This is a genomic window from Kitasatospora sp. NPDC002227, from assembly GCF_040296285.1.
In the GTDB taxonomy this organism is placed as follows: Bacteria; Actinomycetota; Actinomycetes; order Streptomycetales; family Streptomycetaceae; genus Kitasatospora.
In genome coordinates this window covers 1-56143 of record NZ_JBEOWY010000006.1, presented here as the reverse complement: position 1 = coordinate 56143, position 56143 = coordinate 1, and the positions used below count along the sequence as shown (strand labels likewise).

General features: G+C 73.4%; 53 protein-coding genes and 1 riboswitch (1 of these 54 cut by a window edge). Of the genes, 30 read left to right on the top strand and 23 right to left on the bottom strand.

Annotated features, from left to right (window positions below; translation table 11 throughout):
* The 7 genes in view from ABT095_RS07405 to ABT095_RS07375 are tightly spaced (at most 2 nt apart) and all read right to left on the bottom strand, a layout consistent with a single transcriptional unit that may run on beyond the window.
* Positions 1–471, bottom strand: the start of a protein-coding gene (locus ABT095_RS07405; RefSeq protein WP_350528336.1) for an NAD(P)-dependent alcohol dehydrogenase. 672 nt of this gene lie to the left of the window's left edge; the window shows 471 of its 1143 coding nt (coding positions 1–471); its start codon is at positions 469–471; the stop codon falls past the left edge of the window.
* 2 nt (positions 472–473) lie between these two features.
* On the bottom strand, positions 474–1010 hold the full coding sequence (locus ABT095_RS07400) for a VOC family protein (RefSeq protein ID WP_350528335.1): 537 nt from the start codon (positions 1008–1010) through the stop codon (positions 474–476).
* Entirely contained in the window at positions 1007–1882 is an 876-nt protein-coding gene (locus ABT095_RS07395; protein WP_350528334.1) for an SDR family oxidoreductase, read from the bottom strand. Before ABT095_RS07395 ends, ABT095_RS07400 begins: the two co-directional genes overlap by 4 nt.
* Positions 1882–2583 (bottom strand): cupin domain-containing protein, encoded by a 702-nt coding sequence (locus tag ABT095_RS07390; protein ID WP_350528333.1) that lies wholly within the window; start codon positions 2581–2583, stop codon positions 1882–1884. The genes ABT095_RS07395 and ABT095_RS07390 overlap by 1 nt, the downstream gene beginning before the upstream one ends.
* Positions 2580–3623, bottom strand: coding sequence for a zinc-dependent alcohol dehydrogenase (locus tag ABT095_RS07385; protein WP_350528332.1), 1044 nt, complete (start codon positions 3621–3623; stop codon positions 2580–2582). The genes ABT095_RS07390 and ABT095_RS07385 overlap by 4 nt, the downstream gene beginning before the upstream one ends.
* Positions 3620–4018 (bottom strand): hypothetical protein, encoded by a 399-nt coding sequence (locus ABT095_RS07380; protein ID WP_350528331.1) that lies wholly within the window; start codon positions 4016–4018, stop codon positions 3620–3622. Before ABT095_RS07380 ends, ABT095_RS07385 begins: the two co-directional genes overlap by 4 nt.
* On the bottom strand, positions 4015–4383 hold the full coding sequence (locus ABT095_RS07375; protein ID WP_350528330.1) for a hypothetical protein: 369 nt from the start codon (positions 4381–4383) through the stop codon (positions 4015–4017). Before ABT095_RS07375 ends, ABT095_RS07380 begins: the two co-directional genes overlap by 4 nt.
* 263 nt (positions 4384–4646) lie before the next feature.
* Between ABT095_RS07375 and ABT095_RS07370 the strand changes: the two genes are divergently transcribed.
* The gene (locus ABT095_RS07370; protein ID WP_350528329.1) at positions 4647–5900 is read left to right on the top strand and encodes an MFS transporter; all 1254 of its coding nucleotides are present in this window, start codon (positions 4647–4649) and stop codon (positions 5898–5900) included.
* Positions 5901–5986: 86 nt separating this feature from the next.
* Positions 5987–6691 carry a hypothetical protein gene (locus ABT095_RS07365; protein ID WP_350528328.1) on the top strand — a complete coding sequence of 235 codons (705 nt, stop codon included), beginning with the start codon at positions 5987–5989 and terminating at the stop codon, positions 6689–6691.
* 223 nt (positions 6692–6914) lie between these two features.
* On the opposite strand, the gene ABT095_RS07360 is transcribed toward ABT095_RS07365, so the two are convergent.
* The 4 genes from ABT095_RS07360 to ABT095_RS07345 form a co-directional block, all read right to left on the bottom strand.
* Positions 6915–8030: a 3-dehydroquinate synthase family protein gene (locus ABT095_RS07360; protein ID WP_350528327.1), complete on the bottom strand. Its 1116-nt coding sequence runs from the start codon at positions 8028–8030 to the stop codon at positions 6915–6917.
* Between the two features lie 335 nt (positions 8031–8365).
* Positions 8366–8758: a pirin family protein gene (locus ABT095_RS07355; protein ID WP_350528326.1), complete on the bottom strand. Its 393-nt coding sequence runs from the start codon at positions 8756–8758 to the stop codon at positions 8366–8368.
* Positions 8755–9453, bottom strand: a complete 699-nt coding sequence (locus ABT095_RS07350; RefSeq protein WP_350528325.1) for a cupin domain-containing protein — start codon at positions 9451–9453, stop codon at positions 8755–8757. The genes ABT095_RS07355 and ABT095_RS07350 overlap by 4 nt, the downstream gene beginning before the upstream one ends.
* On the bottom strand, positions 9438–10607 hold the full coding sequence (locus ABT095_RS07345; RefSeq protein WP_350528324.1) for a sedoheptulose 7-phosphate cyclase: 1170 nt from the start codon (positions 10605–10607) through the stop codon (positions 9438–9440). Before ABT095_RS07345 ends, ABT095_RS07350 begins: the two co-directional genes overlap by 16 nt.
* 173 nt (positions 10608–10780) lie before the next feature.
* Between ABT095_RS07345 and ABT095_RS07340 the strand changes: the two genes are divergently transcribed.
* The 5 genes from ABT095_RS07340 to fahA all read left to right on the top strand — a co-directional run bounded on the left by ABT095_RS07340 (position 10781) and on the right by fahA (position 16718).
* Positions 10781–12067, top strand: coding sequence for a phosphoribosyltransferase family protein (locus ABT095_RS07340; protein ID WP_350528323.1), 1287 nt, complete (start codon positions 10781–10783; stop codon positions 12065–12067).
* Positions 12068–12260: 193 nt separating this feature from the next.
* Entirely contained in the window at positions 12261–13469 is a 1209-nt protein-coding gene (gene hppD / locus ABT095_RS07335) for a 4-hydroxyphenylpyruvate dioxygenase (protein ID WP_350528322.1), read from the top strand.
* Between the two features lie 44 nt (positions 13470–13513).
* Entirely contained in the window at positions 13514–14719 is a 1206-nt protein-coding gene (locus ABT095_RS07330) for a homogentisate 1,2-dioxygenase (RefSeq protein WP_350528321.1), read from the top strand.
* Positions 14716–15507, top strand: coding sequence for a hypothetical protein (locus ABT095_RS07325; protein ID WP_350528320.1), 792 nt, complete (start codon positions 14716–14718; stop codon positions 15505–15507). Before ABT095_RS07330 ends, ABT095_RS07325 begins: the two co-directional genes overlap by 4 nt.
* Complete coding sequence (fahA, locus tag ABT095_RS07320; protein ID WP_350528319.1) at positions 15504–16718, top strand: fumarylacetoacetase; 1215 nt, start codon at positions 15504–15506, stop codon at positions 16716–16718. The genes ABT095_RS07325 and fahA overlap by 4 nt, the downstream gene beginning before the upstream one ends.
* A gap of 69 nt (positions 16719–16787) precedes the next feature.
* On the opposite strand, the gene ABT095_RS07315 is transcribed toward fahA, so the two are convergent.
* Positions 16788–17387, bottom strand: coding sequence for a hypothetical protein (locus tag ABT095_RS07315; protein ID WP_350528318.1), 600 nt, complete (start codon positions 17385–17387; stop codon positions 16788–16790).
* A gap of 310 nt (positions 17388–17697) precedes the next feature.
* On the opposite strand from ABT095_RS07315, the gene ABT095_RS07310 reads away from it, so the two are divergent.
* From ABT095_RS07310 to ABT095_RS07300, 3 genes are all read left to right on the top strand, one after another.
* Entirely contained in the window at positions 17698–18987 is a 1290-nt protein-coding gene (locus tag ABT095_RS07310) for an extracellular solute-binding protein (RefSeq protein ID WP_350528317.1), read from the top strand.
* 79 nt (positions 18988–19066) lie between these two features.
* Positions 19067–19963 (top strand): carbohydrate ABC transporter permease, encoded by an 897-nt coding sequence (locus ABT095_RS07305; RefSeq protein WP_350528316.1) that lies wholly within the window; start codon positions 19067–19069, stop codon positions 19961–19963.
* Positions 19963–20808, top strand: coding sequence for a carbohydrate ABC transporter permease (locus tag ABT095_RS07300; RefSeq protein WP_350528315.1), 846 nt, complete (start codon positions 19963–19965; stop codon positions 20806–20808). The genes ABT095_RS07305 and ABT095_RS07300 overlap by 1 nt, the downstream gene beginning before the upstream one ends.
* On the opposite strand, the gene ABT095_RS07295 is transcribed toward ABT095_RS07300, so the two are convergent.
* Together ABT095_RS07295 and ABT095_RS07290 are read right to left on the bottom strand one after the other, a co-directional pair.
* The gene (locus ABT095_RS07295; RefSeq protein ID WP_350528314.1) at positions 20801–21316 is read right to left on the bottom strand and encodes a hypothetical protein; all 516 of its coding nucleotides are present in this window, start codon (positions 21314–21316) and stop codon (positions 20801–20803) included. The two genes, ABT095_RS07300 and ABT095_RS07295, sit on opposite strands and share 8 nt — an antisense overlap.
* 70 nt (positions 21317–21386) lie before the next feature.
* Positions 21387–22406, bottom strand: a complete 1020-nt coding sequence (locus tag ABT095_RS07290; protein WP_350528313.1) for an enoyl-CoA hydratase/isomerase family protein — start codon at positions 22404–22406, stop codon at positions 21387–21389.
* A 106-nt stretch (positions 22407–22512) separates the two neighbouring features.
* On the opposite strand from ABT095_RS07290, the gene ABT095_RS07285 reads away from it, so the two are divergent.
* Positions 22513–23067 (top strand): hypothetical protein, encoded by a 555-nt coding sequence (locus ABT095_RS07285; protein ID WP_350528312.1) that lies wholly within the window; start codon positions 22513–22515, stop codon positions 23065–23067.
* A 43-nt stretch (positions 23068–23110) separates the two neighbouring features.
* Here the strand turns inward: ABT095_RS07285 and ABT095_RS07280 are convergent, their stop codons facing one another.
* Positions 23111–23653 carry a hypothetical protein gene (locus tag ABT095_RS07280; RefSeq protein ID WP_350528311.1) on the bottom strand — a complete coding sequence of 181 codons (543 nt, stop codon included), beginning with the start codon at positions 23651–23653 and terminating at the stop codon, positions 23111–23113.
* Positions 23654–23771: 118 nt separating this feature from the next.
* Between ABT095_RS07280 and ABT095_RS07275 the strand changes: the two genes are divergently transcribed.
* From ABT095_RS07275 to ABT095_RS07265, 3 genes are all read left to right on the top strand, one after another.
* Positions 23772–24401 (top strand): SMI1/KNR4 family protein, encoded by a 630-nt coding sequence (locus ABT095_RS07275; RefSeq protein ID WP_350528310.1) that lies wholly within the window; start codon positions 23772–23774, stop codon positions 24399–24401.
* A gap of 107 nt (positions 24402–24508) precedes the next feature.
* Positions 24509–25888 carry an aminotransferase class V-fold PLP-dependent enzyme gene (locus ABT095_RS07270; protein ID WP_350528309.1) on the top strand — a complete coding sequence of 460 codons (1380 nt, stop codon included), beginning with the start codon at positions 24509–24511 and terminating at the stop codon, positions 25886–25888.
* Between the two features lie 109 nt (positions 25889–25997).
* Complete coding sequence (locus tag ABT095_RS07265) at positions 25998–26774, top strand: enoyl-CoA hydratase (RefSeq protein WP_350528308.1); 777 nt, start codon at positions 25998–26000, stop codon at positions 26772–26774.
* 166 nt (positions 26775–26940) lie between these two features.
* Here ABT095_RS07265 and ABT095_RS07260 read toward each other — a convergent pair whose 3' ends face one another.
* Positions 26941–28740 (bottom strand): NAD-binding protein, encoded by a 1800-nt coding sequence (locus ABT095_RS07260; protein ID WP_350528307.1) that lies wholly within the window; start codon positions 28738–28740, stop codon positions 26941–26943.
* 151 nt (positions 28741–28891) lie between these two features.
* Here ABT095_RS07260 and ABT095_RS07255 point away from each other — a divergent pair, with 151 nt between their 5' ends.
* From ABT095_RS07255 to ABT095_RS07215, 9 genes are all read left to right on the top strand, one after another.
* On the top strand, positions 28892–29737 hold the full coding sequence (locus ABT095_RS07255; protein ID WP_350528504.1) for a glycoside hydrolase family 16 protein: 846 nt from the start codon (positions 28892–28894) through the stop codon (positions 29735–29737).
* Positions 29738–29848: 111 nt separating this feature from the next.
* The gene (locus tag ABT095_RS07250; RefSeq protein ID WP_350528306.1) at positions 29849–31207 is read left to right on the top strand and encodes an MFS transporter; all 1359 of its coding nucleotides are present in this window, start codon (positions 29849–29851) and stop codon (positions 31205–31207) included.
* On the top strand, positions 31200–33308 hold the full coding sequence (locus tag ABT095_RS07245) for a molybdopterin oxidoreductase family protein (protein ID WP_350528305.1): 2109 nt from the start codon (positions 31200–31202) through the stop codon (positions 33306–33308). Before ABT095_RS07250 ends, ABT095_RS07245 begins: the two co-directional genes overlap by 8 nt.
* The gene (locus ABT095_RS07240) at positions 33305–34753 is read left to right on the top strand and encodes an FAD-dependent oxidoreductase (protein ID WP_350528304.1); all 1449 of its coding nucleotides are present in this window, start codon (positions 33305–33307) and stop codon (positions 34751–34753) included. Before ABT095_RS07245 ends, ABT095_RS07240 begins: the two co-directional genes overlap by 4 nt.
* A 193-nt stretch (positions 34754–34946) precedes the next feature.
* The gene (locus tag ABT095_RS07235; protein WP_350528303.1) at positions 34947–35540 is read left to right on the top strand and encodes a flavodoxin family protein; all 594 of its coding nucleotides are present in this window, start codon (positions 34947–34949) and stop codon (positions 35538–35540) included.
* A gap of 247 nt (positions 35541–35787) precedes the next feature.
* The gene (locus ABT095_RS07230; protein ID WP_350528302.1) at positions 35788–37770 is read left to right on the top strand and encodes an FAD/NAD(P)-binding protein; all 1983 of its coding nucleotides are present in this window, start codon (positions 35788–35790) and stop codon (positions 37768–37770) included.
* Positions 37767–39155 (top strand): nitrosuccinate lyase, encoded by a 1389-nt coding sequence (locus tag ABT095_RS07225; protein WP_350528301.1) that lies wholly within the window; start codon positions 37767–37769, stop codon positions 39153–39155. Before ABT095_RS07230 ends, ABT095_RS07225 begins: the two co-directional genes overlap by 4 nt.
* 216 nt (positions 39156–39371) lie before the next feature.
* On the top strand, positions 39372–40403 hold the full coding sequence (locus ABT095_RS07220) for a substrate-binding domain-containing protein (protein WP_350528300.1): 1032 nt from the start codon (positions 39372–39374) through the stop codon (positions 40401–40403).
* Positions 40404–40525: 122 nt separating this feature from the next.
* The gene (locus ABT095_RS07215) at positions 40526–40786 is read left to right on the top strand and encodes a metallothionein (protein WP_350528299.1); all 261 of its coding nucleotides are present in this window, start codon (positions 40526–40528) and stop codon (positions 40784–40786) included.
* Positions 40787–40791: 5 nt separating this feature from the next.
* On the opposite strand, the gene ABT095_RS07210 is transcribed toward ABT095_RS07215, so the two are convergent.
* Both ABT095_RS07210 and ABT095_RS07205 read right to left on the bottom strand, forming a co-directional pair.
* Positions 40792–42036 carry a cytochrome P450 gene (locus ABT095_RS07210; protein ID WP_350528298.1) on the bottom strand — a complete coding sequence of 415 codons (1245 nt, stop codon included), beginning with the start codon at positions 42034–42036 and terminating at the stop codon, positions 40792–40794.
* 58 nt (positions 42037–42094) lie between these two features.
* Entirely contained in the window at positions 42095–42889 is a 795-nt protein-coding gene (locus ABT095_RS07205) for an EI24 domain-containing protein (RefSeq protein ID WP_350528297.1), read from the bottom strand.
* Between the two features lie 69 nt (positions 42890–42958).
* Here ABT095_RS07205 and ABT095_RS07200 point away from each other — a divergent pair, with 69 nt between their 5' ends.
* The 4 genes from ABT095_RS07200 to ABT095_RS07185 all read left to right on the top strand — a co-directional run bounded on the left by ABT095_RS07200 (position 42959) and on the right by ABT095_RS07185 (position 46010).
* The gene (locus ABT095_RS07200) at positions 42959–43684 is read left to right on the top strand and encodes a maleylpyruvate isomerase family mycothiol-dependent enzyme (RefSeq protein ID WP_350528296.1); all 726 of its coding nucleotides are present in this window, start codon (positions 42959–42961) and stop codon (positions 43682–43684) included.
* A 300-nt stretch (positions 43685–43984) separates the two neighbouring features.
* A riboswitch (cyclic di-AMP (ydaO/yuaA leader) is annotated at positions 43985–44138 on the top strand.
* 2 nt (positions 44139–44140) lie between these two features.
* On the top strand, positions 44141–45016 hold the full coding sequence (locus ABT095_RS07195) for a M23 family metallopeptidase (RefSeq protein WP_350528295.1): 876 nt from the start codon (positions 44141–44143) through the stop codon (positions 45014–45016).
* A 153-nt stretch (positions 45017–45169) separates the two neighbouring features.
* Positions 45170–45352, top strand: a complete 183-nt coding sequence (locus ABT095_RS07190; protein ID WP_350528294.1) for a hypothetical protein — start codon at positions 45170–45172, stop codon at positions 45350–45352.
* A gap of 28 nt (positions 45353–45380) precedes the next feature.
* A complete protein-coding gene (locus ABT095_RS07185; RefSeq protein ID WP_350528293.1) occupies positions 45381–46010 on the top strand; it encodes a class I SAM-dependent methyltransferase in 630 nt (209 codons plus the stop codon).
* A gap of 28 nt (positions 46011–46038) precedes the next feature.
* Here ABT095_RS07185 and ABT095_RS07180 read toward each other — a convergent pair whose 3' ends face one another.
* Positions 46039–50334: an AAA family ATPase gene (locus ABT095_RS07180; protein ID WP_350528292.1), complete on the bottom strand. Its 4296-nt coding sequence runs from the start codon at positions 50332–50334 to the stop codon at positions 46039–46041.
* Between the two features lie 16 nt (positions 50335–50350).
* Positions 50351–51229, bottom strand: coding sequence for a hypothetical protein (locus ABT095_RS07175; RefSeq protein ID WP_350528291.1), 879 nt, complete (start codon positions 51227–51229; stop codon positions 50351–50353).
* A 155-nt stretch (positions 51230–51384) separates the two neighbouring features.
* On the opposite strand from ABT095_RS07175, the gene ABT095_RS07170 reads away from it, so the two are divergent.
* On the top strand, positions 51385–51780 hold the full coding sequence (locus ABT095_RS07170; protein WP_350528290.1) for a ribosomal maturation YjgA family protein: 396 nt from the start codon (positions 51385–51387) through the stop codon (positions 51778–51780).
* A 226-nt stretch (positions 51781–52006) separates the two neighbouring features.
* Here the strand turns inward: ABT095_RS07170 and ABT095_RS07165 are convergent, their stop codons facing one another.
* Positions 52007–52318 (bottom strand): histidine phosphatase family protein, encoded by a 312-nt coding sequence (locus ABT095_RS07165; RefSeq protein ID WP_350528289.1) that lies wholly within the window; start codon positions 52316–52318, stop codon positions 52007–52009.
* 269 nt (positions 52319–52587) lie between these two features.
* On the opposite strand from ABT095_RS07165, the gene ABT095_RS07160 reads away from it, so the two are divergent.
* A complete protein-coding gene (locus ABT095_RS07160; protein ID WP_350528288.1) occupies positions 52588–53229 on the top strand; it encodes a DUF6461 domain-containing protein in 642 nt (213 codons plus the stop codon).
* A gap of 34 nt (positions 53230–53263) precedes the next feature.
* Here the strand turns inward: ABT095_RS07160 and ABT095_RS07155 are convergent, their stop codons facing one another.
* Together ABT095_RS07155 and ABT095_RS07150 are read right to left on the bottom strand one after the other, a co-directional pair.
* A complete protein-coding gene (locus ABT095_RS07155; protein ID WP_350528287.1) occupies positions 53264–54007 on the bottom strand; it encodes a class I SAM-dependent methyltransferase in 744 nt (247 codons plus the stop codon).
* Positions 54008–54146: 139 nt separating this feature from the next.
* Positions 54147–54761 carry a TetR/AcrR family transcriptional regulator gene (locus ABT095_RS07150; protein ID WP_350528286.1) on the bottom strand — a complete coding sequence of 205 codons (615 nt, stop codon included), beginning with the start codon at positions 54759–54761 and terminating at the stop codon, positions 54147–54149.
* A 60-nt stretch (positions 54762–54821) separates the two neighbouring features.
* On the opposite strand from ABT095_RS07150, the gene ABT095_RS07145 reads away from it, so the two are divergent.
* A complete protein-coding gene (locus ABT095_RS07145) occupies positions 54822–56054 on the top strand; it encodes an MFS transporter (protein WP_350528285.1) in 1233 nt (410 codons plus the stop codon).
* The last annotated feature ends 89 nt before the right edge of the window (positions 56055–56143 follow it).

Genomic DNA, 56143 nt, shown 5'->3' with positions numbered 1-56143 from the left:
GGCGTGGCTGGCGAAGGAGGACTGGCCGAAGAAGTGGCCGTGCAGCGGCCCGTCGTCGGCCGCCCGCATGGTCGCGGTGCCGTCCAGCCGGGTGCCGAACGGGCGGCCGCCGCAGACCCCGCCGCCGAAGAGGTTGAGCGCGGGCCAGTGGTCGCACCGCACCGGGCGGCCCTCGCGGCAGGGCGGGCAGGCGCCGCAGGAGTCGAAGGTGAGCACCACCCGCTGCCCGGCCGACACCCGGGTGACCCCGGCACCGACCTGTGCCACCACTCCGGTGCCCTCGTGGCCGAGCACCACCGGCAGCGGGCCCGGGGTGTGCCCGGCCCGGACGCTCAGGTCGGTGTGGCAGATGCCCACCGCCTCGATCCGCACCAGCACCTCGCCGGCGCGCGGTGCGTCCAGCCGGACGGGCTCCAGGGCGAACGGCCCGCCCCGCTCGCGCAGCACGGCAGCCACGGCGTTCTGACGCATCGTCAACTCCAGCTCTGGATCGGCGAGTAGAGGCGGTCCTTGGTCTCCCGCTCGTACGGCATGCCGGGCGGCATCCTCAAGACCTCCAGTTGCAGGCCCCAGGGGGTGCGGAAGTAGACCCAGCGGTCGCCGTCGATCGGGCCGCCGTCCCGGATCGTCTGCGGCTCGCCCAGCACCTCCACGCCGGGCTGGGCGCGCAGGTAGGCCACGGCGGCGTCCACGTCCTCGACCGCGACGGCCAGGTGGTGGCCGCCCCAGTCGCTGTTGCGGGGCAGCTCCCGGCGCTGGTCGGGGGCGGTGTACTCGAAGAGCTCGAGGTTGGTCACCGGCCCGAGCCGCAGCATCGCGATCTCGGCGGCGGCCGCCCGGTCGACCCCGAGCTGGCGGGTCATCCAGTCGCCCTCGGGGTCGGCCACCGGGCCGAGCCGGTAGAGCAGCTTGGCGCCGAGCACCTCGGTGAAGAAGGCCACCGCCTGGTCCAGGTCCGGGACGGTGTAGGCGACGTGGTGGACGGCGAGGGCGCCGGGGATGCCGGTCATCGGGGGGTTCCGTTCTCGTTGATCGCGGCGTACCGCTGGTTGGCGAGGGCGGCGGTCAGGCTGAGCCCGCCGTCCACGGTGAGAGTGACGCCGGTGGTGTACGCCGCCTCGGGGGCGGCCAGGTGCACCACGGCGGCGGCCACCTCCTCCGCCCGGCCGGGGCGGCCGAGCGGGATGGCCGGGCGTTCGATCGCGGCCACGTCCGTACCGTCGGCCATCCCGTTCATCGGCGTGGCGGTCTCGCCGGGGCTCACCGCGTTGACGGTGATCCCGTACGGGGCCAGCTCCAGCGCCATCACCTTGGTGAGCTCGCCGAGCCCGCCCTTGGCCGCGCAGTAGGCGCCGCCGCCGAGGATGGGCACGTACTCGTGCACGGAGGTGACGTTGACGATCCGGCCGCCCTCCCCGAGGGCGACCATCCGGCGGGCGGCCTCCTGCGCGCAGGCGAACGGGCCGGTCAGGTCGACGGTGAGGATCCGCTCCCAGTCCGCCAGGGCCTCCTGGAGGACGGGCGAACGATGGTTGATCCCGGCGCAGTTGACCAGCACGTCGATCCGCCCGAGCCGCTCGACCACCCGGCCCATCGCCGAGGCGGCGGCGGCCGGATCGGCCAGGTCGACGGCGAACACCGGGCCGTTCCCGGCGAGTTCGGCCGTCAGCTCGGCCCCGGCCCGGTCACTGCGGTAGCCGACCGCGACCCGGTACCCGGCCGCCGCCAGGGCCACCGCCGTGGCCCGGCCGATCCCCGAACTGCCGCCCGTCACCACGGCCGTGCGGACGCCCCAGCGGGGCGCCGGGCCCGTGCTCGCCCGCCCCGCGGGGTCAGTTCCGTGCTCCCGGTCGCCGCCGGGCCGGGCGTTCGCCCCGCTCATCACGCGGCCTCCTGGATCTGGTAGCCGGCCTGGCGCAGGCTGCCCGCGCCGAGGTAGCCGTACAGCGCGACGGTGGTGACGCCGGGGCGGGTGCGGAAGCCGTGCCACTCCCCGGCCGGGACGTAGGCCAGATCGCCCTGGGCGAGCCGGACCCGGCCGCGTTCGGTGAGGTGGTCGCCGCCGCCCGCCAGGACCAGGAAGAACTCGTCGGCCGCCGGGTGGCGGTGCAGGTCGTGGCTGCCGCCGGGGGTGAAGGTCGAGGTGGCGAGGGTGATCCCCCGGGAGCCGACGGTGCCGGTGGTGGCCATCCAGTGCACCGCCATCCGCTCGAAGCCCCCGGCCTCACGCAGCGTGCCGCGCTCCCGCCGCCGGGCCAGCGGCACCGTCGTGCCCTCGCCCGGCGGGCCGGGCCGGGCGTGCACGGTGAGCAGCACGGCGGGCGAGGTGCCGACGCTCAGTCCGTACCGGCTGCCTGCCGGGTGGTAGAGCCCGTGGCCGGGGCCGAGCTGCCGCTCGCCCCAGCGGGCCCGGCCCGCCAGCACGACGGTGACGGCCTCGGCCCCGGTGGACTGCTCGGCCCACGAGCCGGCGTGCACCGCCTCGACCGTCACCCCGCCCCTGGCCTGCGGGAAGAGCTGCGGGTCGATGAGCCGCCGGAAGCACGGGGCGCGTTCGGGGATGGCTGCGGGTACCAGGATCATCGGGTGCCTCCGAAGTCGAGCAGGATCTTGGGCGGGCCGCTGCGGCCGCCGCCGAGGAGTTCGAAGGCCCGGGGGCCCTCGGTCAGGGGCAGCACCTCGGCCACCAGCGGGTCGGCGTCCAGCACGCCCTCCCGGAACAGGCGCAGGGTGCGGTCGTAGTGGTCGAGCCCGTGCCGGACACCGATCACCTCGAGACCGCGCAGCGCCAACTCCCCCGGCACGAAGGCTTCGACGGCCGCTCCGGCCACGCCGATCACGGCGAGCCGGCCGCCGGGCTCCAGCAGGTCGAGCCCGAGCCGGAAGGCGCTGGCCGCCCCGCTGGCCTCCACCACCAGGGAGTAGCGGCCGAGTTCGGAGCGCGCGGCCTGCCCGGGGGTGAGCCCCCGGCGGGCGCCGCACCGCACGGCCAGCTCCAGACCGGCCGGGTCGATACCCACCGCGTCCACCAACCCGGCGGTGCGGGCGGCCAGTTGGACGGCGAGCAGGCCCATCGTGCCGGTGCCGATCACGGCGACCCGGTCGGCCAGCCGGCAGCGGGCCTGCTCCAGCCCGCCGGCCACCGTGACGGCGGGCTCGGTGAGCGCCGCCGCCCGGTCGCCGACCCCCTGAGGCACCCGGCTGAGCGAGCCCTCGGGCATCGCCACGTACTCGGCGGCGGCGCCCGGGTGGCCGTACAGGCCCACCTCGCGCAGCCGTTCGCAGAAGGTGCGCCGGCCCCGCAGGCACATCCGGCAGTAGCCGCAGTGCAGCATGGTGTGGCCCACCACCCGCTCCCCGACGGCGAATTCGGCGCCGGGGGTGACGACGCTGCCGGTCCACTCGTGGCCCGGCAGCACGGGGTAGGCGGCCCGGCCGTCCTGCAGGTACGCGGCGGTGCCGTGCAGGAGTTCCAGGTCGGTGCCGCAGAGGCCCACCAGGGCGGTGCGCACCAGCACACTGCCCGGGCGGGGCACCGGGCGGGGCACCCGGACCACGGCCACTTCGTGCGGCCGCTCGATCCGCAGCGCCGTCATGACGTCGGCGGTTCCGGACAGGCTCATGGCCGGGTGCTCCTTCGGCGGCTGGGCCGGCCCGTGGCCGGCCGGGCGGGCCCGGCCCCCAGGGTCAGGCAGAGCAGTTCGGCGCCGAGCGGGCCGGCCTGCAGGTCGAGGTCCTGTCCCCGGCCGACCAGCAGCAGGTCACCGGTGTCGGTGAGGTGCTGCACCGGGTCCGGGCCCTGGACGGCGAGCACCGGGCCGCGCAGCACGTACCAGGCGGTCTCGGTGCCGCGCCGGGCGGCCCGGTGGAGCTGCGCGTTCGGGCTGAGCCGGACGTGCTCGAAGGCTTCGCAGTCGCTGCGCAGCAGGTCGCGGCGGGCCAGGGTGAGGATCCGGGTGCGTTCGCTGCCCGGGCCGACCACGACCATGGCCGAGGCGGAAGCGGTGGTGACGATCATCGGGTGCCTCCTCGCGGCACGGCCAGGACGGCGTGGAAGTACTCCATGCCCGCGTCCCCGGCGACGATGGTGACCTCGCCGCCGAGCGGCAGGGTCAGTGCGGTGCCCTCGGCGAGCGGCACCTCGACCACTTCTTCGTCGGCCTCGACGGCGTCCCCGGTGGTGTCCTCGGAGGTGTCCTCGGTGGTGGCGAGGCCGCCGCCGGCGGTGACGAACACGGTGTGCTCGACCTCGTCGGCCTCGAGCAGGATGCTCTCCCCCGGCTCCAGCCAGGAGAGCCCGACCCCGCACAGCGGGCCGGAGAGCACCTGGCCCGGGTCGACGGCGCGGCCCCGGTGCAGGGCGGTGATGGCGGTGCTGGACATCTCGTGGCTCCTTGCTGGTCCGTTCTGTCCTCGACCTTCGCCCGCCCGACGTCCCGACCGCACGGGAGCCGCGTCCCGTCCTGTTCCCACCCCGCCGCCCGGCCCCGGCCCGGCCCTGCCCGGACCCCGCCCAGGCCACCGGCCCCGAGCACCGTCGATCGGATCCGGTCACCCTCCGGTCGGCGGCGGCCAACTTCCGCCAACTGCCGGATTCCGCCCCGGTGATACTGGAATCCGGGCCGCCGGACGCGAAAACTCGTCCCGTGACGCACTCCGGGCTGCAGCAGCCCCCGCTCTTCGACCCCGCCGCCGTACCTGCCGGGCCGGCGATCTGGTCGCGCAACTTCCGCTACTACTTCACCGCGCGCAGCGCGGGGCTGCTCGGGCACACGATGCTGCCGGTGGCGGTCTCCGCCGGGCTGATCGCCTCGGGGCGCGGGCTCGGCAGCGTCGGCCTGGCGCTGGCCTGCCTGTCGGCCTCGTTCGCGGGCCTGGTGCTCCTCGGGGGTGTCCTGGCCGACCGGTTCACCGCCCGCCGGATGATGATCGGCGCGGACCTCACCAACCTGACCGCCCGCGCCCTGATGGCCGTCGTGTTCTTCCGGGGGGTCGGGCACCTGTGGCAGTTGTGCGCGCTGATGGCCGTGGCCGGCGGCGCGGCCGCGATGTTCCAGCCCGGCGCCGCCAGCACCGTCCCGCTGGTCGCCCGCGACGTGCAGGGGGCCAACGGCGTGCTGCGGACCTCCGAGGCGCTCACCGCTCTGCTCGGCCCGGCCCTGGCGGGTCTGCTGGTCGGCGCCGCCGCCACCGGCTGGGTGATGGTGATCGCCGCCGTCACCTACGGCATCAGCGCCTGCGGACTCGCCGCCCTGCGGCTCGGCCCCGTGCCCGCCCCGCCGCCCGGCGAGAGCCTCTGGCGGAGCCTGGTGGGCGGTTGGCACGAGTTCCGCTCCCGGCAGTGGCTCTGGGGCACCATCGTGGTCTGGATGTTCTACACCGTGCTCTCGACCGGGCCGCTGCTGCCGGTGGCCGCCGGGGTGCTCGTCCCGTTGTACGGATCCACCCTGTTCGGCCTGCTCAGCGGCGCCTTCGCGGTCGGCACGGTGTGCGGCGGACTGCTGGCGATCCGGGTCAAGCCGCTGCGGCCGCTGGCCGCCGGGGCACTCGCACTGCTGGCCTTCCCGCTGTACCCGCTCGGCATCGTGCTTGGCTGGCCCGTCCCGGCGCTGGCCGCCGCCCAGGTGCTGGTCGGCACCGGCGTGACGTTCTGGGGCGTGATGTGGGCGACCAGCGTGCAGACCCAGGTCCCCGGCGAGGTGCTCAACCGGATCCACTCGTACGACGTGGCCGGCTCGGTCTGCATGCTGCCGGTCGGCAGCGCGCTGGCCGGCCCTGCGGCGGCGGCCTTCGGCCCGGACGTCGTGCTCGCCGCCGGGGCGCTCGGCGCACTGCTGGTCTCCGGCGCGCTGCTGATGAGCACCCCGATCCGCGAGCTCCGCCGGGTGGAAGGCACCTGATTACGCCAACTGAACTTCCTGAAGCGTCAGTTGATGCTCTGTCAGGGCCCTGGTCCGGCTCCTAGGATTGACCGTACCGACCGGTCATGACTGGGGGCGGGATGGAGAGCAAGCAGCGAGTCGTCCGACGGAACGCCCTGCTGTCCCGGCTGCTGAACGCGGCGGCAGCGGCGATGCTTGCCCTGCTGGTCTACAGCGTCGTCCAGGACAACCTGTCGGACCAGCTCCAGCACAGCTGGCCGTGGCGGCTGAGGCTGCTGGACGTGCAGAGCGCGACCACCGCCGCGCTCGCCGTCCTGGGCGCCTGCCTGGCCCGCGCCCAGTACGCCCGGACCGTCCGGCCCGCACTCGGGCACTCCGGCCGGGCCGTGGACGGTGTCGCGCCGTTCGGCCAGCGCGCCTGGGCCTGTGTCCTGACCAACGCCGCGCAGGACGTCGCGGTGATCTCGGACATCGCCTTCCTGGTCACCTTCGTCCCGGCGGCTCCGGGAGAGCAGCCACCGGAGCCGAGCCCCTGGGGCACCGCCCTCCAGGCGATCGGGCGGATCACCGCCGAAGGCCTGGAGCTGCGCAAGGACTTCATGCTCACGGTCATGACGGCCGGGGTCCCGGTCCCGTCCCAGGGGATGCTGTTCCTGGGCTGGTTCACCGAGCGGGCCATGCGCGTGGTGGACGAGGTCTACATCCGCGTCCAGGTCGTCGACCGCGTCGGCGACACCCACGAGCGCATCATCGCCTGCCTCAAGGCCGCCGACCGCACCCCTGCCCACTCGGACCCGGAGCTCTCCTGAGCCCCAGGGTCTGTCCGGCCGATCACGTCGGATAGCGGGCGTCGCCCGGTGACGCGCGGGCGGCGCCGACGCGGGGGCACCTCCCGGCCGAAGGCTGGGGGCAAGTCCATGCGGAGCATCGGCGACCGAGGAGAAGCCGTCGAAGGGCCCCTCCTGCCCGATGCCGGGCAAGGAGGGCGCGTGCCCCGGCGGCGACCGCCCGGCGTGATCGGCCGGACAGACCCTAGCGCTCCGCCGGGGTGAGGGCGGTGGCGGTCCGGGAGGCCGGGACGGCGGTGGGGATCAGGGCCGCCAGGCCGACTCGCAGGGTGTCCGGGCCGATCCTGGTCAGCAGGGAGCCGTCGGCGGTGTGCGGGCGGCCGAGGCCGGCCAGCAGGAGCAGGCCGTCGTCCCCGCGGGCCGCCGCCGCGCGGCGGACGGCGGTGGCCACGGCGGCCGGGTCGGTACCCGGGGGCAGGCCGAGCGGGAGGCCGACGCGGCGCAGCAGGTCGCGGTGGGCGTGTTCGTCCTCGGCGGTCAGCAGGCCCAGGTGGGCGGAGATCCGGGCGGCGGCCAGCAGCCCGAGGCCCTCGGCCTCGCCGGAGGGCAGCCCGGTGACCTCCCGGATGCCCTGGCCGAGCACCTGCCCGTAGGCCAGCGCCCGGGCCGGGCCCAGCTCGAGCGGGTCGTACCCGGCCACCGCGGCCCGCGCGTCGGCGCAGAGCGCGACGAACGCGCCGAGCTCGGCCGGGCGGTACCCCGCCTCGGGCCGCAGCACCGCCGACACCCCCGACAGCCGCGCCGGGCAGACCGCCAGTACGTGGCGCACCACGGTGACCAGCCCGGCCCGCAGCTGGGCCACCGGCTCGGCGGCCAGGAGGTCGAGCTGGCCCCGCACCAGCGTCGGGGCGTGGTGCAGGCCCAGACCGCCGCCGGGCAGGTGCTGGACCGGCGAGAGCGCCGGGCCGCAGAGCGCCGCCAGCGTGGTCGGCACCCGGACCAGCCGCAGCCCGCCGAGCAGCAGCCCGGCGAGCACCCCCGCCGTACCGGCCAGGCCCTCGCCGCCGACGGCGAGCAGCACCGTCCGCCGGGTGAGCCCTTCGGCGGCGATCCGGTCCGCCAGCCGCTCCACCGTCTGCAGGGTCGCCGCCCCGGGCACCCGCAACCGCTGCCCGAGCGGCAGCCGCGCGGTGAGCCCCTCCGGCGGCACGCCGTCGGTCAGCACGACGCACCGGTCGGCCGCCAAGTCGGCCAGCTCCGTGGCCAGTTCGTCCCAGCCCCGCTCCCCCTCCCGTACCCGCAGCGGCACCTGGGCCGCGCCCGCCCACAACACCCGGTCGAGTCCGTACTCCTCAGCCATCTCCCGACCCTCCTCCACCGGAAATCACCCCCACACCGTCGGCCGCCCGGCGCCCCGGCCGCACGGGCGCACGGTCTCGACCTGGTCCCACCCCCGGCCCCGGCCCCAGGCCCCGGGCCGCTGCCGGCGGAGCAGGACCACCCCCGGGCACGCCGTCCCCCGACGGCAGGCGGGTTCGGCTGCGGTCACACAGCAGGGGCGACGGAGACGCCGGAGCGGGGGCGTGCCGTCGCACGGGGAGCAGTCCGCCTCCCGCGGTACTGCTCAGGACCCACCACTTCCAGTCTCCGCCGCCTGACGGGTCACCGCCAGCCGCAGCTCGGTGCGGCAGCAGCTCAGTGCGGCAGCAGATCCGGCCGCCGCGCGGGCAGTTGGCCGCTGAGCCGGGCGGGCAGGACGGCCAGGAAGAGCAGCTCCGCCCCCATCGGCCCGCCGTGCAGGTGCACCCCCGCGCCGTCCGGAGCGAGCAGCAAGTCCCCGCGGTCGAGGGTGCGTTGGGGGTGGTCGCCGCAGTCGATCAGGGCGACCGGGCCGCGCAGCACGTACCAGGCGGCCTCGGTGCCGCTGCGGCCGGAGAGGTCGTAGCAGGCGCCGGGGCTGAGGCGGACGTGCTCCACGGCCTCGCACTCGCTGTGCAGCATGCCGCGCCGGGCCAGGCACTTGGTCCGCACCCGCTGGGTGCCCGGGCCCAGGTGGACGGTGGCGTGGGCGATATCGGTGACGATCACTGGGACCACCTCGGTACGGCGAGCTCGGCGTGGACGTACTCCAGGCCGTCCAGACCGGCGGTGAACGCGGCGCCGGTGCCGAGCGGCAGGGTCAGGCCCCGGCCGGGCAGCAGCGGCACCCGGACGTCCCCGGTCGCGGCCCGGCCCGAGCCGGCGGTGACGAACAGGGTGTGCTCGACGCCGTCCGTGCGGAACACCGCGCGTTCGCGCGGGGCCAGCCGGACGTGCTCGATCCGGCGCAGCGGCCCGGTGAAGACCGCCGAGGGGTCGACCGGGCCGCCCCGCCGCAGGTCGGTCACCACGGCGTGCCGGACCACCGGGCCGTCGCCGGGCACGGGTTCGGCGGGCATCTCGATCACCAGCCAGTCCAGGTTCCCGGCCCCGGTGTTGCGCAGGCCGTGGGTGGTGCCGAGGCCGGTGAGCACGGCGTCCCCGGCCTCGACGGGGTGCGGGCGGCCGTCGAGGGTGATCTCGCCCTGCCCCCCGAGCAGCACGTACACCTCCTCGGTCCGGGTGTGCAGATGCTCCCCGCTGACCCCGCCGGGCGGCACGCTGGCCCACTCGACGGCCTCCCAGCCGCCGCCGAGCCCGGCCCGGCGGGCCAGGCAGGCCCACCGGGTCAGACCGCGGGTGCCGTGCACCCCGTGCACCTCGGCGGGCTGCCGGGTGTCCCCGACGATCACCGCGTGACGCATGACAGCTCCTTCAGCTCCTCGGCGGAGTCGGCCAGTTCACCGGCCGTGAGGTCGTCGGCGAAGCAGCCGTCGCCGATCCCGACCGGCAGCGGCAACCGCTGGCGGCCGTCCCGGTGGCGGACGGTGTCGGTGAGCGCGTCGCCGAGCGTGGCCGGCTCCATCAGCGGGTGCCAGACCGGCAGTTGCAGCCTCCGCATGAGGGCGAGCACCTCGTCCCGCTGCCCGGTTTCGACCAGTCCCCTCCGCTGGGCGAGCACCGTGGTCAGCGCCATGTCGAGGCAGACCGCCTCACCGTGCAGCAGTTCGGGCAGGGCCCGCATCTCCACGGTCGGGCTGAACGAGTGGCCGTAGTCCATCGACCGCTCCAACCGGTGCTCCCACAGGTTGGGTTGGAGCTCCTGAAGCATCCCGTGCACGGCCCGCACCAGCACCTCACCGGCAGGGGTCGGCCCCTGGAAGCGCTGGGCGATCAGCGCCTCGCCGTGCGTCGTCAGCAGCTCGAACAGGCGGCGGTCCTTGATCAGGGCGATCTTGAGGATCTCCGCCAGCCCGTTGCTCAGGTGGCGCGGGTCGAGGGTGGCCAGGAAGGCCGGGTCGAGCAGGGTCACGGCGGCCGGGTGGTAGGTGCCGAGCCGGTTCTTGTGCGGCCCGAAGTTGACCCCGGTCTTGGCCCCCACCCCGGCGTCCACCAACCCGATCAGCGTGGTCGGCACCCGGACGAACGGCGTCGAGCGGCGGTACAGGCTGCAGGCCAGACCGACCACGTCCATCAGCACGCCGCCGCCCATCGCGACCACCGGCTCACCCCGCCGGGCCAGCCCGAAAGCGTCCATGGCCTCAGCGACCCGGAACACCGAGTCCATCGTCTTCACCTGCTCGTGCGCGGGCAGCACACAGAGCTCGTACGGCAGCCCCCGGGCCTCGAAGTACCCCCGGATCCGGGCGCCGTACAGCTCGTGCACCCGCGCCTCGGCCACCACCAGCCGGCGGCCGGGGCCGGCCCCGGCCGTGGCCAGCGCCGGGTTGGCCGGGGAGAGCACCCCGGGAGTGAAGCTCACCTGGTACGACACCGGCAGCGCCGTCGCCACCGTCCAGGCGGTCACGGGCTCCCCGAGGGTGAACAGCCCGTGCGGTTCGTCTCGCTTGGCAGGCACGGAGGCCTCCTTCGCAGTGGCAGGACTTCTTGCCCACCACGCTCGCCATCCCGACGTCCCGGCCGCACGGGGGCACGGTCTCGACCTTGTCCCGCCTTGTCCCGCCTTGTCCCACGATGGTCCCGGAGCCGTACGGTGGAGTGGACGGGGGATCTCCCGGAGGGCTGTGCGCCATGGAGTACGCCGACCGCACCGAGGCGGGCCGCCGGCTCGCGGCCGCGCTGGTGCACCTGCGCGGAGCCGATCCGGTGGTGGTCGGGCTGCCCCGGGGCGGGGTGCCGGTGGCCGCCGAGGTGGCGCGGGCGCTGGGGGCGCCGCTGGACCTGTGCGTGATCCGCAAGCTCGGCTGCCCCGGGCAGCCGGAGCTGGCGATGGGGGCGATCGGCGAGGGCGGGGCGCGGGTGCTCAACGAGCACGTGCTGAGCGGCGCCGCCGTCACCGAGCGGCAGCTGGCCGAGGTCGAGCGCGCGGAGCGGGCCGAGCTGGCCCGCCGGGTCGAGCGCTACCGCCGCGGCCGCCCACCCGTCCCGCTGACCGGCCGCACCGTCGTGGTGGTGGACGACGGCCTGGCCACCGGCGCCACCGCCCGGGCCGCCTGCGAGCTCGTCCGCGCCCGCGGCGCCGCCCGGGTCGTGCTGGCCGTCCCGGTGGCCCCCGGCGACTGGCAGCGCACCATGGCCGCCGCCGCGGACGAGCTGGTCTGCCCGCTCACCCCGCACCGTTTCTGGGCCATCGGCCAGTTCTACCGCGACTTCGGGCAGACCACCGACGCCGAAGTCCTCGCCTGCCTGGACGCGGCCGCCGACGGCGCGGAAGGCGAGCCCGACCCGCCGCGCGCCCTTACCTTCGCCGAGGGCCTGGCCGCCGACCTGACCGTGCCGCACCACCCCCTCGGGCTGGTGGTCTTCGCGCACGGCAGCGGCAGCAGCCGCCTCAGCCCCCGTAACCGGGAGGTGGCCGCCACGCTGCGGCGGGCCGGGCTGGCCACCCTGCTGGCGGATCTGCTCAGCCCGGCCGAGGCGGCCGACCGGCGGAACCTCTTCGACGTCTCGCTGCTCGCGAGCCGCCTCGCGGCCGCCACCGAGCGTGGCCGGGAGCAGGTGGCGCCGCACCTGCCGGTCGGCTTCTTCGGCGCGAGCACCGGCGCCGCCGCCGCGCTGCGGGCCGCCGCCGAGCCCGACGCCGAGGTGGCGGCGATCGTCTCGCGGGGCGGCCGGCCGGACCTCGCCGGGCCCTGGCTGGACCGGGTCCGGGCGCCGACGCTGCTGGTCGTCGGCGGCGCCGACCACGCCGTCCTGGGCCTCAACCGGGAGGCCGCGGCCCGGCTGACCTGCCCGCACAGCCTCGCCGTCGTCCCGGGCGCGACCCACCTCTTCGAGGAGCCGGGAGCGCTGGAGGCGGTCACCGTGCTCGCCGCCGACTGGTTCGAGCGGTATCTGGACGATCTTCCGGAGCCATGAAGCAGTTCGCACACGCCAGGGAGAATCACTGCGCAATCTGACCAGTGCTAGCAGGCACCTTCTGCTCAGCTTGTACACATTGAGTAGTCCAGAGGCCAGCTGTTGCCCAACCCGCCCGACTGGAGCAAGCTCAGCGCACTGACGCGGCAGCCCACCCCACCCGCCGCGCAGCCTCACCGTGGAGGAACCACCGATGACCACCAACGCCGTCGAACTGACCCCCGAGGAGCTCGAAGCCGGCCTCGACGCGGAGCAGCTGCGCCGCCTGGTGGGCCTGGTCGAGCACGACCCCGCCGGTGACCCGTTCCCCGTGATCGCCCAGGACGCGATCGTCTTCGTGGTCGGCAACGCGACCCAGACCTCGCACTTCTACCAGTCCGTCTTCGGCATGGAGCTGGTCGCCTACTCCGGCCCCGAGACCGGCCGCCGTGACCGCAAGGCGTTCGTGCTGCGCTCCGGCTCCTGCCGCTTCGTCATCAAGGGCGGCGTCACCAACGACAGCCCGATCCTCGACCACCACCGCCGCCACGGCGACGGCGTCGTCGACCTGGCCCTCGAGGTGCCGGACGTGGACAAGTGCATCGAGCACGCCCGCGCCCAGGGTGCCCGCATCCTCGAGGAGCCGAACGACGTCTCGGACGAGAACGGCACCGTGCGCCGCGCCGCGATCGGCACCTACGGCGAGACCCGCCACACCCTGATCGACCGCTCGCGCTACCACGGCCCGTACCTGCCGGGTTACGTCGTCGCCGAGACCAAGGTGCAGCGCCCCGAGGGTGCGCCCAAGCGCCTGTTCCAGGCCCTGGACCACGCGGTCGGCAACGTCGAGCTCGGCAAGATGGACGAGTGGGTCTCGTTCTACAACCGCGTCATGGGCTTCGTGAACATGGCCGAGTTCGTCGGCGACGACATCGCCACCGACTACTCCGCGCTGATGAGCAAGGTGGTCGCCAGCGGCAACCACCGGGTGAAGTTCCCGCTCAACGAGCCGGCCATCGCCAAGAAGAAGTCGCAGATCGACGAGTACCTGGAGTTCTACGGCGGCCCCGGCTGCCAGCACATGGCGCTCGCCACCAACGACATCCTCACCACGGTCGACATCCTGCGCGCCCGCGGCGTGGAGTTCCTCAACACCCCGGACTCGTACTACGACGACCCGGAGCTGCGCAAGCGCATCGGCGAGGTGCGGGTACCGGTCGAGGAGCTGAAGAAGCGCGCGATCCTGGTCGACCGCGACGAGGACGGCTACCTGCTGCAGATCTTCACCAAGCCCCAGGGCGACCGGCCGACGGTGTTCTTCGAGTTCATCGAGCGGCATGGTTCACTCGGTTTCGGCAAGGGCAACTTCAAGGCGCTGTTCGAGTCGCTGGAGCGCGAGCAGGACAAGCGCGGCAACCTCTGACGACCCCTTAGTACGATGCCCGCCACACCGAGGAGAGGGTGACCATGGCGTACTACCGGCAGCTTGGCAGCATCCCGCCCAAGCGCCACACCCAGCACCGCACCCCCGAAGGCGGGCTGTACTACGAGGAGTTGATGGGCGAGGAGGGGTTCTCCTCGGACTCCTCCCTGCTCTACCACCGCGGCATCCCGTCCTCCGTGGTCGACGCGCAGGTCTGGGAGCTGCCGGAGCAGGCGACCACGCCGAACCTGCCGCTGCTGCCCCGGCACCTCAAGCTGCACGAGCTCTTCCCCGCGCAGGAGTGGAAGGCCGTCGACGCCGTCACCGGCCGGCGCCTGATCCTGGGCAACGGGGACGTGCGGATCAGCTACGTGGCCGCCGGGGCCCCGAGCGAGCTCTACCGCAACGGGCTCGGCGACGAGTGCGTGTACGTCGAGTCCGGTGACGCCGTGCTCGAGACGGTCTTCGGCACGCTGACCGTCGGCCAGGGTGACTACGTGATCATCCCGCGGGCCACCACGCACCGCTGGGTGCCCACGGGCGACGCCCCGCTGCGGGCCTACTGCATCGAGGCCAACAGCCACATCACCCCGGCCCGCCGCTACCTCTCCAAGTACGGCCAGCTCCTCGAGCACGCGCCGTTCTGCGAGCGCGACCTGCGCGGCCCCGAGGGCCCGCTGCTGGTCGAGGGCGAGGACGTGGACGTGCTGGTCAAGCACCGCGGCTCCGGCCCCGGCGGCGTGGTCGGCACCCGCTACACCGTGCCGCACCACCCGTTCGACGTGGTCGGCTGGGACGGCTGCCTGTACCCGTACGCCTTCAACATCAGCGACTACGAGCCGATCACCGGCCGGATCCACCAGCCGCCGCCGGCCCACCAGGTCTTCGAGGGCAACAACTTCGTGATCTGCAACTTCGTGCCGCGCAAGGTGGACTACCACCCGCTCTCCATCCCCGTGCCGTACTACCACGCGAACGTGGACAGCGACGAGGTGATGTTCTACTGCGGCGGCAACTACGAGGCGCGCAAGGGCTCCGGCATCGCCCAGGGCTCGATCTCGCTGCACCCGGGCGGCCACACCCACGGCCCGCAGCCAGGGGCGTACGAGCGCTCGATCGGCGCGGAGTTCTTCGACGAGCTGGCCGTCATGGTCGACACCTTCCGGCCGCTGGAGCTCGGTGAGGGCGCCACGGCGTCCGAGGACTCCAACTACGCCTGGACGTGGTCGGGTCGGGGGCCCAAGAAGTGATCCCTCTCTTCGACGCACTCTTCGACGACGCGGCGGTCTTCCCCCCGGGGGACCTGCCGCTGCCGCAGGCCGTGCCTGCCCACCAGGCCCACCGCTCCGCCTGGTACGCCGAGTTGGTCGGCCCGTTCCTGTGCGGGGCGAACAAGCTCGGTGAGCTGGCCGAGCTCGCGCAGCCCGGTATGCCGGTCACCCTGGTGCTGCCGGGCGGACCCGACCAGCTCGCCCCGGCGCTCGCCGCCACCGCCGGGCTCACCGTAGTGGGCGTGGAGCTCGCCGCCGGGGCCAAGGCGGGCGTCGCGGCGCTCGACCAGCTGCCCGCGGGGGTCACCGGCGCGGTCGAACTCGCCCGTGGCGAGAGCCTGTTCGCCGAGCTGGACGTACTGGCCGGGACGCCGTACCGGGCCAAGTTCCGCACCGGGGGCCTGGCCGCCGAGGCCTTCCCGAGCGAGGCCGAGCTGGCCGCCTTCGTGCGCGGCTGCGCCGAGCGCGGCATCGCCTACAAGTGCACGGCCGGGCTGCACAACGCCGTCCGGCACACCGACTCGCGCACCGGATTCGAGCACCACGGCTTCCTCAACGTGCTGCTGGCCGCCGCCGACCCGGCGCGGGCCGAGGAGGCGCTCGCAGAGCGCTCGGGCCAGGCTCTGGCCGCCGCCGCACTGGAGCTGACGGCTGGTCAGATCGCCGTCGCCCGTGCTTCGTTCACCGCCTTCGGCACCTGTAGCATCGCCGAACCGCTCGACGACCTGGCCGCCCTCGGCCTGCTTCCGCACCAGGAGAACCCGTGACCGCCAGCTGGATCGCCTCCGCGCAGGACTCGCCCTACGGCCTGCACAACCTGCCGTACGGCGTCTTCACCGCGCCCGACCAGCCCGGCCGGCGCCGGATCGGCATCGCCGTCGGTGACTTCGTGCTCGACGCCGGGGCGGCCGCCCGGGCGATCGACGAGCCCTCGGAGCTGCTGGAGGCGGACACCCTCAACCCGTTCCTGGCCGCCGGCCGCCGCACCTGGGAGATCACCCGCGCCGCGGTGACCACCTGGCTGAGCGACGAGTCGTACCGGGAGGCGATGAGCCCCTGCCTGGTGCCCCGCGCCGAGGTCGAGCTGCACCTGCCGTTCGAGGTCGCCGACTACGTCGACTTCTACGCCTCCGAGCACCACGCAAGCAACCTGGGCCGGATCTTCCGCCCCGGCACCGACCCGCTCACCCCCAACTGGAAGCACCTGCCGATCGGCTACCACGGCCGGGCCGGCACGGTCGTCGTCTCCGGCACCCCGGTGGTGCGCCCGCACGGCCAGCGCAAGGCGCCCACCGACGCCGTGCCCTCCTTCGGGCCCACCCGCCGCCTGGACATCGAGGCCGAGGTCGGCTTCGTGGTCGGCGCGGGCACCGAGCTCGGCACCTCCGTGCCACTGGAGTCCTTCCGGGAGCACGTCTTCGGCGTGCTGCTGCTCAACGACTGGTCGGCCCGGGACATCCAGGCCTGGGAGTACGTGCCGCTCGGCCCCTTCCTCGGCAAGTCCTTCGCCACCTCGGTCTCCCCGTGGGTCGTCCCGCTGGAGGCACTGGAGTCGGCCCGGGTCACCCCGCCGACCCGCGACGTCGAGCCGCTGCCCTACCTGGACGACCGCGAGGGTGAGCCCTGGGGCCTGGACATCGCGCTCGAGGTCAGCCTCAACGGCCACGTCATCTCCCGGCCCCCGTTCGCGGGCATGTACTGGACCGCCGCCCAGCAGCTGGCCCACATGACCGTCAACGGCGCCTCGCTGCGCCCCGGCGACCTGTTCGCCTCCGGCACGATCAGCGGCGAGGCCGTCGACACCCGCGGCGCCCTGATCGAGCTCACCTGGAACGGCGAGAACCCGGTCAAGCTCCCCGACGGCACCACCCGCACCTTCCTCGAGAACGGCGACGAGATCACCATCACCGCCACCGCCCCGGGCCCGAACGGCACGGTCATCGGCTTCGGCGAGGTCACCGGCCGCATCGTCCCGTAACCCGCTCGCCGCTGAGGGGCCGTACTCCTGGCAGGAGTACGGCCCCTCAGCTGTCCTGCGGCGCCCGCGTCACCCGGCCGCACCGGCCGGGCAGACCGGCGCCGGGCCCGCGTTCTCGCGGGTGCGGTAGAGCGGGGCGTAGGAGATCAGCAGCAGCACGGCACCGAGCGGGATCAAGTCCTTGTCCACGAACGGGATCAGGTTGTCGACCACGATCAGCACGGGCGCCCACGGCCGCACCACGCGGCGCCTGGCGAGCTGGACGACCAGGATCGTCTGGCCGACGAAGAACAGCATCGGGACGGCGGAGTAGAAGACGGGCATCACCCCGGGCATCCCCTGGATGCTGCTGTACATCGTGTCCATCGCATCCCGGTCCGCGCACAGGAAGCCGACCACCAGGTCGATGACGAACTGCCCGACCACGGCACCCGCGCCGACCGTGGCGGTCCAGAACGCCACGGTGGACAGCCGGCCCGACCCCGCCTCCGTGCGCATCGCGGCGAAGGCCCGCACGAAGCAGACCAGCGCGCCGATGAAGCACAGGTGGCCGGCCGACCAGGTGAAGCCCGGCTGACGGACGCCGTCGAGGCCGTTGATGATGCGGAACACGCCGTAGGCGGCGGTCAGGACGGGAGCGGCGACGAAGGCCGTGCGGGAGTTGATCACGACGATCAAGGTAGTGACGCCCACCCCCGAGCGCATCAGGTTTCTCCCCCGAGCAGCCCCCGAACAGCCCCTGAGCGGCCCCCGAGCCGACCCCGAGAGCACCGAAATTGGTACGTACCAAAGGTCGCTATGGGCGGCATGCCCGATTTGGGATTGCACGGGATGCAACGAACCACGTCAACTGGATAACTGGTGTAGACCTGTCATCCGCGCAGGTGCAGTCTGGGTGCCGTCCCCGGGAGAGCGGCGCTCGCCCCGGCCCAACTGCCGAAACATCGCGCACCTTTGACGCCAAGGGCGGTATCCCAGCATGAACAAGAAGCTCCTCAACCTCTCGGCGCTCTGTGCCGTCGGTGTCCTCGCCCTGACCGCCTGCAGCAGCAGCGGCAGCGGCAGTGGCGACAGCAAGGACTCCGGCAAGGCGAGCGGCCCGGTGACCCTCAAGTTCGTCGCCGCCGACTACGGCGACTCCGCCGCCAACTCCTCGACGGCGTACTGGGGTGACGTGGTCAAGGGCTTCAACGCCACCAACCCGGACATCAAGATCGATCTGCAGGTCGTCAACTGGAACGACATCGACAAGCAGGTCAAGACGATGATCCAGAGCGGCAACATGCCGGACATCCTGCAGACCGGCGGCTACGCCGACAAGGTGACCGACAAGCTGCTCTATCCGGCCGCCGACGTGCTCTCCCCCGCCACCCAGGCGAACTTCATCGACACCTTCGCCAAGGCCGGCCAGGTCGGCGGCACCCAGTACGGCATCCCGTTCGTCTCCTCGGCCCGCGCCTTCTTCTACAACAAGGCGATCTTCGCCCAGGCCGGCATCACTTCGGCCCCGAAGACCTGGGACGACCTGAAGGCCGACGCCGCCGCCATCAAGGCCAAGGTGCCGGGCGTGACCCCGTACGCGCTGCCGCTCGGCCCGGAGGAGGCCCAGGGCGAGTCCCTGATGTGGGAGCTCGGCAACGGCGGCGGCTACCAGGACGCCTCGGGCAAGTACACCCTCAACTCCCAGGCGGACATCGACACCTTCAGCTGGCTGAAGGCCAACCTGGTGGACCCGGGCCTGACCTACGCCAACCCGGCCACCACCGACCGCAAGACCGCCTTCGCGGACTTCGGCGCCGGCAAGACCGCGATGCTCAACGGCCACCCCTCGCTGATCCAGAAGGCCAAGGACGGCAAGGTCGACTACGCCGCCACCGCCATCCCCGGCAAGACCGGGCCGCTCAAGTCCACCCTGGGCGTGGCCGACTGGATGATGGCCTTCAACAAGAACGGCCACAAGGACCAGATCAAGAAGTTCCTCGACTACGCGTACAACACCCAGAACACGCTCAAGTTCGACGAGCTCTACAACCTCATGCCGGTCACCAAGGACACCCTGGCCACCATGAGCGGCGACGCCAAGCACGCCGACCTGAAGCCCTTCTTCGACCTGCTGCCGACCGCCACCTTCTACCCGCTCGGCGACACCAGCTGGGACAACGTCTCGGCCGAGATCAAGAAGAGCGGTGGCACCGCCGTCTCGGGCGACCCGGCCAAGGTCCTCGGCGACCTGCAGAAGAGGGCCGAAGCCGCGGCCGCCGACAAGTAGCCGCCCCCGTGCGGGAGGTGATCTCCCCCACCTCCCGCACCTTCTTCGTACTCCCTGCACTCCCTAGGAAGGCACGACCTTGTCGCTGAAAACCGGAGGGCGAGGGCGCTCCGGCCTCGCCCGGCTCGGCCCGCTCCCCTGGATCGCCCCCGCGGTGGTCCTGATCCTCTTCGTGGTGCTCTGGCCCGTCTACGAGATGGTGCACACCTCGTTCCTGCGGATCAGCACCAGCGGGTTCGTCCGTGGCTCGGCCGGGTTCGACAAGTACACCAAACTCTTCGACGAGCCCGACTTCTACCAGGTGCTCGGCTGGACGGTGGTCTGGACGACCGCCGTCGTGGCGCTCACCATGGTGCTCTCGCTCGCCCTGGCGCAGCTGTTCAACCAGAACTTCCCCGGCCGCCGGCTGACCCGCTGGGCGCTGATCGCCCCCTGGGCCGCCTCGGTGCTGATGACCTCCATCGGCTTCAAGTGGATGCTCGACCGCACGGCGGGCGTGCTCAACACCGTGATGGTCGACCTCGGCCTGATCGACGCCCCCAAGGACTGGCTGGGCGACCCGTCCACGGCCAAGCCCTGGATGGTCCTGATCGCTGTCTTCGTCTCCCTGCCCTTCACCACCTACACCCTGCTGGCCGGCCTGCAGACCGTGCCCGCCGAGGTGTACGAGGCGGCGAAGGTGGACGGCACCTCCACCTGGCAGACCTACCGGCTGATCACCCTCCCACTGCTGCGGCCCGCCCTGTTGGTCGGCCTGGTGATCAACCTGATCAACGTCTTCAACTCCTTCCCCGTCATCTGGGGCACCACCCAGGGCGGGCCGGACAGCGCCACCGCCACCACCACCGTCTTCGCCTTCCAGCTGATGAACACCGACATCGGCGAGTCCGCCGCGATGTCGGTGGTCAACTTCGGGCTGATCGTGGTCATGGTGCTGGCCTTCCTCAAGGTCAGCCGCTGGAACGAGGAGAGCTGATGGCCACCACCACGTACGTCCTGAAGCCGCGGCTGCGCCCGCGCACGGTGGTCGTCATGGCCGTCGCCTGGCTGCTCGCCGCACTCTTCCTGCTGCCCTACGTCGAGATGATCGTCACCGCACTGCGCCCGGCCGACGAGCTGCGCGACGCGACCTACCTGCCCCGGCACTTCGCCTGGTCGAACCTGGTCAACGTCTGGTCCGACTCGACCCTCGGCACCAACCTGCGGGTCACCCTGCTGGTCGCGGGCGGCTCCACGCTGCTGGTGCTGCTGGTGGCGCTGCCCGCCGCGTACTACACGGCGCGGATGAAGTTCCGGGGGCGGCAGGCCTTCCTGCTGCTGGTGCTGGTCACCCAGATGTTCCAGCCGACCTCGCTGCTGGTCGGGCTCTACCGCGAGTTCTACCAGTTCCACATGCTCAACTCGGTGTGGACGCTGATCATCTGCAACGCGGCCTTCAACCTGGCCTTCGCGATCTGGATCCTGACCGCCTACATCTCCTCCATCCCGAACGAGCTGGAGGAGGCCGCACAGATCGACGGGCTCGGCCGCCTCGGCGCGCTGCGGCGGGTGACCATCCCGCTCGCCATGCCGGGCATCGTCACCGCCGTGATCTTCACCTTCATCTCGGCCTGGAACGAGTTCGTGATGGGTCTGCGGCTGACCACCGTGCCCAGCAGCCAGCCGCTGACGGTGGGGATCAACAACTTCATCGGCAACTACACCGTGCAGTGGAACTACCTGTTCGCCGGCTCGGTGGTGGCCATTCTCCCGGTGGTCGTGCTCTTCGCCTTCATCGAGCGCCAGGTGGTCTCCGGCCTGACGGCCGGCTCGGTCAAGTAGCCCGCCCACGCGGCTCGGTGACCATCACCAGGTCTCGGGCCAGGGGTTCGACCACCGCCCGGCCGCTGACGAACACCTCCTCCTCGGCGAGCACCAGCCTGACCGCGAAGTACCCCTCGAAGCCGATCCGCCACCCCGCGACCTCGCTCCCGTCCACCCGGAGCGAGGTCGTGGTCGTCTCCAACTCCCTGACGAAGTCCCAGCTGTCGAGCCACTCGGGGATCGACAGGTGCTCCGGCGGGGGCTCGGCGTTCATCGCGAGGTTCTGCAGCTCACTGGCGAGGTCGACGCCCTCGTAGCCCCGGAAGGTGGTCACCACCAGGTGCGCGGGTGCCGCGTGCAGCGCGTAGCTGACGCCGCAGACCTCGGCTCCGCCGTCGGAACCGCCGGAGAAGCCCCACTCCTCCGGAAGCTCGGCGAGCATCGCGAACCGGTGGCCGAAGACTGCGAGTTGCTCGGTCTCCGGCGGGACGTGCGGGTGCGGCTCACCCGGTCGTAGGTAGAACAACGGCTCCCCCTGGGCTCGTTGGCTGACCTGACCATGGTGCCGCACCCAACGGCCCGCCGTCAGCCGGGTGTTACAGCCTCAGGTCGCCACCCGCCGGCTCGGCGAAGAAGGCGGCCACGTCCGCCGCCGTCACCTCGGCGAGCGTGGCGGGGCGCCACTGCGGGTTGCGGTCCTTGTCGATCACCTGGGCGCGGATGCCCTCAGGGAGATCGGGGTGGGTGAGGGCGTGGGCGGAGATGCGGTACTCCTGGGCCAGGGTCTCGGCCAGGTCGGCGTGGCCCCGGGCCAGCCGCAGGGCGGCCAATGTGACCTTGAGCGCGGTCGGCGAGTGGGCCACGATCAGCTCGGCGGCCTCCTTGGCCTCCGGCAGGCCGGCGCCGTGCAGCCGGTCGAGGATCTCCTCGACCGAGTCGGCGGCGTAGCAGGCGTCGATCCACTCCGCCTGGGCGGCGAGCGGGGAGCCGGGCGCCTCGGCGGTGCACTCCGGCAGCGCGGCCACCGGATCCGCCTGCGCGAGCAGCTCGGGCAGGGCTTCGGAGGGCACGAAGTGGTCGGCGAACCCGCAGTGCAGCGCGTCGCCCGCCGTCATCGCGGCGGCCGTCAGCGCCAGGTGGGTGCCGAGCTCGCCGGGCGCGCGGGAGAGCAGCCGGCTGCCGCCGACGTCCGGTGTCAGTCCGATCCGGGTCTCGGGCATCGCGACGGCCGACCGCTCCGTGACCACCCTGAGGTTCGCGTGCGCGGAGAGGCCGACCCCGCCGCCCATGGTGATCCCGTCCATCACGGCCAGGTACGGCTTCGGGTACCGCGAGATCAGGTGGTTCAGCCGGTACTCGTCCCGGAAGAACCCCCGCGCCTGCTCACCCCCGGCCCTCGCACTGTCGTGCAACGCCCGGATGTCCGCCCCCGCGCAGAGCCCCCGCTCCCCCGCCCCGCTCAGCACCACCGAGCGCACGGAATCGTCCGCTGCCCAGGCGGTGAGCGTCTCGTGGATCTCCAGGATCATCCCGTACGTCAGCGAGTTGAGCGCCTTCGGCCGGTCGAGCCGGATCCGTCCGACGCCCTGCTCCACGGTCAGCTGTACGTCGGTCATCCGCTTGCTCCGCTTCCCCTTGCCGGTCTGTCTGATCTCCGGACACCGTACTCGGCCGAATGCGAGGATCCTCGACGGGCCCACGAACCGAACCAGGGGGACAACCGTGTTCCGCACACCACCAGGCACACCACTCCCGCACTTCCCGACCGCCGCCGAACAGATCGCCCGCTTCGGCCGGCCGATCGCGATGCTGCCCGAGCCGCCGAGCGGCTGGAAGCTGCTGTTCGGCACCCAGGGGGAGGGCACCCACACCTACCGCCTGGACATCACGTACGCGGCGGACCGGACCCACCACCTCCAGGTGTCCTCCGTCCGGCCCCAGCCCAGGATCCTCACCCGGTTCGGGTCACTGCTGGAGAACTTCGTCGTGAATGCCGAGCACCGGCCGCGCGAGACCGACCACCGCGCCTGGCACGACAGCTGGCGTTTCATCCGCGACCTGGAGCCCACCGAGACCTCCCTCCTCGTCGACGGGGTCGAACTCCTCGCCCGCCGGATCTCCTTCGAGGGCTACTTCGGCCTGAAGGTGATGCTCGACGGCCTCCAAGTGTTCGTCTGCGGCCGCTCCGCCGCCGAGCCGCTGGGCACCGCCCTGGTCACGGGCACCGAACCGCGCGGGCACGTCTTCCGCCCCCGCGTCCTCGGCGGCACGGACTGACCGCTTCGGCCGGCCCGGCCACTTGCGGGAGCAGCGCACCACGTCAGCCTCGGCGCCACCGACCGGAGCCCGTCGCTAAGGCGCGGCCGCGCCGCGGGCGCGGATCGCGGTCCGGCGGCCGGCGGCCGTCCCCCCAGCCCTCGGGCAACGGCTCCTCCCACCAGGGGGCCTTCTCCCAGAGCTCCATGGCGAGCGGTTCGGCATCCGGGAAGCACCGCCGGATCTCACCGAGCACCCATGGGTCGGCGGTCAGCAGCTCCCAGGACGTACTGTCGAACTCCCGCAGCACCAGCACCCGTTCGGCTCCCCGGTAGCCCACGAAGTCCCCGTCGACCGCCTGCAGAGCGGCCGGCAGCAGGGCCAGCAGCTCCAATGTCCCGACCCCGGTCTCGGCCCGCTTCTCGATCTCGGCGAGCCGCTCCCAACCATCGTCGCAACTCACCCGCCAGGTGAGCCCGAGCCCGAAGCTCCCCAGCCGGACCAGCAGTTCGTTCACCGTGACGTACCGCCGCCCGGGCATCCCGCCGGGCGGCGCCTCATCCTCCCGCCAGGCGTCGAACCTCAGCGACTCCACATCCGTGTCCATCCAGGGACCGTACTCAGCCCGCCCCCGCGACCGCCTCCGGTTTTTCCCGACCGACCACAATGGTGGGACCAGCCCGGGGCAGCCCCCGGGCGCCCGGTCTCGAAGAGGAGAAGAAGGCATGACGCAGAGCGCCCTCGACCAGTTGCTCGGCCGCGCCCGCGGCCCGATGGGCCCGGCCGTCGAGCTGGACTTCGGGGTCGCGAGCGGGCCGCTGGCGGAGCTCGGTCAGGTCATCACCCGGCTGAACGGCTTCTTCGTGTTCAACGCCGGCGTCCAGGTGTTCCGGGTCGGCGAGGAGGGCCTGGGGCCGGACCTGCTCTCCTGGAACACCGACGAGGTCTGGAAGTCCACCTACGACGGCCTGGCCGACGACGTGTTCTGCTTCGGGCAGGACCTGTTCGGCACCCAGTTCGGCATCGTGGGCGGCGAGGAGGTCGTCAGCTTCAACCCGGAGACGGCGGACCTGGTCCCGCTCGGCACGAGCCTCGAGGAGTGGGCGGCCTGGCTGCTGGCGGACCCGGACGTCAACGGCGTCAACTCCTTCGCCTACGCCTACCAGCGGGAGAACGGCCCCCTGGAGCCGCACGAGCGGCTCGTCCCGCTCCAGTTCTTCGTCATGGGCGGCGCCTACGAGTTCGACAACCTGGTGGTCAAGGACTCCGCGGTCGGCATGTGCATCCGCGGCCCGATCGCCCAGCAGGTGGCCCACCTCCCGGACGGCGCGGAGATCCGCCTCCGCACCGAGTGACCCGGACGGCCGAGCGCGCGTGACCGGTGGGGCGGGTGGGACGATGGGAGCCATCCGCAGGTACGGCCCCGGACGGCCGCCCTTCGGGGCGGGGCAGGGAGCAGGCCATGACTGCCGCAGCAACCGGACAGCTCGCAGGCCTGCGTGCCGAGGAGTTCCCGTACCTGGATGCCGCCGGGCAGGCGTACCTCGACTACACCGGGGCGGCGCTGCCGCCGCTCTCGCTCGTCCGGGGCAGCGCCGAGCGGCTGGCCAGGGGTGTGTACGGCAACCCGCACTCGGCGAGCCCCGCCTCGCTGGCCTCCACCGAGCTGGTCGCCGAGGCCCGCCGGGCCGTCCTCGCCTTCTGCCGCGCCCCGGCGGAGCAGTACGCGGTGGTCTTCACCCCCAATGCCACCGGCGCGATCCGGCTGGTCGCCGAGGCCTTCCCGTTCGCCCCCGGCCGGGGGCTGGCGCTGCTCCGCGACAACCACAACTCCGTCCTCGGGCTGCGGTGCTACGCGACCGCCGCCGGAGCCCCGGTGCGGGTGCTGCCGCTCGGGGCCGAGCACCGCGCGGACGCGGCCGCCGTGGCGGCGGCGCTCGCGGCCGGTCCGCCGGGGCTGTTCGCCTACCCCGGGCAGTCCAACGCGACCGGGGTGCGGCACCCGCTGAGCTGGGTCGCCGAGGCTCGGCGCCAGGGCTGGCGGGTGCTGCTCGACGCCGCCGCGATGCTGCCCACCGCCGGCCTCGACCTGGGCGCCGTCCCGGCCGACTTCGTGGCGCTCTCCTGGTACAAGATCACCGGCTTCCCGAGCGGGGTCGGCTGCCTGCTGGCCCGGCACGAGGCACTGGCCGAGCTGCACCGCCCCTGGTTCTCCGGCGGCACCGTGCAGGCCACCGCCGCCGACCCCGCCTGGTACCTGCTCTCCCCGCCGCCGGACGGCTTCGAGGACGGCTCCCTCGCCTTCCTCGCCCTGCCGGACGTGATCGCGGCCGCCGGCTGGCACGGGCGGATCGGCTACCCCGCCCTGGCCGCCCACACCGGTGCCCTGACCCGGCGCCTGATCGACGGCCTGACCGCCCTGCGCCACCCCGGCGGCGAGCCGGCCGCCCGGGTGCTCGGCCCCACCGGCCCGGCCGACCGCGGCCCGACCGTCGCCTTCCACCTGCTGCGCCCCGACGGCACCCCGCTGGACGAACGGCTCGCCCAGGCCGCCACCGCGGCCGCCGGGATCAGCGTCCGGACGGGCTGCTTCTGCAACCCCGGCGTGACCGAACAGGACAACGGGCTCACCCCCGACCGGGTGGCGCACGCCCTGCGCGCGGGCGACCCCGCCTCCACCGACGCGTACCTGCGGCAGCTGGGCGGCCGGGTCCAGGGCTCGGTCCGGGCCTCGACGGGGGCGGCGACCGTCGAGGCCGACGTCGACCGGCTGCTCACCGTCTGCGCGGAGCTCGCCGCCCGGGCGCCCGCGGACCCGGCGGAGCCCCGGCACGGGTGCTGACGGGGTGTGGAGGTGACCTCCGTCTCGCGGGGTGAGACTGGCGCTGGGGGTGGTCGGTCGTAGATCGTAGGCGGTGTCAGTCTGTGAACCCGCAGGGATGGAGCTGTTGATGGCTGAGTACGGGACGATCCTGGTCGAGCGCAAGGGGCGGGTCGGGGTGATCACGCTCAACCGGCCGGAGGCGCTGAACGCACTCAACAACCAGCTGATGAACGAGGTGGTCGACGCCGCGACCACCTTCGACCGTGACCCCGAGATCGGCGCCATGATCATCACCGGCTCGGCGAAGGCCTTCGCCGCCGGGGCGGACATCAAGGAGATGCAGACCAACACCTTCCCCGAGGTCTACCTCGACGACTGGCTGGGCCCCTGGGACACCCTGGGCCGGCTCCGCAAGCCGGTCGTGGCGGCGGTGGCGGGTTACGCGCTGGGCGGCGGCTGCGAGCTGGCCATGCTCTGTGACGTGCTGCTCGCGGCCGACACCGCGAAGTTCGGGCAGCCCGAGATCAAGCTCGGCGTCATCCCCGGCATCGGCGGCTCGCAGCGGCTCACCCGGGCCGTGGGCAAGGCCAAGGCGATGGAGCTGTGCCTCACCGGCCGCATGATGGGTGCCGAGGAGGCCGAGCGGGCCGGCCTGGTCTCCCGGATCGTCCCCGCCGACGAGCTGATGGCCGAGGCCCTCAAGGTGGCCGAGACCATCGCCGCGATGTCCACCCCGGCCGCCGTCGCCATGAAGGAGAGCGTCAACCGCGCCTTCGAGACCACCCTCGCCGAGGGCGTCCGCTTCGAGCGCCGCCTCTTCCACGCCGCCTTCGCCACGGCGGACCAGAAGGAGGGCATGGCCGCCTTCGCCGAGAAGCGCCCCCCGAAGTTCGAGAACCGCTGAGAGCAACCCCTCAGGGGCGCGGGGAACGGCGCGGCCAGCCATGCACCTCGCCGTACCGGCACACAGTGAGCCAGTTGCACTGTCCAGGGGCGCGAGGAACTGCGCGAAGCGGTAGGCCGCAGGCCGTGCACGGCCGCTCGCGCCGTTCCCTGCCCCACTGGGGGGGTTACCCCGCTTCGGCCATCGGCTCCGCCGGGCTGCTCAGGCGGGCCAGGCCACCGCGGGTGGCGGCCACCACGACGTGGTCGCCCGGGGCGAGGCGGCGGGAGCGGTCGGCCGGGTTCCACTGGTAGTCGTCGGGGCGGCGGGCCAGGCGGACGGCTATCACCCGCACGCCGCCGCCCTGCTCGATCTCGTGCAGGTTGAGCCCGAGCAGCCCCGACCCCTCGTCGGCCGCCAGCTCGGCGATCAGCAGGACGTGCCGGTACACCGACAGGGTGCCCAGGACCTCCCGCCCCATCAGCGCCGCCGCGAAGGCGGGCGCCGAGAGGTAGGAGACCGACCGCGAGGCGACGTTCCCGAGCGTCGCGTACACGTGCTGGGCGAAGTCGTCGTCGAACAGCCGGACCACGATGCGTACTTCGCCCCGCAGCGCCCGCGCCTCCAGCGCCGCCTCCAGATTGGTCGCGTCGTCGGCCGTGACGGCCACCAACGCGCGGCAGTGCTGCACCCGGGCCCGCCGCAGCTGGCTCTCCAGCGGGGCGTCGCCGACCAGCACCGGCACCCCGAGCGCCCGGACGGCGGCGATGCCGCGCGCCTGCGGGTCCTTCTCGACGCAGACCACCGGCACCCCGGCCTCCCGGACCAGGGTGGCGACCCGGGTGCCGACATTGCCGAGGCCGACCACCACCACGTGGTCGCGGGTGCCCGCACCCGGCGCCTTGGGCAGGCCGCGCCGGCCGGTGGCGAGGGTGTCCACCACGATGGCGGTGAAGACCGGCATGAAGGTGATCCCGCAGAAGGTGATCACCACCTGGGCGACCCGCTGCAGCACGGCCGAGGCCGAGGAGTCCCCGGGCGTGTCGGGCTGAGCGGCACCGGCCATGTCGAGCAGGGTGAGGTAGACCGCCCAGCCGAACCGGCCGTCGAAGTACCACATCACCCCGGCCGAGACCAGCACCGCGACCAGCGCGGTGATCAGCAGCAGCCGCAGCCGGGCGCTGGTGAAGAACCGCAGCGTGTCGAGCAGGCCCCAACTCAGCCTGCGCCACCAGGCGATGGCCACCGGCGGCTCGCTGCCGAAGGTCTGCAGCGCCGCGATGCCACCGGGCCCGGGCAGCTCGGCGAGCTCGGCCGGGTGGCCGAGCTCGACCGGCCCGTCCGAGGCCGTCCGGCGCGCCAGCGCGATGAACTCGGCGGCCCGGCCCGCCGTTTCGGGCAGCAGGCGGAGCTTCCCTATGTCCTGCCGGTCGATCTGGTCGGCCACCACGCAGATCTGGCTGGACTGGATGTCGTCGTCATAGGCGACGTAGAGGTAACGGTCGCCCACCCGCACCGTGTTGGGGCGGCTGAGGGCGCCGTTGGCGAAGGCGGGCGCGGCGGTGGCCGAGCCGGAGAGGGCGGCACAGTTCGGCAGCAGATTGCCGATGTGCTCGCCGAGCCGCTGGTTGTACATCCGCAGCACGATCCGGATGCCGGGGTTGTGCCCCTGCGCGGTGAGCGCGGCGTGGATGTTGCTCTGGTCGGCGCCGTCCACCAGGGCGATGCCGCGCGCGGTCTCCACCCCGCAGGCGCGCAGCGCCTCGGCGCTGAGGCCGGCGAACTCCAGGACGGCCGTCACGCCCTCGATGGCCGCTATCTGCGGCGCGTGATCACGCGTCAGTTCCGGGACCAGGACGACCACGGGAACTTCGTACTGCTCGACCAGTTCGCGGACGAGCCGATGGGCCAGTGCGTTGCCGCCACAGACGATGTAATGGTTGCTGTACGGCTCGACCGGCAGGGCCCCCCACCCTTCATGCGTCATACCTTCGGAGTCTAACTGAGCCGATCGGTCGTACGGGTGACGACCGGATGACTGAATCATCGTCAATCGTCCACAGCCGAGGCCCTACCCGGAGATAGCTTCTCGTACACGAACACCGTCGTCCCCCGTACGGAGGAGCAACGCCGTGCTCATGACCCGCCGCCGGTACGGCGCCCTACTGGGGGCGCTCGGGCTGGCCTGGGCGCTCCTGGTCGGCGCCCACGCCCCGGCCCGCGCCGAACAGGCCCCCCGGGCCGCCGGCCGGACGCTCGTCTGGTCGGATGAGTTCAACGGCGCGACCGGCGCCGCGCCGGACCCGAAGCGCTGGCGCCACGTGCTCGACGGCCAGGGGCACGGCAACAACGAGCTGGAGTACTACACGGCCGACCCCGCCAACGCGGCGCTGGACGGCGCCGGGCACCTGCAGATCACCGCCCGGCCGGCCGACCCGGCGGCCGGACTCACCTGCTGGTACGGGCCCTGTCAGTACACCTCGGCCCGGCTGGACACCGACGGGCTGTTCTCCGCCGCCGCGCCCGGCCGCTTCGAGGCCCGGATGAAGCTGCCCTGCGGCACCGGCCTGTGGCCCGCCTTCTGGGCTCTCGGCACCCGCACCGACCAGATCGGCTGGCCGGACGGCGGGGAGATCGACGTCATGGAGAACCTCGGCAACGAGACCGGCACCGTCCACTCGGCGCTGCACGGCCCCGGCGGCTTCCAGGACGTCAGCGCGTACTCCCTGCCGGGGAGCAGACAGTTCTGCGACGACTACCACGTCTTCGCCGTCGACCGCCAGGTCGACCGGCTGTCCTTCTCGGTGGACGGCAAGGTGCGCCACACCGTCCTGCAGAGCCAGGCGGGTTGGCGCTGGGTCTTCGACGAACCGTTCTTCCTGGTGCTGAACCTGGCCGTCGGCGGCGACTGGCCCGGGCCGCCGGACGACACCACCGTCTTCCCCGCCGTGCTGAGCGTGGACTACGTGCGGGCCTACCGCTGACCGGGAGCTCCCCCGGTCGCAGGTGACGAAGTGGGCCGAGGCGCGTTGCCGCACGGGGGCCCGAGCGGTCAGTTTCACCCTGGAAGCCGCGCCCCCGAGAGGACTCCGACCATGAGCCAGACCCACCAGACCAGGGCCGCCCAGGCGCAAGGCGCCGGCAGAGCCCTGACCAGCGGCAAGGGCCGCTGGATAGCCAACTGGGAGCCCGAGGACCCGGGCTTCTGGGACGGACCGGCCCGCCGGATCGCCCGCCGCAACCTGATCTGGTCGGTGGCCGCCGAGCACCTCGGCTTCACCGTCTGGACGCTCTGGAGCGTCGTCACCGTGCACCTGAGCGGCCGGGGCTTCTCGGCCGACCAGCTGTTCTGGCTGGTCGCCCTGCCGAACCTGGTCGGTGCCGTGCTCCGGGTGCCCTACACCTTCGCCCCGGCCCGCTTCGGCGGCCGGAACTGGACCGTCGTCAGCGCGCTGCTGCTCACCATCCCCGCCGTGCTGCTCGCGGTGGCGGTGCACAACCCGCACACGCCGTACTGGGCCTTCCTGCTGATCGCCGCCACGGCGGGCGTCGGCGGCGGCAACTTCGCCTCCAGCATGGCCAACATCACCCACTTCTACCCGCGCGCCAAGCAGGGCGGGGCGCTGGGCATCAACGCGGCGGGCGGCAACATCGGCGTCAGCTCGGTGCAGCTGATCCTGCCCTGGGTGATCTCCGCGCTCGGCCTGGCCGCCGCCGGCCTGGTCTGGGTGCCGCTGGTGCTGGCCGCAGCCCTGGCCGCCTGGTTCGGGATGGACAACCTGCGCGACGCCCGCTCCTCGGTGCCGGACCAGCTCCGGGTGGCCCGCAACGGGCAGACCTGGCTGGTCTCGCTGCTCTACATCGGCACCTTCGGCTCCTTCATCGGGTACTCCACCGCGCTGCCGCTGCTGATCAAGGTCTCCTTCCCCGAGCTCGGCCTGGTGCAGTACACCTTCGTCGGCGCCCTGGTCGGCTCGCTGGTCCGCCCGCTGGGGGGGATGGCCTCGGACCGCTGGGGCGGCGCCCGGGTGACCATCTGGGCCTTCGCCACCATGCCGGTCGGCGCGGCCGGCGTGGTGTACGCGCTGCGCGAGCACAACTACCCGCTCTTCCTGGCCAGTTTCCTGCTGCTCTTCGTCCTGGCCGGGGTCGGCAACGGCTCCACCTACCGGATGGTGCCCGCGATCTTCGCCGCCCGGGCCCACCGGATGCTCGGCGCCGAGCACCCCGACGCCGCCGCCCAGGGCCGCCGCGACAGCGCGGCCGCGATCGGCGTCATCTCCGCCGTCGGCGCGCTCGGCGGCTTCTTCATCAACCGGGGCCTCGGCACCTCGATCGCCCACACCGGCAACGCGGATGCCGCCATGACGGTCTTCGCCGTCTGCTACGCCCTGTGCGCCGCGCTCACCTGGTACTGCTACGGGCGCAAGGGCCGGACGTACACCGATGTCTGACAGCTCAACTCCCCCGAGGCGCACGGCCACCCACTGCCCGTACTGCGCACTGCAGTGCGGGATCTGGCTCGACACGGACGCCTCGGGGGCCGTCACCGTCGAACCCCGCAACTTCCCGACCAACCAGGGCGGGCTCTGCCAGAAGGGCTGGACCTCGGTCGAGCTCCTCGACTCCCCCGCCCGGCTCACCAGTCCGATGCTCCGCCGCAACGGCCGACTGGTACCGGTGAGTTGGGACGAGGCGCTGGCGTACGTCGCCGAACGCTGCCGCGAACTCCAGGCCCGGCACGGCGCGGATGCCGTCGGCATCTTCGGCGGCGGCGGGCTGACCAACGAAAAGGCCTACCAACTGGGCAAGTTCGCCCGGGTGGGGCTGGGCACCGCGACCATCGACTACAACGGCCGCTGGTGCATGGCGGCCGCCGCGGCCGGCGGCGGCCGGGCCTTCGGGCTCGACCGCGGCCTGCCCTTCCCGCTCGCCGACGTCGGCGCGGCGCAGACCCTGCTGCTGGTCGGCGCCAACCCGGCCGAGACCATGCCGCCGTTCGCCCGCTACCTGGTCGCCCAGCGGCAGGCCGGCGGCTCGCTGATCGTGGTCGACCCGCGCCGCACCCCGACCGCCGCCCAGGCCACGCTGCACCTGCAGGCGCTGCCCGGCACCGACCTGGCGCTGGCCAACGGTCTGCTGCACATCGCCATCGCGCTCGGCCACCTGGACGAGGCGTACATCGCCGCCCGCACCACCGGCTTCGAGCGGGTACGCCGGACGGTGGCCGGCTACTGGCCCGAGCGGGTCGAGCGGATCACCGGCGTGCCCGTGCCCCAACAGCGCCGGGCCGTCCAGCTGTTGGGCCAGGCCGAGACCGCGATCATCCTCACCGCGCGCGGCGCCGAGCAGCACAGCAAGGGCGCCGACACCGTCAACGCGCTCACCAACCTGGCGCTCGCCCTCGGCCTGCCCGGCACCCCCGGCTCCGGCTACGGCTGCCTCACCGGCCAGGGCAACGGCCAGGGCGGCCGCGAGCACGGCCAGAAGGCCGACCAGCTCCCGGGCTACCGGCGGATCGACGACCCGGCGGCCCGCGAGCGGATCGCCGAGGTCTGGGGTGTGCCCGCCGACTCCATACCCGGGGCCGGCCGCAGTGCCTACGAGATGCTCGACGCGCTCGGCACCCCGGAGGGCGCCCAGGGCCTGTTCGTTCTCGGCAGCAACCCCGTCGTCTCGGCGCCCAACGCCCGCCGGGTGGAGGAGCGGCTGCGCGCGCTGGACTTCCTGGTGGTCTTCGACTTCGTGCTCAGCGAGACGGCCGCGCTGGCCGACGTGGTGCTCCCGGTGGCCCAGTGGGCCGAGGAGGAGGGCACCATGACCAACCTGGAGGGCAGGGTGCTGCACCGGCAGCGGCTGCGGCCGCCGCCGCCGGGGGTGCGCACCGATCTGGACGTGCTCGCCGAGCTGGCCGAACTCCTGGGCAGCAAGGCCGAGTTCTCCCCGGAGCCACGCGAGGTCTTCGCCGAGCTGCGCCGGGCCACCGAGGGCGCCCCGGCCGACTACTCGGGCATCAGCTACGAGCGGATCGACGCCGAGGACGGCGTCTTCTGGCCGGCGCCGAGCGCCGCCGAGGCCACCCCCCGGATGTTCCTGGCGTCCTTCGCCCACCCCGACGGCAAGGCCCGCTTCCTGCCGGTCGAGCACCGTCCGGCCGCCGAGGAGACGGACGAGCGGTACCCGTTGCACCTGACCACCGGCCGGGTGATGCAGCACTACCAGTCGGGCGCGCAGACCCGCCGGATCCCGACCCTCAGCGAGGCCGCCCCCGAGGCCTTCGTCGAGCTGCACCCCGACCTCGGCACCCGCCTGGGCATCGCCGAGGGCGACCAGGTCCGGGTGGTCAGCCGCCGGGGCAGCGCCGAGGGGCCCGCCCGGCTCAGCGACGCCATCCGGCCCGACACCCTCTTCATGCCCTTCCACTGGGGCGGCCGGGGGCGGGTCAACTCGGTGGTGGGAGCGGCACTCGACCCGGTGTCGAAGATGCCCGAGTTCAAAATCACTGCCGTCCGGCTGGAGCGCATCGCCGGGCGTGAGGGGAGGCAAGGCCCATGACGATGTACCCCGAGGTCAAAGCGGAGACCCGCCGGGTCGTGGTGGTCGGCCACGGCATGGCGGGCAGCCGGGTGGTCGCCGAACTGCTGGCGGCCAAGCCGGAGCTGGACATCACCGTGTACGGCGCCGAGCCGCACGTCCCGTACAACAGGGTGCTGCTGAGCAACCTGGTCGCGGGCAAGGCCGACGAGCAGAGCATCCAGCTGCTCGACGCCCAGCTGTGCGGCACCTCGGTGAAGGTGAACTCCGGGGTGACCGTCACCGCGATCGACCGGGAGAGCCGTACGGTCTGCGCGAGCGACGGCAGCCGCACCCCGTACGACGCCCTGGTCCTCGCCACCGGCGCCACCGCCGCCCGCCCCCCGCTCAAACGGCTCACCTGCGACGACGGCGAACTCCTCACCGGCGTGGTGACCTTGCGCACCCTGGACGACTGCCGGGAGATCCTGCGGCTGGCCGCCGAGGCGAGCGAGCGCAGCGGCCGCCCGGCCCGCGCCCTGGTGCTCGGCGGCGGCCTGCTCGGCCTGGAGGTGGCCCGCGGGCTGGTCCAGCGCGGCCACCGGGCCGAAGTGCTGCAGTTCGGACCGATCCTGATGGAGCGCCAACTGGACGAGGGTGCGGCCCGGGCACTGCACGGCGCACTTGCCGCCGTCGGGGTGGAGGTGCGGCTGGGCACCTCGGTGCTCGCGGTGGCCGGGCGCGAGCGGTTCCAGGGCGTCGAGTGCGAGGACGGCGGCTTCGTCCCCGGGGACCTGCTGGTGCTCGCCACCGGCATGCGGCCGGACACCGCCCTCGCGGCGGCAGCCGGGCTGCCGGTCGGGCGGGGCGTCGTGGTGGACGACCTGATGCGGACGGCCGACCCGGCCGTGTTCGCGGTCGGCGACTGCGCGGAGCACCGCGGCGTCGTGCACGGCCTGGTCCAACCGGCCTGGGAGCAGGCCCGGGTGGCCGCCCAGGTGATCGCCGGCGTCCCGGAGGTGGCGCCGTACCGGGAGAGCCGGGTGGTGACGCGGCTCAAGACCTCCGGGATCGACCTCGCCAGCATGGGCGAGTTCGCGCCCGACGGCACCGAGGACGACACCGACGTGGTGGTCTTCCAGGACACCCGGCGCAACCTGTACCAGAAGGTCGTGGTGCGGGACTGCAAGGTGGCCGGCGCCGTGATGGTCGGCGAGTCCGCGACGCTCGGCACCGTCACCCAGCTCTTCGACCGCCACGACCCCGTCCCCCGGGACCGCCGCCTGCTGCTCTTCCCCCTGGCCGCCACCGCCGTCGGCGAGACCGTCCTGCCCGACGACGCCCTGGTCTGCCACTGCAACGCCGTCACCAAGGCCGAGATCACCGCTCACCGCGGCAGCGACCTGGCGAGCGTGGCCCGCACCACCCGGGCCACCACGGGCTGCGGCGGTTGCCGGGAGGCTGTCGCCAAGCTGCTGGAGAGCTGACCAGGGGCGCGGGGACCTGCGCGAGGCGGGAGGCCGCCGGCCGTGCACGGTCGGCAGCGCAGTTCCTCGCGCCCTGGGTGCGTGCGACTTAACGGAATCAATCCGGCTCATTGGCCGCCTCACGGCCTCGCTCTCATGCTGACGTTACCGCCGCCCCCTGGTGTGGGCGGCCACGAGCCAGGGAGCAGCCGCAGTGGTCAACGTCTCCGTCATCTACTACTCCTCCACCGGCAACGTCCACCAGTTGGCCGTGGCCGCTGCGGCCACGGCCGAGCAGGCCGGCGCCCGGGTGCGGCTGCGGCGGGTCGCCGAACTCGCCCCGGCGCCGCTGATCGCCTCCGACCCCGCCTGGGCGGCGCACGCCGCCGCGACCGCCGACCTGCCGGTGGCCACCCTCGCCGACCTGGAGTGGGCGGACGCGATCCTGCTCGGCACCCCCACCCTGTTCGGCCAGCCGGCGGCCCAGATCCGGCAGTTCATCGACACCACCGGCCGGATCTGCTGCCGGGGCAAGGTGGTCTCCTCCTTCGTCTGCGCGGCCGGCCCCTGCGGCGGCCACGAGCGCGGCCTGCCCGCGCTGGACAACGCCTTCTACCACTGGGGCGCCGTGATCGTCCCCGCCCGCCGCTCCGAACTCTCCGGATCCGCCGACGAGTTCGAGTACGAGGCGGACGGCGAGGAGCCGGGCGAGGCGGAGCCGGAGGCGATCGCCGCCGTCGAGGAGCAGACCCGCCGGGTGGTCCGGGTCGCGGACGCCCTCACCCACCGGCTGATCGCGACGTCCTGAGCCGGCGGCAGACCCCCGCAACACTGCGGACACACCGCCGAAACGCCCGCTTCGCACCCCTTTCTGCACTCCCACGGCGGCACCGACCTGACGAGGTCGGCGCCGCCTGCGGTCGTTGCCCGCTCGAAGGTGACGAACCCTCCGCCGCCCTGACGGACCCCGGACAGCGGCGTTGAGATGCTGCGGCGAGCAGCACCGCCTCCCGAGCCGAGACCACGCCGAACCCGGCGGGATCGAAAGGGTTTTCATGAGCAAGAGTCAGCTGGAGATCTGCATCGTCGGCGCGGGCCCCCGCGGCCTGTCCGTCCTCGAGCGCCTGTGCGCCAACGAGCGCCACTCCCCGTCGCACCCCCAGGTCACCGTCCACGTGATCGACCCGGAGGCACCCGGCGCCGGGGCGGTCTGGCGTCCGCAGCAGTCGCGCCACCTCCTGATGAACACCGTCGCCTCCCAGATCACCGTCTACACCGACAACAGCGTGCGGATCGACGGCCCGATCGAGCAGGGCCCCAGCCTGTACGAGTGGGCCAAGGGCCTGCTCGAGCCGGGCGGCCGGGGCGACGCCGACGACGTCACCCTCGCCGAGGCCCGCGACCTGGGCCCCAACACCTACCCGAGCCGGGCGTTCTACGGCAGCTACCTGAGCGCGAGCTTCCTGCGCGTGGTCGCGCAGGCGCCCGAGCACGTGATGGTGCTGGTGCACCGCAGCCGCGTGGTCGCGATGGCCGACGTGCACGGCATCCCGGCCGGCCCGCAGGGCGTCCGGCTGGAGGACGGCACCCGGCTCAACCAGCTGGACGCCATCGTGCTGGCCCAGGGCCACGTGCCGGCCCGCCTGACCGCCCGCGAGGAGCGGACGGCCGCGCTCTCCCGGATCCACCACCTGACCTACATCACCCCGGCCAACCCGGCCGACCTCGACCTGGCCGACATCAAGCCGGGCGAGAACGTGCTGGTCCGCGGCCTGGGTCTGAACTTCTTCGACCACATGGCACTGATGACGGTCGGCCGGGGCGGGCACTTCGTCCGCGCGGGCGGCCGCCTGCTCTACCAGGCCTCCGGCTTCGAGCCCAAGCTCTTCGCCAGCTCCCGCCGGGGCGTGCCGTACCACGCGCGCGGCGAGAACGAGAAGGGCGCGTACGGGCGTTACTACCCCAAGCTGCTCACCACCGAGTACATCCAGGTGCTGCGCAAGCGGGCGGGCACCGAGGACCCGGTGCAGTTCAGCCTGGACCTGTGGCCGCTGATCACCCGCGAGGTGGAGAGCGTCTACTACCGCACCCTGCTCGACCAGCAGGGCCGCCCGGCCGACGCCGAGGAGCTCTGCGACCGCTACCTCGCGGCCGACCTGGACACCGATCTCACCGGCCTGCTGGACGAGTTCGAGGTCCCGGCCGAGGAGCGCTGGTCCTGGGACAGGCTGTCGCGCCCGTACGGGGACCGGGTCTTCGCCGACCGCAACGAGTTCCGCGCCTGGCTGCTCGACTACCTGGCGCAGGACGTCAAGGCCGCCCACCAGGGCAACCTGAGCGGTCCGCTCAAGGCGGCGCTGGACGTGCTGCGCGACCTGCGCAACGAGATCCGCCTGGCCGTCGACCACGGCGGTCTCGAGGGCGGCTCGCACCGGGACGACCTCGAGGGCTGGTACACCCCGCTCAACGCCTTCCTCTCGATCGGCCCGCCGGCCTCCCGGATCGAGGAGATGATCGCCCTGATCGAGGCGGGCGTGCTGGAGCTGACCGGGCCGCAGAGCGTCATCCGGCTCGACGTCACGACCGGCACCTACGTGCTCGCCTCCACCGCGGTGCCCGGCCCGCCGGTCCGCTCCACGGTGCTGATCGAGGCCCGCCTGCCGGAGCCGGACCTGCGCCGCACGGCCGACCCGCTGCTGCTGCACCTGCTCAAGACCGAGCAGGCGACCACCTTCCGGATCGACGCCGCGGGCGGCACCAGCTACGAGACCGGCGGCCTGGCCGTCACCGAGCGGCCGTACCGGCTGCTGGACGCCAAGGGCCGGGCGCACCCGCGCCGCTTCGCCTACGGCGTGCCGACCGAGGCCGTGCACTGGGTCACCGCGGCGGGCATCCGCCCCGGCGTGGACTCGGTGACCCTCGGCGACTCGGACTCGATCGCCCGCGCCGCCCTCCAGGTGGAGCCGTCGGTCGCGCGGGTGCCGGCCGGGGTCCGCCCGCCGTACTCGGAGGAGGAGCTCACCGGGGTGATCGTGTGAGTTCTCCCGCCGGGGCGGACTCCGGTCTGCTCTCACCCGTCCGCGCCGGGACGGCCGTCGAGGCGGTCGTCACCGACGAGGCCTGGGTGCGCTCGATGCTGGCCGCCGAGGCCGCGCTGGCCCGGGCCCAGGCCCGGCTGGGCACGGTGCCGGCGGCCGCGGCCGAGGTGATCAGCACGGCCGCCCGGGAGGAGGAGCTGGACGTCCGGGCGCTGGCCCTGGCCTCGAGGGAGACGGCCAACCCGATGGTCGGACTGGTCCAGGCGTTCACCCGCCGGGTCGCGGTCCGCAGCGAGGCGGCCGCCGAGTACGTGCACCGGGGCTCGACCAGCCAGGACATCTTCGACACCGGCGCGATGCTGGTGGCCGTGCGGGCGCTGGCGCTGGTGCGGGCCGATCTGGCCCGTACCGCCGAGGCGCTCGCGCACCTGGCGGCCGAGCACCGGGACACCACGGTGGCCGGGCGCACCCTCGCCCTGCAGGCGGTGCCGACCACCTTCGGCCTCAAGGCGGCCGGCTGGCGGGAGCTGGTCCTGGACGCCGACCACCGGCTGGCCACCGTCGCGAAGAGCCTGCCGGTCTCGCTCGGCGGCGCGGCGGGCACCCTGGCGGGGTACCTGGAGTACGGCCGGATCGACGGCGGGCACACCGACCCGGCCGCGTACCTCGACCTGCTGGTCGAGGCGTACGCGGCCGAGACCGGCCTGGCCCGCCCGGCCCTGCCCTGGCACGCGCTGCGCACCCCGATCGCCGACCTGGCCGCGGCGCTCGGCTTCACCGCCGGGGCGCTGGGCAAGCTCGCGGTGGACGTGCAGACGCTGACCCGCACCGAGGTCGGCGAGGTGGTCGAGCCGGGCGGCAGCGGGCGCGGCGCCTCCTCGGCGATGCCGCACAAGCGCAATCCGGTGCTGGCCACGCTCATCCGCAGCGCGGCGCTCCAGGTGCCGGTGCTGGCCGCCGGCCTGACGCAGTGCCTGCTGGCGGAGGACGAGCGCTCGGGCGGTGCCTGGCACGCCGAGTGGCAGCTGCTGCGCGAGTGCCTTCGGCTGGTGGGCGGTGCGGCGGCGACCGCCGTGGAGCTGACGGAGGGGCTGGAGGTCCGCAGGGGGCGGATCGCCGCCAACCTGCTGCTCACCGACGGCGCGCTGGTCTCCGAGCGGATCGCGGCCGTGCTGGCCCCGCTGCTCGGGCGCGGTGCGGCCCGGCAGCTGCTCACCGAGGTCTCGCACCGGTCGGCGGCCGAGCACCGGCCGCTGGCCGAACTGCTGGCCGAGGCGAAGGAGTTGGACGGCGTACTGCCGGCCGAGGAGATCGCCGCACTGTGCGATCCGGCGGCCTACACCGGTGCGGCCGGCCCGCTCGTGGACCGGGCCCTGGCCGGCTGAACCGGGCTGCCCGATCGGGCAGGCCGCCTTGCCCACCGAAGGGGCGCGGGGAGTCTCCCCGCGCCCCTTCGGCGTCTCCGCACCCCGATCCCGGCTGGTTACCGACGAGTTGACCCTTGTCCAACTCTGGTGCTTTCCGTTTGAATGCGCTTCAATCTGTTCGTTTCTGTCGTCCTCGACGTGCTCAGCACCCTCCCTCAGCCCAGGAGCACCGCCATGCCCAGACCCCGCCCCCGCCGGTCCGCCGCAGTCCTCGGCGTGATCGCCGCGCTCGGCGTCACCGCCTGCTCGGCGGACGGTCCGGGCGGCGCCGCCCCGGTCCCGTCCGGGAAGATCACCATCACCTACCTGCAGAAGCAGGCCGACCAGGGGTACTTCGTCTCCGAGGCCGCCGGGGCCAAGGCCAAGGCCGCCGAGCTCGGGGTGGACCTGCGGATGGTCGACCTGGGCACCGACGCCCGCAAGGCCGTCCACGAGGTGCAGTCCGCCGCCCGGAGCGGCAGCAACGGGGTGATCGCCGTCCTCCCCGACCCTGCCGCCGGGCCGGACGTGGTGGAGGCCGCGAAGACGGCCGGCCTGCCGCTGCTCACCTCCGACGACCAGGTCTGCGCCACCGAGTTCGACCCCTCCGCCTGCAAGCGGGCCGACCTGGTGCCCCGGATCGGCTTCAACGGCACCCAGCTCGGCGCCTCGATCGGCAAGCGCAGCGCCGAGGAGTACCAGAAGGCTGGCTGGTCCCAGCCGGACACCCGGATCGTCTCGCTCTGGAAGTTCGACGTGACGGTCTGCACCGACCGGATGAACGCGGCCAAGGACGCCTTCATCGACACGGCGGGCGCCAGCATCCAGAAGCTCGACATCCCCACCGACAACTCCGTCGACGGCGCCAGGGCGGCGCTCGCCGCCGCGATCGCCGGGGAGCACGGCGTGCGGCACTGGATCGTCTGGGGCTGCAACGACGAGAACGTGCAGGGCGGCATCGACGCGCTGCAGTCCGCCGGGGTGCCCACCGGCGACATCGCCGGGGTCGGCCTCGGCGCCTACCTGGCCTGCAAGGACTGGCTGGCCGGCACCCCGACCGGCATGAAGGCGGCGCTGTTCATCAACGGCAACGACGTCGGCGCCCGGGCCGTCCAGACCATGTACGACCGGCTGCGGCGCGGCAAGTCCTTCCCCGCCGAGGTCGCCGTCCAGCCCGCCATGGTGGACGCGGCGAACTGGCGCGCCTCCGGTCTCACCTGCTCCTGACGGCGGGTCGGCACCCGCCGTTCGGACGCGCGCCGATTGCCGCGCCCCGGGCGCGGCCGAAGACTCGGAGGCGTCCGCCCCCGTCCGGGGCCGGACGGGGACCTGAGGAAACGGCAGGGGTCATGGCGGTCTGCGTGGTGTGCAAGAACGACTACTGGCTGGCGTTCGAGATCAAGACGGTGACCGGGGACACCTACACCTTCGACAGCTTCGAGTGCGCGATGGAGAAGCTCGCGCCTCGCTGCGAGTACTGCCAGGTGCGGATCGTCGGCCACGGGGTCGAGGTCTCCGGCAAGTTCTTCTGCTGCGCCAACTGCGCGCGGCGCGACGGCGGGCTCGGCGAGCAGATCCGGGACGCCGTCGGGGTGCACCCGGGGGTCTGAGCCGGTCAGAAGGTGAAGGGCAGCCGCCGGACCCGGTGGTCGAAGCTGGAGTGCGCGAGCTCGGGCTCGGCGGTGGAGCGGATCTCGGGCAGCCGGGTGAGCAGCTCGCGCAGCAGCACCTTCATCTCCTGCCGGGCCAGGTAGGCGCCAAGGCAGAAGTGCGGGCCGCCGCCGCCGAAGCCCAGGTGCGGGTTGGGCGAGCGGGTGATGTCGAAGACGTCCGGATCCGGGAAGACGGCGGCGTCCCGGTTGGCCGAGCCGAAGAAGAGCACCACCTTGTCGCCCTTGGCCAGCTGGGCGCCGCCGAGCACGTGGTCGGCAGCCACGGTGCGGCGGAACTGGATGATCGGGGTCGCGTACCGGAGGATCTCCTCGACCGCCCCGGCGAGGTGCCCGTCCAGGTCGGCGGTGAGCAGCGCGCGCTGCTCGGGGTGGGTGGTGAGCAGGTGGAGGCCGTGGGCCAGCGCGTTACGGGTGGTCTCCACCCCGGCGACCAGGAGCAGGGAGAAGAAGGCGCCCAGCTCGCGGGCGCCCAGGCGCCGGCCGTCCACGTCGGCGGTGACCAGGGCGGAGATCAGGTCATCGGTGGGCCGCCGGCGCCGCTCCCGGCCCAGCGCGGCGATGGAGCCCTGCATCCGGGCCAGCGCGAGCAGGCCGCGCCCGGGCACCCGCAGCCGGCTGCGCTTCACCCCGGTGTGCTCGGACGCCCGGTTGACCTCGGTCAGGATCGCCCGGCGCTGGCGCTCGGGGACGCCCATCATGTCGCAGATCACCTGGTACGGGAGCTCGGCGGCGACGGCGCCGACGAAGTCCTCCGGGCGCTGCTCGATCACCTCGTCCACGACCCGGGCGGCGATCCGGCGGATGTCGGTCTCGACCCTGGCGATCAGTCGCGGGGTGAAGGCGCGGGAGACGATCCGCCGCAGATCGGCGTGGCGCGGATCGTCCAGATTGACCATCGAGTCGCCGAACAGGGCCCGCACCCAACGCGCGGGCTCAGGGGTGGTCACCCCCGGGCCGCTGACGAACACCTCGGGGGTGCGGCTGGCGGCCACCACGTCGGCGTGCCGCACCAGGGCGTGGAAGCCCTTGCCCGTCCGGGAGTCCAGGCAGTACACCGGGTGGTCGAGCGCGCGCAGCCGGGCGAAGGCGGCCGCCTGGGCCTCGGCCGGGAGCTGCCAGAATTCCGGCTCGGCCGGATTGGGCCCCGCGGTGAACACGGATTGCGCGCTGACACCCGTTGCACTCATGCCGCATATATGGCCCGCGGGCCGACGGAATGTCAAATTCCTTTCGGGAATTAAATTCCTAATACTGACCGCTTATCGCATCATCCTGTGTACTGTTTTCGTCCGCCTCCGGCGGCTCGACCGGCACCAGCTCCCGGGCCAGCAGGGTCGCCCCGGCCACCGCACCCGGCATCAGCAGCACCGTCACCATCGGCACCAGGAAGAGCAGCGCCAGCGGCGCCCCGAAGCCGAGCGTCAGCCCGAGCCGCCCGCGCAGCAGCCGCAGGCGCTCCGGCTGCGCGATGCCGCGCCGCTGCAGCGCGACGGCCGTCAGCTCGACGGCCAGGAAGTAGCCCGAGACGCCGACCCCCACCACCGGCACCACCGTCTGCCCGACCACCGGGACGAACCCGCAGGCGAACAGCAGTACCCCGAACCCGGCCGCCCGCAGCAGCACCGCCACGCTGTCCTTGGTCGCGGTCACCAGCTCACGCCAGAGCGGCAGCTCCGGCGCCGCCGGCGCCCCGCCCTCGGTCTCGTCCACCTGGGCGGCCAGCGACTCGTAGAACGGCTGGCCGACCAGCAGGGTCACAGCGGTGAAGGTGAGCGCCGCGAGCAGCGCGCCGCCCCCGACCAGCGCCGCCGTCACCACCCCGCGCAGCAGCCCCTGCCAGGGCGAGCCCCACCCGTCCGCGAACGGCGTCACCCAGCGCGCCAGCCCGCCGGCCTCCACCACCAGCACCACCAGCGCCGCCAGGTACCCGACCATGGTGATCAGCGCCGGGATCATCCCGAACCCCCACCACCGCCCCCGCCGGGCCACCCACTTCTGCCCCTCGAAGAGCAGCCGCATCCCCACCGCAAGATCTCGCATACCCGGCAGCCTACGTGGCCGGTGGAATGCGCTGGCCCGCGCCGGGGTAAGCGGCTAGCTTCACTGACCATGGATCAGACTGACTACGCGTACGCGCTGCGCCGGGACGGCGCGCGGATGGCCGAGGCCGCCGCCGGGAACCTCGACCGCCGGGTGCCCAGCTGCCCGGAGTGGACGGTGGGGGACTTGCTCCGGCACACCGGCACGGTGCACCGCTTCTGGACGGCGATCGCCGCCGGCGAGATCTCCGGCCCGCAGGACCCGCGCCGGGTCCAGCCCGTCGAACCGGCCGACGAAGACCTGGTCGCGTGGTTCACCGAAGGGCTCGAGCACTGCGCCTCGACGCTGGAGAAGCTCGACCCCGGGCTGCCGCGCTGGAGCTGGTCCGACCGCAAGGACGCGGGCTTCATCCAGCGGCGGATGGCCCAGGAGACGGCCGTGCACTGCTGGGACGCCCTGAACGCGGTCGGCCGCGACGAGCCCGTCGAGCGCGAGCTGGCGGCCGACGGCGTGGCCGAGTTCCTGACCCACTTCGCCGACGGCGAGCTGCCCGCCGGCCTCCCCGAGGCCGGGCTCCACCTGCACGCGACCGACGGCGCCGGGGAGTGGACCGTCCGCGCCGCCGACGGCGCCCTGCTGGTCACCACCGAGCACGCCAAGGCCGCCTTCGCCGCCCGCGGCACCGCCTCCGACCTGCTGCTCCTGCTCTGGGAGCGCCGCCTGCCCGCCGCCCTCGAGACCTTCGGCGACCAGGCCGCCTTCACCTCCTACCTGGCCGCCTTCGGCCGCGACTGACGGGGCCGGGGGTGAGGAGGCTCACCGCGGCGCGGCGATCCGGCCACCCGCCGCGCCCGCGTGAACGCACTGCGCGACCGTTCTCACCCCCAGCCCACCACTGACGACACTCCGTGGTCGAACCGATCACCCCGCGCCGATCCCCCCTCTCCCTCCGTGGTCGAATTCCGTCATTTCCGACCCATGAACGATCATCATCCTTGCCTTTTATCCAGCTCATAGGTTTTGCTTCATCGACCGCCCGGCCACTGACCGGACGGGCCCACCGGGTGCAACGCCTAGTCCTGCCGGCACCCGTGGGGCACAGACCAGCTCTGTACGGCAGGAGCGGGGGACCCAGGTAAGTCGCCGATCGGACACCGTCCGGTCGGCTTGGGGTGAAGCCGCGCCCAGCGGCCGGGCATCTCCAGCCCGAACCCGACAGCTCACCTCGTCGGCGTCGGAGAGGAAACACCCATGTCCGCACGGGGTAAGCACGCCCGCCCGAGCCGCTTCAACCGCCTCGGCGTCACCACCACCCTCGCCGTCACCTTCGCGCTCCCGCTCGTCGGCGTCACCACCGCCTCGGCCTTCGCCGGCTCCGGTGACCACTCCTTCACCACCAGCGCCGACGCCCAGCACGTCGGCCACGCCACCGGCAAGGCCGCCGCCCTGGTGGACCCGGCGAAGAAGTCCCCCGCCGGCTCCCGCGTGGTCGACCACGACTGGCGCCCCGTCCACGAGGAGCACCACGCCTCCGCGCAGGACCTGGCCCTGGTCGGCAAGGCCCTCGGCCTGGACTCGGCCGCCACCCCGGCTGCCGCCCCCGCCGCTGCCCCGGCCGCGGCCCCCGCCGCCGCTCCGGCCGCCGCCCCCGCCGTGGCTCCGGCCGCCGCGCCCGCCCCTGCTCCGGCCGCCGCCCCCGCGCCCGCCCCGGCCCCCGCGCCGGACTTCTCCGCGCCGGTCAGCAACCCGAGCATCAACGAGGCCTACGGCGTGCCCGGCCACATGTGGGCCAGCGGCCACCACACCGGCGTCGACTTCGCCGCCTCCGTGGGCACCAACCTGCTCGCGGTCGGCAAGGGCACCGTCTACAGCGCCGGCTGGGGCGGCGCCTACGGCAACCAGGTCATCATCAAGCTGGCCGACGGCAAGTACGCCCAGTACGCCCACCTCTCCTCGATCCGCGTGCACGCCGGCCAGTCCGTCACCGCGGGCCAGCAGATCGGCCTCTCCGGCGCCACCGGCAACGTGACCGGCCCCCACCTGCACTTCGAGATCCGCACCACCCCCAACTACGGCTCCGACGTCGACCCCATCGCCTACCTCCGGGCGCACTCGGTCGACGTCTGATCCCACCCCCGTCGCCACGGCCGGGCTCCCCTCGCGGGGCCCGGCCGTCAGCAGTTCCCGACCGATCCGCCAACACCCCTTCCCAAAGCGCCAGTTCGCCTTACACTGCGGACACAGCAAGCCGATCTCGGCGACACCACGGGGGTACACGCAATGAGCCTGCTCCGAAGATTCCTGGCCCGCTTCCGCCCGGGAGCCCGCCCCGCCGGCCGGGCGAGCCACGGCCCCGACCGCTTCGACCAGCTCGACGCCGAGGACGTCCCGAAGCCGGACTCGAGGGTCTGGAAGCACCGCGGCGCCAGCCGAGGCCCCTTCGGCATCGGCGGGTGGAACTGACCGTCCGGCCGGGCCGTTGGACTCCCCTGTGGCGGATCATCAGGACGAGACCAGGGCGGCCTACGACGGAGTGGTCGAGCTCTACGCGGCGCTGTTCGCGGACCGGCTTCAGGGGCAGCCGTTCGCCCGGGCCATGATCGGCAACTTCGCCGAGCTGGTGCACGCGACGGGCAACCCCCGAGTGGCGGACGTCGGTTGCGGGCCCGGACATCTGACGGCCATGCTCCACGACCTGGGCCTGGACGCCTTCGGGCTCGACCTCTCCCCGGGTATGGTGGCGCACGCCCGGCGGGCCCATCCGGCGCTGCGCTTCCAGGAGGCCCGGATGGAGTCCCTGCCGGTCGGGGACGGCGCGCTCGGCGGCGTGCTGGCCCACTACTCGGTGATCCACACCCCGCCGGCGGAACTGCCGCGCCTGCTCGCCGAGCTGGCGCGCGTCCTGGCGCCCGGCGGCCTGCTCCTGGTCTCCTTCTTCGGGACGGACGGCCCCGGGCCGGTCCGTTTCGACCACAAGGTGACACCTGCTTACAGCTGGCCGGCCGACCACCTCGCCGACCTGCTGGCCGGCGCCGGACTCCTCCCCTTCGCGCGCCTGCTCCACGACCCGGCCTCCGAACGGGGCTTCCTCGACGCCCACCTGCTGGCCCGCCGTCCCTGACGTGCGGTCCGCCCCGTCCGGCCGCCGGTCAGGCCGGGCGTGGCGCGGTCCGCCGGGCGGCGGCCCAGGAGAGGCAGGCGATGTCGGGGCCGTAGCCGAGGAGGAGGTGGTCCTGGGCCACCGCCACCACTGTGCCCCGGCCCGGAAGGGAGAGCGGGGTGTGGAGCGGCTGCCCGGTGCCGAGGTCCCAGGTGATCACCCGTTGGTCGTCGCCGGCGGTCACGGCGACCGGGTGGCCGTCGACGAGGGTGGCGGCCACCGCGCGCACCGGGCCCGTGTGGCCGGTGAGGAGCCGTAGCTGCTCGCCGGTTCCCAAGTCCCACACCACCACGCTCTGGCGGCCGGCGGTCACGATGACGGGGCGTTGCCCGATCCGCGTGGTGGCCACGGCGTTCACCGGGCCGGTGTCACTGGTGAGCGTCTGCAGGCGCCCGCCGGTGGCGAGGTCCCACACGATCACCCGCCAGTCCCCCGCCGAGCTGACGGCCAGCGGACGGCCGTCGACGACGACGGTGGCGACCACGTTCACCAGACCGGTGTGGCCGGCCAGGGTCCGCAGCAGCTCACCGGTCATGAGGTCCCACACGATCACCGTCCGGTCCCCGGAGGCTACGACGGCCACGGGCCTGCCGTCGACGGTGGCAGTGGCGACCCCGTGGGGCCGGAGGGCGTAGTGGCTCAGGACGCGCAATCGCGTGCGGCTGCCCAAGTCCCAGGCGGTCACGCTCCGGCCGGCGGCGGTGACGGCCACCGGGCGCCCGTCGACGGTGAGGGTGGCGACGGCCTTCACCCGGCCGCCGCCGTCGGCGAAGGTGCTCAGCTGACGGCCGGAGGCCAAGTCCCAGACGATCACCTGCTGCTCCTCGGCGACGGTGACGACCGCAGGGCCCTCGTCGAGGGTGATGAGGGCGGCCGCGTTCACCGGCCCGCTGTGGCCACCCCGGGCCGGGGCGGCGTGCAGGCTCTGGTCGACGGCCAGGTCCCACACCGCCACGCTCCGGCCGGCCGCGGTGACCATCAGCGGGCGACCGTCCACGGCGAGGGTGGCCACCGCATCCACCGGACCACTGCGGCCCTTGAAGCCGTACACCTGTTCACCGGTGGCCAGGTCCCGTACCACCGCGCCCTCGCCGACGGCCGCGACCACCGCGGGATGGCCGCCGACGACGACCGTCGCGACCGCCCGCACCTCGCCCGGCAGGCTGAGCCCGTGCAGCCGGCGGCCCGTGGCCACGTCCCACACGGCCATGCTCGAACCGGCCGTGGTGACCACCACCGGGTGCCCGTCCAACGCGGCGGTGGCCACCCCGTCCACCGGACCACCGTGGCCCTCGACCTCGCACAGCAGCGAGCCGGTGGCCAAGTCCCGCACCACCGCGCCCTCACCGACGGCCGCGACCACCACCGGACGGCCGCCGACGACGACCGTCGCGACCGCGTGCACCCGGCCGGGCTGGCTGTGACTCCTCAGTTCCCGGCCCGTGGCCGCGTCCCACACGATCACGCGCGCACCCACGGCGGTGACCACCACCGGCTGCCCGCCCCAGGTGGCGGAGGCCACGGCGGTCACGGTGCTGTCGCGGTTCCTGGGTACGGAGAAGGTGCGCAGCTGCTGACCGGTGGTCAGGTCCCACACGATCATCCGCCAGCCGGCGGCTGTGATCCCCACCCGGCGACCGTCCACCGTGGCGGTGGTGACCGCCCGCACCGGGCCGCCGTGGCCGGTGAAGACCCGCAGCTGCTGGCCCGTCGTCAGGTCCCACACGACCGCCCTGGTGCCGTGGGCGGCCACCGCCACCGGGGTGCCCGCCACCGTGGTGGTGGTGACCGCGCACGCCGGGCCCGAGTCCTCGGTGAGGGTGTGGAGGCGGGCCGGGTCGGCCGTGTGGCTGGTGGCCCACCAGGGCGTGGTGGGGGTGGTCCGGTGACCCAGCGGGGTGGCCGCGATGGTGGCGGCCAGCCGGGGGTTCCCCCAGGCGGCGGCGTCGAGCGCGAGCAGGCTGCGACGCGCGGCGGGGTCTCTCCGGTGCGGGTGGTGGGCCGTGGTCGTGCGGTAGATGTTGGCGTGCTCGAGGGCCCGCGCGGTCATCGCGTGGCGCAGGTGCGGGGTGAGCTCGTCCGGCTCGGTGTGCAGCAGGAAGAGCGGGTCGGCGAGCAGCTGGTCGACGGCCTCGGGGCCGGAGCCGGCGGCGTGGGAGGCGAGGTGACGCTTGAGATAGGGGTGGGCGAGCTCCCAGTTGGGTGCGCCGGCGGCGGATGCGGGCACGGCGGCCAGCAGGGCCCGGTGGATCGCGACGGGGTCCGCGGTGGGGGCGATGTGGTCGGTGAGGGCCTGGTGGAAGTACCGGTACAGCAGCCGTCCATCGGTGTCGGCGACCGTGCGCAGGTAGAACGCGGCCTGGGTGAGGGCGTCGCGGGTATCCTGGATGCCGGGGAGCAGCGCCCGGTCACCGGCCGTCGGTGCGAGCGCGAGGGCGGCGGCGTGGACCAGGTCCAGCGGCATCCCCTGGCCCTGGGCCTGGCCCAGCACGGTCAGGACGGGACGGACCCACGGGTTGGCCTGGGCCAGGCTCGTGAGGTGGAGGTCGAACATCTGCGTGATGTTGCCCGGGAGGTTCGCGGCGGCCTGCCGCTCGGTGGTGCGGCGGGCCGCCGCGGCCTCGCTCAGCAGGTGGTCGGCGTAGAGGACCGCGATGAGGAAGGCCCCGTGCTCGAAGCGGGCGAGACGGCGGGCGATGGTGCGGGCGACGGACTCCGGGTAGTCGGGGTAGAGGACGTCACCCAGGTACTCCGCCAAGTCCGCGGCGAGACTCTCCCGGCTCTGCGCGTCGAGGTCGAGGAGGCTCTCCGGCCTGCTCGTCACGGCGACCTGGAGGCCGGGCAGGGTGTCCCACCACGGCCGGGTGCCGATCATGACGCGGCATTTCGGGATCTGCCGGATCTCGTCGGTGTCGGACAGCGGGAGCAGCAGCTGCTCCAGGATGCTGCCGGGGTCGGTGGCCTCGTCGAGGGCGTCCAGGATCACCACCACCGGGGCGCCCAGGGCACGGAGTTCGTCCATCAGCCGGCCGGGGTCGGCCAGGCGGAGGTCCGTCGGTGAGTCGGCCGCGTCGGCGCGGCCCTGGTTCAGGAGGTGGTCGCCCCGCTGGGCGGCGAGTTGGCGCAGCAGGGAGTCGGTGATCTGCTGGGTGGACAACTGGCGGGCGTGCACGGCCAGGACGATTGCGCTCGGGGTGGGACGGAAGCCGCGGACCCGGGTGACGATGTGTCGTCGCAGTGGCGCGAGGGCCGGGTGCGTGACACAGACGGTGACCCCCAGCAGCGCCGACTTCCCGGAGCCTGGTCCGCCGGTGACCACGAGGAGCCGCTCCCGGTTGCCGTCGGCGTTGTCCAACCACGCCTCGATGCGGCGCAGTTGTTCGGTACGGCCGCTGAAGAGGCAGGTGTCGGTACGGCTGGTGCCGGCGGCCCGGCTGGCGAAGTGGATCAGGTCCAGGCCCGGGTCGCTCTCGATCGCGAACTGCCGTAACGCGGCCTCGGTCCGGGACAGGAAGCGGCTCGCCGCGTCCCCCGCGTGGCTGGGGTTGCGGAAGAACGGCGGCGCCTCCAGGACGGCCTCCTCGTGCGGGGTGCGGACGACCGCCTGCCCCACCCAGCCGCCCGCCCTCGCCGTACGGGCCAGTTCGCGGTCGATCTCCGCGGCCAGGGTGTCCACCGGGACGTGCTCCAGGGCCGGCGACAGGTCCAGCCAGCCCCTGGCCAGCCGGTCCAGGACGGCGGCGGTGGCAAGGCTGAACCGGGCCCCGTGCGTGGCCTCGTCGGCCGCACAGGCCGCGATCACCCATGCCTTGCGGCCCGCGCCCGACAGCCGCCGGGCCAACTGCGAGGCCAGCGCCTGCCCGCCGCCGCACACGTCCAGCAGGAACAGGGCGTGCCCGGCCCGCTTCGAGTGTTCGATCCGCCTGATCAGCTCGGTCGTGTTCAGGGCCGTGGCGGGGAGCTCGTCCATCTCGCTGCCCAGCACGGCGAGGTACAGGTCGTCGTCGCAGACCACCCCGTGCCCCGAGAAGTGCACGATGAGCGGATCGCCGCCGGAAACCCGCTGGATCTCGTCGAACGCCGCGTTCGCCGTCGCCAGGTCGGGATCGACCAGCGGCTGCTCGGCCGCCACCCCGACCCGGGAGAGCGCCAGCGCGACCTCCGCCACCGCTCCGGCCACGCTCGGCAGCGGCGCGAACCGGACCGCTCCGAAAGCCCGTTCCTCCTCGGAGACGATCTGCTTCAGGAACCCCCCGGCCCCGACCACCAGCGACCGAACCACCACTGCTGCCACCCCTCAGTCAGGAGGTAACGTACGGCGCGATCGCCGCACCGGTCAGGCCGTTCGCCAGATATCCGCCCAAGGTGTGGGGATCCCAGAAGCCGATGTCCGTGCGACCGTGCGAGTCGACCGGGAACAACCCGCCCAGTTCGGGCGGCAGCGCGACCAGGTCACCGGCGTCCGCGATGTTCACCCACCGCCCCACCCCGGCCGGCCGCGCTCCCCGCCCGTCAAGGGGCCCGGGCTCCAACTGCCGGAACAGGGCGGGCAGTCCCAGTGGTGACCCGAGCGTCACCAGTAGCTCCACCTCCAGCTCCGGGAAGGCGTGCAGGGTTTCGTAGGCGACCACCGACCCGAGCGAGTGCGCGACCACCACCCTCGGCCGGTGGGTGCGGATCGTATCCGCGAGCAGCTCGCGCACCGCCCGCCGGCGCTCCGGGAGCGAGGTGTAGGCGGCCGTCTCCCGCACCGTGGCCACCACCAGCCGCGACAGCCGTGCCATCAGCTCCTGCCGCGCCCTGGACGCCGCCCCGCCCCCGGCCCGCGCCCGGACGAGCCACCCCAGCGCCTGTCGCACCGGTGCCAGCAACACGGCCTGCGCCTCCTCCGGCCCCGGCACCCCGGCCAGCGTCAGCCACTCCCACACCTCGGCCAGCTCCCGCTCCGACAGGCGGTCCAGTCCGTCCTCCTCGCCGTCCTGCCGCTCCTGCGGACCGTCCGTCAGCAGGTGGGCGTAGTAGGCCATCACCACCTCCGGCACCGCCAGGTGCCCGAGCCCCGCCGCCGCCAGCCCCCGCTCCAGCTGCGGCCGGGCCTGCCGGGCCAGCCCCGCCGCAGCCTCCTGCGCGGTCATCCCCTGCTGCCGGTTCCAGATCCCGTGCACCAGCACCACCGACACCTCGACACCACCCCCATCGCGACCGGCCGGCCTCTCCCGACCCTGCACTGCCCCCGCACCCACTCTGCACCACCGGGCGGACGGCGGCACCCCCCGGGGAGAGTGATCCTGTGCCGCGGGCCGGTCACCGGCAGAGCACCATTAGGGTGGGCCGAGTGGATCTCCAGCTACGACGCCGCTGCACCGCCGCCGGGGCCGCCGCGCTCACCGTCGCCCTCGCCCTCGGTCTGCGCTCGGCCACCGACGGCGTCTTCGCCAAGGCGGCCGGCGACGCGCTCTACACCGTGCTGCTCCACGCCCTGCTCGTCCTGGCCGCACCCCGGCTGCGCCCCGCCACCGCCGCCGGGGCCGCCCTCGCGCTCAGCTGGGCCGTCGAGTTCTTCCAACTCACCCCGGTGCCGGCTCACTTGGCCCAGCACAGTACGGCCGCACGGCTGATCCTCGGCAGCACGTTCAACATCCCGGACCTGGCCTGGTACGTCGCCGGTGCCGCGCTCTCGCTCATGGTCCACCTCGGGCTCACCGCCCGCCGTCGGCCTGCCCGAGCGTGAAGGACCAACCCGGCTGCCACGGCGGCGGATCGGCCACCACCTCGGCCAGCCCGACCCCCGCGAGCAGGTGGTTTAGGGGCTGTCTGACAATTCGCGTCGGATCAGGCCGGGTCGTCCCGTGCGTGCTATCGGCGTGCGGCAGGAACGCCCTCGTAGCGGAGCTACTTGGGCGTTTCGGCCGTGCGGCGAGAGTGCGCACGGGACGGGGCGGCCCCGGCGGGAATTGTCAGACAGCCCCTAGCGCCCAGCGGTTGGCCGAATGCGCGATCAGCAGCACCCGCCGGCCGTCCCACTGCTCGGCCAACTCCCCGAGGAACTCCGCCGTGTTCTCCGCCACCTGCCGATAGCTCTGGCCGCCCGGGAACGGCTCCTCGACCCGCCGCGAGCGCTGCGCCGCGATCAGCGCGGCCGAAGCCCCGTTCCACTCCCCGTAGTTGCACTCCCGCAGCCGCACGTCCTGCCGGATCTCCGGCTCCCCGTCCGGAAACGCGAGCCGCGCCGTGTCCACCGCTCGCCGCAGATCCGAGGTGTACACCACCGCGAACCCGCCTCCCCGCCGCCGCTCCCCCCAGCTCCCGCGCCTGCCGCCGCCCGAGCGCCGACAACTCCCCCGGCAGCCAGCCGGTGGCGATCCCTGCCTCGTTGTCGGTCGTGGTGGAATGCGTCTCGTAGACGATCTCCACAGCCATGGGTACTCCTCCGCTCAGACCTCGCTGCCCGACTCCCAGGCCCCGGCCAGACCGATCTCCACGGCCGTCGGCACCCCCGGCGCCGCTGTTGTCAGTACCCAGAGCGATGATCACCACTATGACAGACGGCACCAGCTGGCTCGCAGCCCCCCAGTCCGTCGCCTTCGGCGGCTACAGCGTCTTCCTGGCCCGGGGCCTGAGCCCCGAGGAGCTGGTGACGCGGATCGCACCCGACGCCTGCGGCGGCAAACGCACCGTCCGCCCGCTCGGCCCCCTCACCGGCGCGGACTTGGTCGAATACCTGGAGGACGAGTACGGCGACGCGTTCGACGGGCTGGCGGTGCGCCACGGCAACCACGACGGATGGGCCTTCGCCGTTCTCTACGGCGGCTGGCAAGGGGAGTCCGCCGACCTGCTGGAGGCCTCGTTGGGCGCACACATCTTCCATCTGGAGTACGAGGAGGAGAACGGCAAGCCGGTGCCGCCGCAGTTCTACCACCTCGGCGACGGCGAGTTCCGATGCGGCTTCAACCTCCACCTGGACGGCTCCTGGGGCTACACCGGCGTGAACGGCGACCCCGGACTCGCCGCCCGCGTCACCGCGCTGCTCACCGCCGCAGGACTCCCCGACGAGAACGTCCCCCGCCCGGAGGTCCACCGCCGGTGCCTGGAGGTCCTCGACTCGGCCTTCGGCCTCTCGCTCCCCCGCACCGCGATCCAGGACGGAGTGCTCGCCGCCTCCGTCCTGGCCACCGATTGACTGCGGCGGTACTGCCGGGCCCGGCCGGCCGGGTTCAGGCGCGGCAGTGGAGCAGCACCAGCGGCGGGTGGGCCAGGGCGTCGGCCCAGTACTCCTCGCCGTACTGGCGCAGACCGGCATCGGAGATCTGCAGCGGGACCCACTCGAGGTCGGTGAACCCGGCGGCGCGCAGGCAGTGTTCGTAGACCTCGCGGCGCGGGGCCGCGCCGAGGATCGAGATGGGGTGCGGGTCGAGCAGAGCGGTGACCCGGACTCGGGGGCCGACCTCGATCTCCTCCCCGGTGGGCTCGCAGCGGAAGCCGTAGGTCTCGAGCGAGGCGCAGTCGAACCGGTAGTCGGGGTTCTGGGCGAAGACGACGAGTGAGCCGCCCGGCACCAGATTGCGGTGGATGTTGCGGCACATCCGCTCCATCGTCGCGATGTCCTCGGCGTAGTTGAGACACTGCACGGCCAGCGCGATGTCGAAGGGGCTCTCCTGCAGCGGGAGTTCGGCCACGTCGCCGACCGCGTAGCGCGCGCCCAGCGGCTCGCGGAGCTCGATCTCCCGTGCGACGGCGATCATTTCGGCCGAGATGTCGACACCGTACACGTCGGCCGCGCCGCGCCGCCGGAGCTCCCGGCTGTAGAAGCCGGTGCCGCAGGCCAGGTCGAGGACGGACTTGCCCTTGACCTCCCCGACCAGTTCGAGAACGCTCGGCACCTCCCCGTACCGGACCAGCGGCAGGGCCTTGAAGCCCTCGAAAGCCTCACCGATGTGGTCGTACTGCTGCTCGCTCATGTGTTTCCCCCTTCGGTCCCGTTGCTCGGTAGACCGAAGTCTCTCCCCGCCCGGCCCGGGCGCCGTACTGGCAGATGGCACATTTCCCACCGTGCCACCTGACGGTGCAGCAGGACGATCGCCTCAGCGGATCACGGCCTCAACTGCTCGCCGCCGCCGGGGCGAAGAGGTAGAGCTCCAGCATCAGGGCGGCATCGGCGAGGACGGCGGGGTCACCGTCGCGGTCCGCACAGAAGGCCAGGTCGAGGAGGTGGGAGGCGACGCTCACCGCGAGGTGGGTGCGGCGCAGGGAGTCGGGGGTGTCGGGGAGGGCGTAGCCGGTGACGAGTGCCCGGTGGACGTGTTCGGCGATCCGGGCGTCCGTCTCCTTCGACTCGGCCTGGACGGCGGCGATCCGGGGGCCGTGGTACCAGAGTTGGCGGTAGCCGGGGACGGTGCGGAAGCGGTCGGCGTAGGCGGCGAACACCGTGGCGAGGAACTCCCGGCGGTCGGCCGGGAGCGGCCCGGCGGCCAGGCGCTCGACGGTGGCCAGGTCGGCCTGGAGCCAGGTGTGCAGCAGGGCGGCGACGATCGCCTCCCGGTCGGCGAAGTAGCGGTAGAGGATGCCGACCGAGACCCCGGCCTCGGCGGCGATCAGCTTGGTGCCGATCTCCTGGTACGGGGTGTTCTCCAGCAGGGCGGCGGTGGCCGCCAGGATGCGGGCCACCTTCTCCCGGCTGCGCTGCTGCTGGGGCTCGTTCGACTGCTCGGCCAACTTCCGCTCCTCGCTGACTACCGCTTGACACTGTCTCAAATGTGAATCAGAGTTTAGTTCATGTTTTTCACCAGGGGGACCACCGACCGGCCGCCGCTCGGCGCCGACTTCCACCGGCTCTGGGGGGCGGTGACCGCATCCAGTCTCGGCGACGGCATGCGCTTCGTCGCGCTGCCGCTGCTCGCGGCCCGGCTGACCACCGACCCGCGGCAGATCGCCGCCGTCGCCATGTCCGAACAACTGCCGCTGCTGCTCCTCGGGTTGCTCGCCGGAGCGCTCGCCGACCGGCTGGACCGGCGTCGCATTCTCTGGCTGGTGGACACCGTACGCGCCCTGATCGTCGGCCTGCTCGCCGCGGCCGTCGCCGCCGACGCCGTCACCATCCCGCTGCTGCTGCTGGCCGGCTTCCTGCTCGGCTGCGGGCAGACGCTCTACAACGGCGGCTGGTCGGGCATGGTCCCCGGCATGGTCGCACCCGCCGCGCTCACCCGGGCCAACGCCCGGCTCCAGGCCAGCGCGCTGGTCACCGACACCCTGATCGGCACTCCGCTCGGCGCCGTGCTCTTCGGCCTCGCCGCCGCCCTCCCCTTCGCCGTCGACTCGGCCTCCTTCGCGGTCGCCGCCGTCCTCGCCCTGCTGCTGCGCGGCGACTTCCGGGCGCGGCGACAGGAGCAGCCCGGGCGGGCTGGCTCGCTGCGCGCGGAGACGGCGGACGGCCTGCGCTGGCTCTGGCGCCACCCCGTGCTGCGGCGGCTCTGCCTCACCTCCGGGCTGGCCAACCTGGTCGGCGGCGGCCTGACCGCGATCCTGGTGGTCTACGCCCACCAGGCGCTCGGCCTCGGCGAATTGGGCTTCTCGCTGCTGGTCGCCGCGTTCGCCCTCGGCGGGGTCTCCGGCGCGCTGGTGACGCCGCGGCTCGCGGCCCGGTACAGCACGCCGGCGCTGCTCCGGACGACCCTGCTCGTCACCGCACTGGTGGCCGCGGCCACCGGCGCGGTGAACTCCGGTGCGGCGGCCGCCGCCTGCGTGGCCCTGTACGGGGCGGCGAGCGTGGCCTGGGGCGTCACGGCGGTGTCGCTCCGGCAGCGGCTGGTGCCCACCGAGCTGACCGGGCGGGTCAGCACGGCGTACCAGATGGTGATCGGCGCCGGGATGGCGCTGGGCTCCGTGCTGGCGGGCTTCACGGCCGAGGCGTGCGGCGTGCGGGTGCCGTTCCTCGCCGGGGCCGTCCTGCTCGGCTGCGCAGCGCTGGTCCGGGTCCGGGTGCCGGTGACGGCCACCGTGTCCGCCTAATGGGACTTGCTGAGTCGTAGAGACTCGGTGCCGTAGCCGCCAGCAGGTGAGCACTCTCTCCGCCGGAACCACTGCGAGTTCTGGGGTCA

Excerpts from the sequence above, each read along its gene's own strand:
- ABT095_RS07400 (WP_350528335.1), bottom strand. The coding sequence starts at position 1,010 with ATGACCGGCATCCCCGGCGCCCTCGCCGTCCACCACGTCGCCTACACC.
- ABT095_RS07395 (WP_350528334.1), bottom strand. The coding sequence starts at position 1,882 with ATGAGCGGGGCGAACGCCCGGCCCGGCGGCGACCGGGAGCACGGAACT.
- ABT095_RS07390 (WP_350528333.1), bottom strand. The coding sequence starts at position 2,583 with ATGATCCTGGTACCCGCAGCCATCCCCGAACGCGCCCCGTGCTTCCGG.
- ABT095_RS07385 (WP_350528332.1), bottom strand. The coding sequence starts at position 3,623 with ATGAGCCTGTCCGGAACCGCCGACGTCATGACGGCGCTGCGGATCGAG.
- ABT095_RS07380 (WP_350528331.1), bottom strand. The coding sequence starts at position 4,018 with ATGATCGTCACCACCGCTTCCGCCTCGGCCATGGTCGTGGTCGGCCCG.
- ABT095_RS07375 (WP_350528330.1), bottom strand. The coding sequence starts at position 4,383 with ATGTCCAGCACCGCCATCACCGCCCTGCACCGGGGCCGCGCCGTCGAC.
- ABT095_RS07365 (WP_350528328.1), top strand. The coding sequence starts at position 5,987 with ATGACTGGGGGCGGGATGGAGAGCAAGCAGCGAGTCGTCCGACGGAAC.
- ABT095_RS07360 (WP_350528327.1), bottom strand. The coding sequence starts at position 8,030 with ATGGCTGAGGAGTACGGACTCGACCGGGTGTTGTGGGCGGGCGCGGCC.
- ABT095_RS07350 (WP_350528325.1), bottom strand. The coding sequence starts at position 9,453 with ATGCGTCACGCGGTGATCGTCGGGGACACCCGGCAGCCCGCCGAGGTG.
- ABT095_RS07340 (WP_350528323.1), top strand. The coding sequence starts at position 10,781 with ATGGAGTACGCCGACCGCACCGAGGCGGGCCGCCGGCTCGCGGCCGCG.
- hppD (WP_350528322.1), top strand. The coding sequence starts at position 12,261 with ATGACCACCAACGCCGTCGAACTGACCCCCGAGGAGCTCGAAGCCGGC.
- ABT095_RS07330 (WP_350528321.1), top strand. The coding sequence starts at position 13,514 with ATGGCGTACTACCGGCAGCTTGGCAGCATCCCGCCCAAGCGCCACACC.
- ABT095_RS07310 (WP_350528317.1), top strand. The coding sequence starts at position 17,698 with ATGAACAAGAAGCTCCTCAACCTCTCGGCGCTCTGTGCCGTCGGTGTC.
- ABT095_RS07300 (WP_350528315.1), top strand. The coding sequence starts at position 19,963 with ATGGCCACCACCACGTACGTCCTGAAGCCGCGGCTGCGCCCGCGCACG.
- ABT095_RS07290 (WP_350528313.1), bottom strand. The coding sequence starts at position 22,406 with ATGACCGACGTACAGCTGACCGTGGAGCAGGGCGTCGGACGGATCCGG.
- ABT095_RS07280 (WP_350528311.1), bottom strand. The coding sequence starts at position 23,653 with ATGGACACGGATGTGGAGTCGCTGAGGTTCGACGCCTGGCGGGAGGAT.
- ABT095_RS07275 (WP_350528310.1), top strand. The coding sequence starts at position 23,772 with ATGACGCAGAGCGCCCTCGACCAGTTGCTCGGCCGCGCCCGCGGCCCG.
- ABT095_RS07270 (WP_350528309.1), top strand. The coding sequence starts at position 24,509 with ATGACTGCCGCAGCAACCGGACAGCTCGCAGGCCTGCGTGCCGAGGAG.
- ABT095_RS07265 (WP_350528308.1), top strand. The coding sequence starts at position 25,998 with ATGGCTGAGTACGGGACGATCCTGGTCGAGCGCAAGGGGCGGGTCGGG.
- ABT095_RS07260 (WP_350528307.1), bottom strand. The coding sequence starts at position 28,740 with ATGACGCATGAAGGGTGGGGGGCCCTGCCGGTCGAGCCGTACAGCAAC.
- ABT095_RS07255 (WP_350528504.1), top strand. The coding sequence starts at position 28,892 with ATGACCCGCCGCCGGTACGGCGCCCTACTGGGGGCGCTCGGGCTGGCC.
- ABT095_RS07250 (WP_350528306.1), top strand. The coding sequence starts at position 29,849 with ATGAGCCAGACCCACCAGACCAGGGCCGCCCAGGCGCAAGGCGCCGGC.
- ABT095_RS07245 (WP_350528305.1), top strand. The coding sequence starts at position 31,200 with ATGTCTGACAGCTCAACTCCCCCGAGGCGCACGGCCACCCACTGCCCG.
- ABT095_RS07240 (WP_350528304.1), top strand. The coding sequence starts at position 33,305 with ATGACGATGTACCCCGAGGTCAAAGCGGAGACCCGCCGGGTCGTGGTG.
- ABT095_RS07230 (WP_350528302.1), top strand. The coding sequence starts at position 35,788 with ATGAGCAAGAGTCAGCTGGAGATCTGCATCGTCGGCGCGGGCCCCCGC.
- ABT095_RS07220 (WP_350528300.1), top strand. The coding sequence starts at position 39,372 with ATGCCCAGACCCCGCCCCCGCCGGTCCGCCGCAGTCCTCGGCGTGATC.
- ABT095_RS07215 (WP_350528299.1), top strand. The coding sequence starts at position 40,526 with ATGGCGGTCTGCGTGGTGTGCAAGAACGACTACTGGCTGGCGTTCGAG.
- ABT095_RS07210 (WP_350528298.1), bottom strand. The coding sequence starts at position 42,036 with ATGAGTGCAACGGGTGTCAGCGCGCAATCCGTGTTCACCGCGGGGCCC.
- ABT095_RS07205 (WP_350528297.1), bottom strand. The coding sequence starts at position 42,889 with ATGCGAGATCTTGCGGTGGGGATGCGGCTGCTCTTCGAGGGGCAGAAG.
- ABT095_RS07200 (WP_350528296.1), top strand. The coding sequence starts at position 42,959 with ATGGATCAGACTGACTACGCGTACGCGCTGCGCCGGGACGGCGCGCGG.
- ABT095_RS07195 (WP_350528295.1), top strand. The coding sequence starts at position 44,141 with ATGTCCGCACGGGGTAAGCACGCCCGCCCGAGCCGCTTCAACCGCCTC.
- ABT095_RS07190 (WP_350528294.1), top strand. The coding sequence starts at position 45,170 with ATGAGCCTGCTCCGAAGATTCCTGGCCCGCTTCCGCCCGGGAGCCCGC.
- ABT095_RS07160 (WP_350528288.1), top strand. The coding sequence starts at position 52,588 with ATGACAGACGGCACCAGCTGGCTCGCAGCCCCCCAGTCCGTCGCCTTC.
- ABT095_RS07155 (WP_350528287.1), bottom strand. The coding sequence starts at position 54,007 with ATGAGCGAGCAGCAGTACGACCACATCGGTGAGGCTTTCGAGGGCTTC.
- ABT095_RS07145 (WP_350528285.1), top strand. The coding sequence starts at position 54,822 with ATGTTTTTCACCAGGGGGACCACCGACCGGCCGCCGCTCGGCGCCGAC.